Genomic DNA, 57671 nt, shown 5'->3' with positions numbered 1-57671 from the left:
TCTCAGTATCACTGGAGCTCTTTACACGCCTTTAAAGCGCAGGAAAAACGATTAAATGCAAACCCGTCCGCAGCACAAGCAGCCACCGCTTTGGCGCATCTATCTGATCTTTTTAGTGCCCATGGTGCTGTCCAACTTCCTGCAAGGATTTTCAGGCACGCTGAACGGCATCTATATCGGCCAGATGCTCGGCACCCATGCGCTGGCCGCCATCTCCGGTATGTTCCCTGTAGTGTTCTTCTTTATCTCACTGGTGATTGGCGTTGGTGCCGGTGCCTCGGTGCTGATTGGGCAGGCATGGGGCGCGAATGAACCAGAAAAAGTCAAAACCATTGCCGGTACGGCCTTGATGCTGGGCGTGACGCTTGGCTTACTGGCGGCGGTATTTGGCAGCCTGTTTGCCCGCCAGGCGCTACAAGCGCTAGGCACACCAGCTGACGTGCTGGAAGAGGCGGTCTCTTACGCCCGTATCATGATGCTGATTATGCCGTTACTGCTGGTATTTGTGTTGTTCACCCAGTTGCTGCGCGGCGTCAGCGACACGGTCTCGCCACTCTTGGCCCTGCTGCTGTCTACCATCGTCGGCTTGCTGCTCACCCCGGCCCTGATCCGTGGCTGGCTGGGCTTTGCCCCCATGGGCATACAGAGCGCGGCTCTGGCGGGTATGGTCGGTAACGCACTGGCGATGGTGTATCTGACATTGCGCCTGCGCCGCAAAAAACATGTGCTAGCCCCTGACCGAGCCATGCTGGCCGCGCTCAAGCTGGATACGGTGGTGCTGCGCAAAGTGTTACGTATTGGCTTGCCCACCGGTTTACAAATGGTGGTAATTTCTATCTCTGAACTGATCATCCTGACGTTGGTCAACCGCCACGGTTCGGATGCTACGGCAGCCTACGGCGCAGTGACACAGATCGTTAACTATGTACAATTCCCTGCCCTGTCGATTGCCATCACCGCCTCTATTTTGGGTGCTCAGGCTATCGGCGCTGGCAAAACCGAACGCATTGCCCCCATCCTGCGTACCGGGTTGTATATCAACCTCTGGCTGACCGGTTCGTTGATTATTCTGGTCTATCTGTTGTCACATTGGCTGCTGGGCTTGTTCCTGACCAGCCCGGTAGTATTGGCAGAAGCGGAGCATTTATTGCATATCATGCTTTGGAGCATGCTGGTATTTGGTTTCCAGGCGATTGTTGGCGGCATCATGCGCGCCAGCGGCGTGGTGTTGGTACCGGTGACAATCTCCATTCTCTGCATCGTGGCCGTACAGTTGCCAGCGGCCTATCTGCTCAGCAATCACTTCGGATTAGAGGGGGTGTGGATGGCGTTCCCTATCGCCTATTTAACAATGCTGGCATTGCAGACAACGTTTTATAGGTTGGTATGGCGACACAGAAAAATTGAGCGTCTGGTCTGACGCTGATAGTCACAATACTTTTTGGGCGTAGTGACTGCGCCCCCATTTCATTCTCATGCTGGGGTTTGTTTTATGTCGAGTATTCTGCAGTTGTTTCAGGCCATAGGGCTGGGGCTAGCCCTACTGTTGCCACTGGCCAATCCGCTTACCACCGTGGCGTTGCTGCTTGGTCTGTCGGGAAATATGACCAACGAAGAGCGCAACCATCAGTCGCTGATGGCTTCGGTCTACGTGTTCAGCATCATGACGGTGGCGTTCTATGCCGGTCAGCTAGTGATGAGCACCTTTGGGATTTCCATCCCCGGCCTGCGGATCGCCGGGGGTTTGATTGTCGCCTTTATCGGTTTTCGCATGTTGTTTCCGCAGCAAAGTGCCGATGAAGCACCAGAGGTAGAATCCAAAAGCAGAGAACTGCACAAGAAAACCTCGGCCAATATCGCCTTTGTCCCACTGGCCATGCCAAGTACCGCCGGGCCGGGGACTATCGCCATGATCATCAGCACCGCATCCAGCGTCCACGAAAATACGCTGGGCTTTGCCCACTGGGTGCTGCTGGCCGCACCGGTGGCCATTTTCCTGTCGATAGCGATCATTCTGTGGGTCTGTTTACGCAGTTCCACGGCGATCATGAAACTGGTTGGCGAAAGCGGTATCGAGGCCATTTCGCGCCTGATGGGCTTCCTGCTGGTGTGTATGGGCGTACAGTTTATTATCAACGGCGTGTTGGAGCTGATCTCTACCTACGTGCCTGTTGCCTGACCCAACCGGCCCCGCAGTCGCGGGGCCAATTTGATCTCTATGCCAAACCGTAAACTAAAGCGGAAAGCGCAATCAGCCCCATCACCAGTACAAAGACATTACTCAAGGCACGATAACGGCGCATAGCCGGAACCGCGCGCACCGCATACATCGGCAAAATAAACAGGATCACCGCAATTAGCGGACCGCTGATAGTTTCAATGATATGCAAGGCGCTCGGATTCCAGACGGTGGCCGCCCAGGTCAGCAAAAACAGCACCACGCCAGAGATACGATGGGTCGTCACGGCACTGAGCGGTTTGCCAACGGCACGTGTTAGCCCATCAATCAGGCTGGTTGCCCCTTCGGTTACGCCTAATGAAGTGCCAAGATAGGACTTTGCCATCGCCAACATCGCCATCACCGGCCCAAGATAAGCTATCAGCGGGTTGGAGAACTTGTTGGCCAAAGTGGTCAACACCGTGATGTTCTGCGCTTTCGCCTGCTCCATCTCCTGGTGCGAAAGGCTCAGCACGCAGCTGAACACGAAGAACAACACGGTGACGCAAATCAGCAGGTAGCTGTAACGCATAATCCGCGCACAACGGCGCTCGGCCTTGTCACCGTATAAGCTGTTCTGGGTGGAAGCGAACGACGAAATGATCGGCGCATGGCTAAAGGAAAATACCATCACCGGGACCGCCAACCACAGCGAATGCCACAGCTCGGGGCTGTCAAATTGGGTATTGGCCAAACCACTGACAAAGTTCTCGGTCTGCCAGGTGGGTACCAGATACAGCGAAATCCCCATCAGAAACACCAGCAATGGGAATACCAGAACGCCCATCGCGGCCACGATCGTATCCTTTCCACGCAACAGCACCAGATTGAGCACCACCACCACCGCCAAACTCAGCCAGATGCGGGGTACCGGGGCGAAGTGAAATTGGTGAGTCAGGAAGCTGTCCAACGCGTTGGTGATGGAAATACTGTAGACCAGCACGATGGGGAAAAACGCCATCAGATACAGCACCATAATGATCTTACCGGCTAACACGCCGAAATGCTCAACCACCACGTCCTGAATGTTGCCATCACGGCTGGAGCCGGAAAGAACAAAGCGGGTTAGCGCCAGATGGGGTAAATAGGTCAGAGGGAAGGCGAACAGTGCCATCAATAGCAGCACCAGCGGGCCATTCAGACCGGCATTGATCGGCAGAAACAAGGTGCCGGCACCCACGGCCGTGGCGTAAAGCCCGAACATCCAGACGGTGTCGGTCTTGTTCCATTTGGCAGGTTGAGCAATGGCCAACCTGCCCTGATCTGGAGAAATCGTACTCATGAGACAGCTTACCTTAATCTACAGCGCCAACGATTGCGCCCGACGGAAACTCCCTTCTCCGTAGAATGTTTATGTAAAACAGGATATTAATGGCGAGAAATACCCGTCGTCTTTCAAATTGCAGCGTTGTTACCTGCACTTACTCACCCCAGTCACTTACAAAAGTAAGCTCCTGGGGATGAGTAAGCTTGTCGCCTAGCTGCAACTTGAAATCCATAGGGTAGAAGTTCACCTACCTGATAAAAGGACGGCAAAGGATAAAGAAAATCTCTGGAATGGTCTATATTTCGGCGGTTAACTGCGCGCTTCGTGAGCAGCCGATGCCGCTCACGAGCCATATGGAATGAAACAATGTCTAGGCGCTGGCGGCGGCCACAAACCGGTGTATTTCGCCGATATGCTGCGGGCCGTAAGCACATTGCCCTACTTCTATTTTTGGCTTATTACGCCCATGGAAGTCGCTGCCGCAGGTAACAAAAGCTGAACGACCAACGGTAAACTCATACAGCTGGCTGGCCAATTCAGGTGAATGATAGCTTGAGAACACCTCGACCCCCATCACACCAATCTTCAACATTTCATCGATGATTTGGGTATGGTCCTGTTTAACGTTGGCACCGATATGCGCCAGGATCGGGATCCCCCCATTATGGCGGATCACCTCCACCATGCGGCTCATGGCGGGATAGGTAACCGGCATATAGCACACCTTCCCTGGGCCAAAGAAATCCCAGTAGAAGTTGATTAACGGCATATCAGCTCTTTCACCACCGGGGCGATAAGGCATCAGCAACGGATGCCCATCATTACGTGGGTCTTCGAGTATCACCTCGCCCATCTGCTCTTCCTGCGGGATAGCGCCACCGCATACCTGCTCCAGGCGTTGCTCATCCAGATGGAATTTCACTCCACGCAGCTTGGCAAACTTTTGCGGCGTCAGTTCCCGTTGAATGGCACTGAAATTGTTATAGATTTCAACAAAGTCATTGCTGGGGGTAAACCCATAGCCCAACAGGTGGAAGTTGCGCCCAGCGAAGGTGCAGTCGATCTCGATACCAGACAGGACATTGAGGCTGGACGATGCCAGCGCCTTGGCTTCCGGCACCGAGTTGGCATTATTATGGTCGGTCACCGCCAACGTACTGATGCCGTTGGCCAGGCAGCGTGCAATCACCGTCTCAACCGGGAAGTCTGCATCATCGCTGTAGTTGGAATGCATATGCAGGTCGATTTTTTCCATGGCAATGTCCTTTGGCGAATGCTCAAACCAAGACCATACTAAAGCCGCCCCTGAATGCATACAGCGGATTTGATACTTTTTATCGTCAGGATCACAAAAGCGTGGGTCCGCTCACGGGGTGTAGATCGACATGTTGACGAGATCGATAACGGTGCAGACTGTTAACAGGCATTGACGGTGCCAAATCGCTGCGGCTACTTGGTCATCCATCTAAAATGCCCCACTTTTCCGGGGCATTTCACCTGATGAAATTTGCTTTTTTTGCCAAAGATGGCAAACCACAACACATCATGTTCGGAAAAGCAGCGTATCGATTAACCTCGCACATTTCCTTTTGAACTTGATGCGCTTTCTGTAGGTATATTTTCGACCAAGACTAATACAGATGCGCTTACGTCTATCAACCTCAAAAGCGATGGAAATGTACACCACCATCAATAAAACTATTACCATCACGCCCATAGCCTCCCTTTGGTTTCAACGCTCCCTTGCGATTAACATTAATAACATTAATGAAATTTTTATTCACCAATAAATGAAATCACAATAATCCAATCAATAACAGTGACATAGCACAAATATGAAGTGTAATATCTCGCAGAAAGATAACAATATCAGATCAAATAGTTTAAAACCCCAGGAATGCACCGTTAAAGGTGATTAAAAATCACACACTGTGAAATGATTAACAAATCTAACTTATTTAAGGATAATTAAGATAATTAAAGGGCCTCGAACGAGGCCCTTGGGAAGATTACTTGGCACCCACTGGCTCTGGGACAGCAGAGCTGCCCATCGCCTTCTCATCGCGAATTATTGAACGATCCTTACGCACGTCAGCCACATCGGAGGCGCTGATAGCTTTGGCGTTGTTACCCCAACTGGAACGGATAAAATTCACCACGTCCGCTACCTGCTGGTCGTTCAAGCGCCAGCCAAACGGCGGCATGGTGAGGTTGGAAACCGCCCCTTTCACCGCTGGCGTAGTATTGCCGACCAGCACAATGTGGATCAGCGAGGTCGCGTCTTCGGTCTGCACCACCGGGTTGCCCTTCAGCGCCGGGAAGGCACGCTTGTAACCAACTCCATCGGTACGATGGCAAGCGGCACAGTTATCGACATACAGCGCGGCGCCGGGCTTGCTGTCGTTACCACGCCACAAATCTTTGGCGACGCTGTCTTCAACCGGGGCGGCCTGCTGTTTACCGTCTTTCGGCGGCAAGGTTTTCAGATAGCGGGCAATCGCGCTCAAATCCTCATCGCTGAGATATTGCAGGCTATGTTCGACCACGTCGCTCATGCCACCAAATACCACCGACTTATCGTTACGGCCAGTTTTCAGGAACTCGGTCAGTTCACTCTCGCTCCAGGTACCTAGACCATCTTTATTGTCGCCACGCAGGCTGGATGCCACCCAACCGTCGATCGGCGCGTTGCTGCCGGACAGGTAATCATCCCCTTCCGTATTGCTCAACGCCTTCTCTTGCATGGTCAGGCTACGCGGCGTATGGCATGCACCACAGTGCCCCAACCCTTCGACCAGATAGCGGCCACGTTCGATAACCGGATCGGCGTTGGCATTGGCCGCAAAATCGGCCGGTGTTGGTGCAAACATCGAACGCCAGATGTGCAGTGGCCAACGCATGGACAGCGGCCAGGGAATATCGGAGTCTTGGTTCGCTTGTTCGACTGGCTGCACGCCGTGCATGAAATAGGCATACATGGCACGCATATCCTCCTCTTTCACCAGCGCAAACGAAGGATAAGGCATCGCCGGGTACAGGGTGCTGCCGCTCTTGGCGACGCCTTTGCGTACCGCATTGTCGAAATCTTCAAAACTGTAATCGCCAATGCCGGTGGTTTTGTCCGGGGTGATGTTGGTGGAATAGATAGTGCCAATCGGCGTTTCCATCGCCAAACCACCAGCAAAGGGCACGCCGCTTTTGCCATTGGTGTGGCAGGCCACACAGTCACCGGCACGTGCCAGATATTCACCGCGTTTGAGCAATTCGCTGCTGACCGTCGCGTCTTGCGCCAATACGGAAAAACTCAGTGCACTGAGAACCAGTGCGGGAACCAAAGCTTTCATCAGATTGCCTCCGGGAAACCTCGGCCTTTAGGCCGGGGAGGAAAGGAGGCGGTTTTCAAGCTAACTTCTTTTTGTCTTTTCACTATAACTCCTGTAATTTTGTACATATGAAACGCGCCTACAAATATCGGTTTTATCCAACACAGGATCAGATTGAGTTTTTAGCTCACACCTTCGGCTGTGTGCGTTTTGTCTACAATTCAGTTCTTCGCTGGCGAACTGATGCGTACCGCGAACGGCAGGAGAAGATCGGCTACATTCAGGCCAATGCCCGACTAACCGCCCTAAAAAAAGAGCCTGAATTGACCTGGCTGAATGATGTTTCCTGCGTCCCGTTACAGCAGACTCTTCGCCACCAACAGACCGCCTTTTCTAACTTCTTTGCGGGGCGTGCCAGGTACCCAGCATTCAAAAGCAAACACCACAAACAATCTGCTGAATTTACGGCGAGTGCCTTTAAATACCGTAACGGCACGCTGTACATGGCTAAAAGCACAACGCCACTCCATGTTCGCTGGAGTCGTGAACTCCCCTCGACACCTTCAACCGTCACCATTTCCAAAGACGCATCAGGTCGATATTTCGTGTCCTGCTTGTGCGAATTTGAATCAAAATCACTGCCTGTTACCGCAAAAATGACGGGCATTGATATGGGTTTAAAAGATTTGTTCGTCACAGATAGCGGATTTAAAACCGGCAATCCCCGCCACACGGCGAAGTACGCGAAACGTTTAGCGTTGTTACAGCGCCGATTGAGCAAGAAGCAAAAAGGTTCAAGGAACCGTGCTAAAGCAAGATTAAAAGTCGCAAAGCTCCACGCTAAAATTGCTGATTGCCGAATGGACAGCCTGCATAAGTTGTCCCGCAAACTGATAAACGAGAACCAAGTTGTTTGCGTTGAATCCCTGAAAGTGAAAAACATGATCCGTAATCCCAAACTGTCGAAAGCGATATCCGATGCCGGATGGGGTGAATTTGTGCGGCAGCTACAGTACAAGGCGAAAGAGTCTGGACGTTCTGTCGTTGCCATAGATCAGTTTTTCCCGTCGTCAAAACGCTGTAGCTGTTGCGGCTTCATCATGGAAAAAATGCCACTTGATGTTCGAAACTGGCACTGCCCTGAGTGCGGTGCTGAGCATGATCGAGATATCAACGCGGCGCGCAATATCAAAGCTGCCGGGCTGGCAGTGTTAGCCCACGGAGAGCCTGTAAATCCTGAATCGCAGCACGCGGCTTAGGTTCGGCTCTGTGAAGTGGGAGTCCTCGCCCTTTAGGGCGGGGAGCAGTCAACACTCGCATCCTCATGCCTGCACCAATGGGCCTGGGTTTTTCAAATACTGCTCGCGAATGGCGCGGGCAGACCAGTAGGCCAACGCGGCAACGGTGCCGGTCGGGTTGTAGCCTAGCCCCTGCGGGAAGGCCGATGCGCCGATCGAGAACACGTTATGCACGTCCCAGCTTTGCAGATAACGGTTTACCGCGCTGGTCTTGGGATCTTCTCCCATCACCGCACCGCCGTTCATATGCGTAGTTTGGTAGCTGGTGGTATCGAAATGGCTGTTGGCGTTTTTCGGGCTGCCGGAAATCAGTTTCGGGTTCATCGCCTTGGCGATCGGGGCCATCTTGTTAAACATAAACTGCGCCATCTTGATGTCGTTTTCCTGCCAGTCGAAGGTCATGCGTAGCAGCGGTTGGCCAAAGACGTTCTTGTAGGTCGGATCGAGATCGAGGTAGTTGCTACGATAGGACTGGTGCGCGCCATGCGCATCCATAGAGACATGGTGCGTATAGGCATCCGCCACCGCAGCTTTCCACTTACTGCCCCAGGCTGGAGTGCCAGGAGGCGTTGGCAGGCCGGAGATCGGTTTGGTACCCGCCTGGTTGACCCAGAACGGTGAGCCACCGACAAAGCCCTCTTTGCCGTGGTCAAAGTTATCCGCGTTGAAATCATCCACGCCGACGCCGTTACCGCCCGCGCCAATAAACGGGTTGGTGTGGACGTCCTTATCAAAGAACGCTTTGATGGTAGTCATGTTCTGGTAGGCAAAATTACGCCCAACCACCCCTTCGCCGGTCTGTGGATCGTAAGGTTTGCCAATACCGGAGAGCAGCATCAGATGCACATTGTGGAACTGGAAGGCACCTAGGATCACCAGATCGGCAGGTTGTTCAATCTCGCGCCCCTGGGCATCGATATAGTTGACCCCGGTCGCCCGGCTTTTGTCAGCGGTCAGGTTAACTTTCAGCACGTTAGCGTTGGTGCGCAGCTCAAAGCGCTTCTCCATCCGCAGTGCTGGCAAGATATTGACGTTCGGCGACGCCTTGGAATACATGTAGCAGGCATAGCCGCTGCAATAACCGCAGAAGTTACAAGGCCCCATCTGCGCGCCATAGGGGTTGGTATAAGAATCTGAGGTATTGGCGGAGGGCAGATTGTAAGGGTGATAACCCACCTCACGCGCGGCCTTTTCAAACAATTGAGCGGAGAAGGTGTTTTTCTGCGCTGGCAGAGGGAAATGGTCGGAACGGTCTGGTGCAAAGGGGTTTCCGCCTTTGTCTTTACCCACCAACTGCCCCTTCACCGACCAGGCAGTGCCTGAGGTGCCGAATACCTTCTCGGCCTTATCGAAGAACGGCTCCAGCTCGTCGTAGCTCACCCCAAAATCCTGGATCGTCATGTCTTTTGGAATAAAGCTTTTTCCGTAGCGTTCTTCATAATGGCTGCGCATACGCAGCTCGATAGGATCGACACGGAAATGCACGCCAGACCAGTGCAGCCCAGCTCCGCCCACGCCGGTGCCCGGCAGGAAAGCCGCCAACTGGCGATAAGGCACTGCGGTTTGGCTGGTGTTGTGACGGATGGTCACGGTACTTTTGGAAAGGTCCTGGAACAGCTTGCGGCGGATATTATAGGTCAGTTCATCGATCACTTGCGGGTAGGAACCGTCTGGGTAGGTATCGCGCATCGGGCCACGCTCAAGCGCCACCACGTTCAGCCCGGCCTCGGTCAACTCCTTGGCCATAATGGCACCAACCCAACCAAAACCGACGATCACCACATCCTGCTTCTTCATTACCGTTGCCATAATTACCCCCTCTCCCCACGAATCGATACCGGTGGGAAGGGATAACGTTCCCCTCGCTCAACCCAGTCCATAAAGTCGGCGCGCGCGCCCGGAAAATTAATCAGCTTCCATCCCACCATTTCTTTGTTACCGCCATGGATTGGATCGCTGAAAAAACCTTCACGGGTGTTTTGCAACAGGTAAGAGAAGAACAGCTTGGCAGGCAGTTGCACAAACTCGGCCTCACCGGATTCAAATTTCTGCAACAGCGTATCCTGTTGTGCGCCATCCAGCTCGGCGAATACTTTACCTGCCGTTTTCTTGCTGTAGGCATCCGCGTCGCTGATACCCAGGTTATAAATCTGTTTCGGCACCAACGGCAGTTGATAACCCATTTCCGGTGCGACATCTGGATTGAACGGCCCTTGCATGTACCAGATTGAACCGGTGGCATAAGGCGTATTCATCTGCCGATCGATAAACTCCGGCACGCCTGCTTCCAAAGCGCCCGGGCCGCGCTCGTCCGCAGGGATCAATCGCGCGACCGCCGCCTGAACAAAGGCCCACTCTTCGGGGGTAAAGAAGGTCGGTTGATACTCTGCCTGCTTGGGAGTATCGCTAGCGGCAAGCGCGGGTGTGGGCGCCGTCAGGGCACTCACACCGCTGCCACCGATAACGGCTGCGGGGATCAGCGTCATCGACTTCAGCAAGAAATCACGCCGGGAGTTGTTGGTTTTATCGTTCGACATAGCACATTCCTTCCAAAAAAAATCACAACTATTTAACCTCAACCTCGCGGTCTATACGGAGTTTAAACATATATTGTTACGTAATTGTTTATTTTTTGAAGGTCAGAATGTGAGCTTTGGCAGCAATGTTACCGGTAACTATTTGATTGAACGTAAAGTTTTCTTTGTTAATGTAAAATTAACAATTTGTGCGGTTTTTTAGTTCAAAAGGCGGGAGAACAGCGGAAATGGGATATGGAGCACATTTTTACCGGCAAGAAATAGCCAAACCGGCCCTTTATTGGGGCCGGCTGTAGGTAATCTGAGGCTAGTCGGCCATCGCTTGATAAGCAGTGGTAACCTTCCACAAGTAACGCGGCGCTTGCGGTGCCGGGTGCTTCTTCTGGATATGCTGATAAAACTCGTCCGGGCTCATCTGATTGATGCGGTTAACCGCCACACGTTTATCTGATGAGAAGGTCCGTAACATCGCGCCTGCCCCGTTCACATAGGAAACGATGGTGGCATAGCGTAACGTTTGTGGATTGGTGATCCCGGCTAGCTGCTGGCTTTGAAGAATATTGATATAGGCTGTTCCCAGATCAATATTGACCGCCGGATCCTTCAACTCGCGTGAACTTGGCTGCCCGTTCTTTCCCTTCATACGGTAAGCATCGCGTCCAGCGGTTGAGGCTTTCAGCTGCATGAGCCCCACGGCATTCGAGGTGCTGACCACATTCGGGTTAAACCCGGACTCCACCTGAATGATCGCCTTAATCAGCGTTTCGTCGACGCCATAGTTGCTGGCGGCCTGACGAATATAATCGTTATAAGCGACCGGTGTCCCGGTACGGTTGCTTGGTGTTTGCGGTGGGGTTTTTAGCCAACCGCCCGAAGTGCCACTGCCTGCCTGGTTGCCGGTAGTTTGCGGATCTTTCGCACAACCGGCTAATAGTACGATTGCCATCAGGCAACCTATTTTTGTTTTCACAGAATCCCTCACTCCTTTCAATGAGTTGCGTAGCATATACAACTGGTAAGGATACCTGCATAACTTTTTTGGTCTATTCTCAGGCTATCCATATACCAAGAGGTGATTTATGAGTCAATCTTCGTCCATAGGATTTGTGGTGTCTTTCACCTATCCGGAACAGAGCTTAACCGATTTAGCTAAATTAACCGGACAAATGACGCTGGCCGGTTTTTCCACCATGCTCAGCGACAGCAATGGCGTTCCTCATGAGCTAGGGATCAACAGTTTTTCGCTAACAACGCCCTTAAATCAAGAAGATGTCAAACAGTTGGCACAAGGCTTGGGCGAGGTGGCATTGGGGGCAAAACCCGAAGTGGAGATAGTCACAGGCAGTGACTACTTTAAGCGGTTACATCCCGATACATAAAATGTTATAACTCACACGGCGGTACTATTTCATTAACAACAAAATAACCCCTTGGCAAAGCTTGGTGATGCTTGACTTCCGCTCAATTGATATTGATAATCATTTTCATTTGAATAAGGAGACGTCATCATGCTAATGAAAAACAACGTATTTACTCGTCGTCGTTTTAGTTTGTCCCACTTTCGCCCCCTTGCCCTGCTCTGCGTATGCCTCAGCGTTATTGCTGTGAGCCAACCGGCTTTGGCAAAAGAAAAACTGCGCGTGGTGACAACCTTCACCATTATCCAGGATATCGCCCAGAACGTGGCAGGCGACGCCGCCGTGGTAGAGTCCATCACCAAGCCTGGGGCGGAAATCCACGACTATCAGCCCACGCCGCGCGATATCGTTAAGGCACAGCACGCCGATCTGATTTTATGGAACGGGATGAACCTGGAGCGCTGGTTCCAACGCTTCTTCGAAAATATCAAACAGGTGCCCGCCGCCGTGGTGACCGAAGGGATCACCCCGCTGCCGATCCACGAGGGCCCGTATAACGGTAATCCAAACCCCCATGCCTGGATGTCGCCAAGCAATGCGCTGATCTACATCGAGAACATCCGCAAAGCGCTGGTACAGCACGATCCTGATAACGCCGAAACCTATAACCGCAATGCCAAAGCCTACGCTGAAAAAATCGCGGCGCTGGATGCCCCGCTACGCGAGCGTTTGTCGCGTATTCCGGCAGCCCAGCGCTGGCTGGTAACCAGCGAAGGCGCCTTTAGTTATCTGGCCAAAGACTATCAGTTGCAAGAAGTCTACCTGTGGCCGATCAATGCCGACGAACAGGGCTCACCGCAGCAGGTGCGTCGGGTGATTGATACCGTGCGGGCCAACCACATTCCGGTAGTGTTCAGCGAAAGCACCATTTCGGATAAACCGGCCAAGCAGGTGGCCAAAGAAACCGGCGCGCAATACGGCGGCGTGCTGTACGTCGATTCGCTTTCTGCCGCCGACGGGCCGGTGCCCACCTATATCGATCTGCTCAATGCCACCGTGCAAACCATCGCCAAAGGATTCAATCAATGAGTGTAGAGACCTTTATCCGCCCCGAACTTAGCGTGGATGACGTATCGGTCACCTATAACAACGGCCATACCGCGATCCATAACGCCAGTTTTACCCTTAGCGGTGGCTCGATCTGTGCGCTGGTGGGGGTTAACGGCAGCGGAAAATCGACCCTCTTCAAAAGCATCATGGGCCTGGTAAAACCGACATCCGGCCAGGTGACGCTGAGCGGGCAACCGGTTGTCGCTGCGCTGAAGAAAAATATTATCGCCTACGTGCCGCAGACCGAAGAGGTTGACTGGAACTTCCCGGTGCTGGTGGAAGACGTGGTGATGATGGGCCGCTACGGCAAAATGAACTTCCTGCGCATTCCTACCAAGGAAGATCGCCTGTGGGTCGATAAGGCGCTGGAGCGCGTAGGCTTGAGTGAGCTACGTAGCCGACAGATCGGCGAGCTTTCCGGCGGGCAGAAAAAGCGCGTATTCCTGGCCCGTGCCCTGGCTCAGCAGGGGACGGTGCTGCTGCTTGATGAGCCTTTTACCGGCGTGGATGTCAAAACCGAGAACGCCATTATCGAGCTGTTACGTTCGCTGCGCGATGAGGGGCACCTGATCCTGGTATCGACCCACAACCTCGGCAGCGTACCGGAGTTTTGCGATCGAGTGATCCTGATTAATCGTACCGTGCTTGCTGCCGGCCCGCTCGAGACCACGTTCACGCAAAGCAATCTGGAACTGGCGTTCGGTGGCGTATTGCGCCATATCAACCTCTCCGGGCCCGATCTACACGATGACAACGATCCCCGCACCGTGACGGTAATCACCGATGACGAGCGCCCTGCGGTGTTTTATGGTCATACCAAGAGCGATCCTCCGGCGCAAAGTCAGCAAAAGGAGAATAACCCCTGATGCTCGAGATCCTGCTGCAACCGTTCAACTACAACTACATGGTCAAGGCGATGTGGGTCAGCGCCATTGTCGGTGCGGCCTGCGCTTTTCTGTCGGCGTATCTGATGCTGAAAGGCTGGTCGTTGATGGGGGATGCGCTTTCCCACTCCGTGGTGCCTGGCGTGGCCGGTGCCTATGCCCTCGGTCTGCCCTATGCAGCTGGTGCGTTTTTCACCGGCATGCTGGCCGCGCTGGCGATGACATTGGTACGCCACGTTACCCGCCTGCGTGAAGATGCGATTATCGGCTTTATTTTCTCCACCTTTTTCGCCGTCGGCCTGTTGATCATTTCGCTCAATCCAACCTCGGTGAACGTGCAGTCAATCATCTTCGGCAACATTCTCGGTATCGCAGATGAAGACGTGTTACAGGTGGAGATTATTATCGGTGTTTCGTTACTGATCTTATGCCTGGTGTGGAAAGACCTGCTGGCGGTATTTTTCGATGAAAACCACGCGGTATCGATCGGGCTTTCGCCACTAAAGTTGAAGATCCTGTTCTTTACCCTGCTTAGCGCCTGTACCGTGGCCGCGCTGCAAACCGTCGGTGCCATTCTGGTGATCGCCATGGTGATAACCCCCGGTGCCACCGCCTATCTGCTGACCGACCGTTTTGGCCGGCTGGTGATTATTGCCATCGCCATCGGTGCCTTGACCAGCGGACTGGGTGCCTACCTCAGCTTCTTCGTCGACGGTGCAACCGGCGGCGTGATCGTCACACTGCAGACACTAGTGTTCCTGGCGGCCTTCCTGTTCGCACCGAAGCACGGGCTGTTAGCCTCAAAACGCCGCGTCACCCGTGGCAACTCTCCGGAGGGCAACTGATGGAACTCCTGTTGCAATGGTTCTCAGAGCCGTTCGCCTATCCCTTTATGCAACGCGCCATCATCGCGGCTATCGTCACCGGTGTCGTCTGCGCCGTGCTGTCTTGCTATCTGGTGTTGAAAGGCTGGTCACTGATGGGGGATGCCATTTCTCACGCCGTGCTTCCCGGCATTGTGTTGGCCTTTGTGTTCAGCATTCCACTGGCGATTGGCGCATTTCTTTCCGGCATTTTCTGCGCGGTCGCGACGGGCTATCTGAAAGAACACAGCCGGGTAAAGGAAGATACGGTGATGGGGATCGTCTTCTCCGGCATGTTTGCCTTTGGGCTGGTGCTGTTTGCCCGCATCGATACCGATCAACACCTCAGCCATATCCTGTTCGGCAATATGCTGGGGATCACCGACGGTGAACTACAGCAAACATTGTGGATCGCCGGGATCACGCTGGCGATCGTACTGCTCAAGCGCCAGGACTTTATGCTTTACTGTTTCGATCCGAACCATGCGCGCGTCATTGGTCTGCCGGTGAAGTTACTGCACTACGGCTTACTCTGCCTGCTGGCGTTAACCATTGTTGCCTCGCTACAGGCGGTGGGGGTGATCCTGGTGATTGCGATGCTGATCGCACCGGGGATCATTGCATTCACCCTGTGCCGCAGTTTCAACCGGATGCTGATCGTCGCCACCATCGCTTCGGTTTTTTCCTGCGTGCTGGGCACGTTAATCAGTTTTCATATCGACGGCGCAACCGGGCCGTGCATCGTGATCGTGCAGGCGCTGCTGTTTGTCATCGCCCTGCTCTATAGCCACTTCAAACCCGTGCAACGTCACGAAATCACCGTAGTTAAAAACCATTAAGCCGCCCTCACCCTAACCCTCTCCCCCAGGAGAGGGAACAGAATGTGCCACAGACTGACTCCTGCACCTACCCAAGCTCCGTACCAGCTCCCTCGCCAGAGAGCACTGTACATGCCGCAGACTGACTCCTGCACCTGCCCACGGCTCCGCACCAGCTCCCTCGCCCTGTGGGAGAGGGTTGGGGTGAGGGGAAAATCCCTACTATGACGTTTTCCGTGTAACAAGGAACTCGGCAAGTTAGCCTGAACCAGGCAGCATTCAGCATAAGCGTACTTAAATTAATCAATAGCGTATATACTTTGACCAGACACGCGGCGATGATATTTTCGTCAATAGATGGCGCAGCTGTGCGCCACATCGTGTTTTCGCCGCAGGAAAGACGCTAACCTAATGAAATCGCAGGCAACACAGAAGGGGATTACTATGTGGCAAGCCGTTAGCCGTCTGTTGAGTGAACATCTTGGCAGCGCAGAAATCCGCGAAAGGACTGAACTGCCCGGGGGAGAAATCCACCCGGCGTGGCGCGTGAGTTACGGTGACAGCGAGGTGTTTGTTAAATGTGATGCCCGCGAAATGCTGCCGATATTCACCGCAGAGGCAGACCAACTGGCGCTGTTGGCACGCAGTAAGACCGTGCGTGTCCCCGAAGTGTATGGGGTTGGCAGCGATCGCGATTACAGTTTCCTGCTGCTGGAGTATCAACCCCTTAAGCCGCTGGATGCGCACGGAGCGCACTGCCTCGGGCAACAACTGGCCCGCCTGCACCAGTGGAGCGAACAACCGCAGTTCGGTCTCGACTTCGATAACGACCTTTCCACCACGCCGCAGCCCAACGCCTGGCAACGCCGCTGGGCGGAATTTTTTGCCGAGCAACGCATCGGCTGGCAGCTACAGCTGGCGGCGGAAAAGGGCATGACCTTCGGTGATATCGACGAAATTATCGACGTGGTATATCTGAGGTTGCAACACCATCAGCCACAGCCTTCCCTGCTGCATGGCGATCTGTGGCCTGCCAACTGTGCTCAGGCCGCGGATGGGCCTTTGCTGTTCGATCCAGCCTGTTACTGGGGCGACAGAGAGTGTGATTTAGCGATGCTGCCGCTTTATCCTGAATTGCCCGCCCAGATTTATGACGGCTATCAGAGCGTGTGGCCACTTGAGGCCGGGTTTATCGAACGGCAGCCGCTGTATCAGCTTTATTACCTGCTCAACCGCAGCAACCTGTTTGGCGGCCAACATCTGGTCATGGCACAGCGGGCCATCGACAAGCTGCTCCATCCAGAAACGCTGTAATATAATGGGCGCCGCAAGTGGCGCCCATTACAGATCTACGCCACTCCGGCCATTTGCCCTAGCAGCTTGAGCACGAAATAAGCCACTACGGCGATCACCACCGGCAAGATATAGAGCGGGAAGTATTGCAGTAAAATGGTGTGGTGCGGCAACGTCACACGCTCCTCCAATTGCGCACGCGTGTGCCCTTCGCTGCCCTTGGCCTGTTCCAGGATCATCTGATCTTCCAATCCTTCACGGATAAACTTCACCTGACGCGACATGCGCGCACCGGAAGTCTGCAATGCCAGGCCGACAAAAATCAGGAAATAGATAATGATAAACATCAGATTAGCGCCGCTAAACAGGCTCTTATCCACGTCCGGTACGGGTGAGTTGTACCAGAAAATATTCAGGAATGGCGTATTGAAGCGCACCATGTCGACCATGACGTGGACAAAATCCAGCATCACGGCGTTGATCCCTCTGGACTTCTCACTGTGTTGATAAACAAAACCCAGCAGTGAAACCAGCGTTGAAAGTAACGCCGGGATGAAAACGACCCATCCGAAAATGCGTTTCAGTATGGCAACGCGCCCAGCCTGTTGATACGTCATGTGTTCCCCTTGTAAGTGACGTAACCGTTGTTGCGCTAAGTCTACCTGTAGTTAATGAAACTCGCCCACCGTTTTCTTTATCTTCCCCCTCAGTTCCAGAGAGATCCTGTACTTTGGGAAAACACCCCGGGCCCGAAGGGTGCAGGTGCCTGAACAAAAATGATAGAGTGGCGAAAACATTTTCTTTTACTGGTGCTGCAGGAGTTAATTGTTAATGGCTTATTCGCAACGCATAGCAACCGCAATTTTTGATATGGACGGTCTACTGATCGACTCTGAACCCCTGTGGTTACAGGCGGAAATGGACATCTTCAGCTCATTGGGGCTGGATCTGTCTGACCGTCACAAACTTCCGGATACGCTAGGTTTACGCATCGATCTGGTGGTGCGGATGTGGTTCCAGGCCATGCCGTGGCAAGGACCCTCTCAGGAGGAAGTCGCTGGCCGCATTATCGAGCGGGCCATCGAGTTGGTACGGGAAAAGCGCCCGTTGCTGCCTGGGGTGCAACAAGCGCTGGAACTGTGCCGTAGCCTGGATTTGAATATTGGGCTGGCCTCCGCCTCTCCGCTACATATGCAGCAGCAGGTGCTGAAGATGTTCGATCTGGAGAGCTATTTCGATCAGTTGGTTTCGGCCGAATACCTGCCCTACAGCAAACCGCACCCAGAAGTCTATCTGATCGCCGCAGAACGCCTGGGCAGCGATCCACAGCACTGTATTACTCTGGAAGACTCCTTCAACGGTATGATTGCCACCAAAGCGGCGCGTATGAAATCGATCGTGATCCCTGCGCACGAATACAGTCAGGATCCACGCTGGGCCTTGGCCGACCTTAAGTTGCAAAGCCTCGAGCAGTTGACTGCCGCCCATCTAGCCTGATCTTGACGGCATCGGCCCCGCCGGTGCCCTTTTCCCTCCCCTGCACCACAAAATAAATAAAACGCCATTTCATTTTTATTGAATTAAGACACCATTCAAATTATGCTAGTTGCATAAAGAAAACACCGGGCGAATCGGTGACACTGTCACTGCCACGCGGTTGCCATCGAAAGCCCGGTGCTTTCTTCCCTCACGGCAAGAGAGCAAAGCTATGATTTTGAATTCCTTCGACTTAACGGGCAAAGTGGCGCTGATCACCGGCTGCAATACCGGCCTGGGGCAAGGCATTGCAATTGGGTTGGCGCAGGCCGGTTGCGATATTATCGGCGTGAACCGCAGTCAGCCCCTTGAGACCATGAGCAAAGTCACCCAGACCGGGCGCCGATTCCTGAATCTGAACGCCGATCTCGGCAATATCGACGCCATCCCTTCTCTGCTAGCCGCCGCCGTTGAGGCGTTTGGCAGAATCGATATCCTGGTGAACAACGCAGGGATTATCCGCCGCGAAGACGCCCTGAATTTCAGTGAACAAGACTGGGATGAGGTGATGGACGTCAATATCAAGACCCTGTTCTTTATGGCACAGGCGGTGGCCAAACAGTTCATCAGCCAGGGCAGTGGCGGTAAAATTATCAATATTGCTTCGATGCTTTCTTTCCAGGGCGGCATTCGCGTACCGTCTTACACCGCGTCGAAAAGCGCAGTACTCGGCGTCACCCGGCTATTGGCCAATGAATGGGCACAATACCAGATTAACGTTAACGCCATTGCACCGGGCTATATGGCCACCAACAACACCCAACAGCTGCGTACCGATGAAGACCGCAGCCAGCAGATCCTCGAACGCATCCCCGCAGGGCGCTGGGGCACTCCGGATGACTTGATGGGCCCGATCGTGTTCCTTGCCTCGGCAGCATCCGACTACGTTAATGGCTACACGCTCGCAGTAGACGGCGGCTGGCTGGCTCGCTAATTCCAACTCGTCACGGGCGCAGCATGCAGCGCCCCTACATAATGAGTCTGCCTGTATCCCACGTTCGTAAGGCATGAGGTTTCAACCCTTTGTAAAACGGCGTAAAATTAACAAATCGTTACAGGGTAACCGCTTCCGTAACTGTAAAAATTCCCATATACTGGATAAATTAACAGTTTAGTGGCCGGAATATAGCAACATGACCGCGGAAGGACATCTCATATTTTCTGTTGCCTGCGCGATCTTTGCCAAGAAAGCGGAGGTGACTCCCGTGCTCGCCTCTGGCGATTGGTGGCACATCATTCCTGCCGCGCTGCTGACGTCGCTATTACCCGATATCGATCACCCTAAATCCATCCTGGGCCAGCGCCTGCGCTGGATCGCAATCCCGATCTCACGCGCCTTTGGCCACCGTGGTTTCACCCATAGCCTGCTGGCGATCGTCGGCGGCATGTGGCTATTTCAGCTAGAAGTGCCGCGCGGTTGGCCTATCCCCGCAGACGTGCTACACGCCATGATTATCGGTTATTTCAGCCACCTGCTGGCCGATATGCTCACCCCTGCCGGCGTGCCGTTGCTTTGGCCCTGCCGCTGGCGCTTCTGCCTGCCGATATTGAACTCACAAAAAGGCAACCAGCTGGAGCGGGTACTGTGTATAGTTTTGGTGGCTTTCGCCATCTACTGGCAAGGGGATTACACCTTTCCCTTGCAGTCGTATTTTGAGCAAATAAAAAATATCCGACTGTGATCACAAAAAATCGTCTATTTCCCCACCTTTCCGCTCATTACATCAACGATTTTAAGCCAAAAGTTATATTAAATTCTTTTTGGATATAAGTGCGCTGCACCGCAAACTGTTAGGATATTTACATCGCATTACATCGGTGCGTGGCACCTTTTATTATAAGAAAACAAGATTGGAGAACTGGGGATGAATCTACCGCTCGTATTAAACGTGCTGGTTTTTGCCGCCCTCCTTTTGCTGTTGGCGCAAACCCGCCATAAGCAATGGAGCCTGGCTAAAAAAGTGCTGGTTGGCCTGGCACTGGGTGTGGTGTTCGGTTTGGCACTGCAACTGGTATACGGCTCGGACAACCCGGTGCTGAAAGAGTCCATCGGCTGGTTTAACATCGTCGGTAACGGCTATGTACAGCTGCTGCAAATGATCGTGATGCCGCTGGTTTTCGCCTCTATCCTGAGCGCGGTAGCCAAGTTGCATAACGCTTCTTCGCTGGGCAAAATCAGCTTCCTGACCATTGGTACCCTGCTGTTTACCACTCTGATCGCCGCATTGGTGGGCGTATTGGTCACCAACCTGTTCGGGTTGACCGCAGAGGGTCTGGTCCAGGGCACACAAGAAACGGCTCGTTTGTCGGCGATCGAAACCAACTACGCAGGTAAAGTGGCCGATCTGAGTGTGCCACAATTGATCCTGTCATTTGTGCCGAAAAACCCGTTTGCCGATCTGACCGGGGCTAACCCAACGTCAATCATCAGCGTGGTGATTTTCGCTGCCTTCCTCGGTGTGGCTTCTCTGCAACTGCTTAAAGATGACCAACCGAAAGGCCAGCGCGTGCTGGTAGCTATCGATACCCTGCAAGCCTGGGTGATGAAGCTGGTCCGTCTGGTGATGAAACTGACTCCTTACGGCGTACTGGCGTTGATGACCAAGGTCGTTGCTGGCTCCAATATCCACGACATTATCAAGCTGGGCAGCTTTGTGGTTGCGTCTTACCTTGGTCTGGCGATCATGTTCGTGGTTCACGGCCTGCTGCTGAGCTTCACCGGCGTTAATCCACTGAAATTCTTCCGCAAGGCTTGGCCGGTGCTGACCTTTGCCTTCACCAGCCGTTCCAGCGCTGCCAGCATCCCGCTGAACGTCGAAGCGCAGACTCGCCGTCTGGGCGTGCCGGAGTCGATTGCCAGCTTCTCGGCTTCCTTTGGTGCCACTATTGGTCAGAACGGTTGCGCGGGTCTCTACCCGGCAATGCTGGCGGTGATGGTTGCGCCAACCGTGGGCATCAACCCGCTGGATCCACTGTGGATCGCAACGCTGGTCGGCATTGTTACCGTCAGTTCAGCTGGCGTTGCCGGTGTGGGTGGCGGCGCGACCTTCGCTGCACTGATTGTACTGCCAGCGATGGGCCTGCCGGTGACTCTGGTCGCCCTGCTGATTTCGGTTGAACCGTTGATCGACATGGGCCGCACCGCGCTGAACGTTAGTGGTTCGATGACCGCAGGTACCGTCACCAGCCAACTGATGAAGCAGACCGACAAAACCATTATGGACAGCGAAGACGAAGCGGAACTGGCTCACCGGTAACCCTAGACGGATTTGCAACTGAACCGGCGCCCAGGCGCCGGTTTTTTTTCACCAGGACTGCCAATGATATCTCATTAGTATTAGTGTGTAGCAAATAGGATCCGTGGAGCCCATTATGATTGAAACACGCCTGCTACATCAGTTCATCGCCGTCGCCGAGGAATTGCACTTCAATCGCGCAGCGCAACGGCTGCATATGGCACAACCCCCGTTGAGTCAGGCTATTCGTCGGCTGGAACATGAGATCGGCGCTCCGCTGTTTGAACGCACCAATCGCAGCGTGTCGCTCACGCCTGCTGGAACCGACTTTCTGGCAACGGCAAGAAAGGTGTTGCGCCTGCTTGATGAAGGCGTCGAACAGACCAGGCGAGTAGCGCAAGGCATCGAAGGCCATCTCACGTTAACCTTCATCAATATCGCCCCCTATGACGCATTACTAGGCGCATTGCAGCGCTTCCGCTCTGCATTCCCCGCCATCTCCTTCACCATGCGTGAGGCCACGACTCAAGAGCAGGTCGAGGCACTGGAACATGGCCACGCCGAGCTCGGTTTCATGAGGCCACCGGGCAGGACGGCTCCGGAACTGCGCTTCGAGTCCATTCTGCGAGAACCCATCATGATTGGCCTGCCAGCCACACACCCTCTCGCGTGCCACGAGATCATTGCACTGGCCGCACTGCGAGATGACGCCTTCGTATCGTCACCACGACACCTGGGCCAGGGCTTCCATGACCAGCTGGTTCAGCTTTGCGCAGCGGCAGGGTTCATACCACGCATTGCCCAACAGGCGCGGCAGCTGCAAACTCTGGTTGCTTTGGTGGCCAGCGGCTTCGGCGTTGCACTGTTGCCCGCGTCGCTGGCGCAGGAGGGTCGCAAAGACGTGGTATTCCGGCCAATCCAGGTCAATGCACCAGACGCACTACGGCATGTGGAATTGCTGATGGCTTGGAACCCGCACTCGCCTTGTCCTATTCGAGACAAACTGATCGATGAGGTGCGAGATGCCATGGCATCGGCGCCCTTGATTGAAACCTGATAAGTCTTGTTTCGGTACAAATAAGATATTTTACACTCAGGAGTGGTCGCTCCATCATCGTGCTATTGCCAAACGGAGGTACATGATGACAGATCGACGCTTAAACGAGCCGTTCAAAGACAAGGTAGCGATTGTCACTGGCGGTGGCCGGGGGCTTGGGAACGCTTACGCCAAGGCCCTCTTGGAGCGTGGCGCACGGGTAATCGTTAGCGACCTGGGAACCAGCCTTACCGGAGACGGGACTGACCCAGACATGATGAGCGAGGCGATACATGCCTTGCAGGTCGACGGTGGATCGTTCATCACCCACAGCGGGCGCCTGGATAACGAGGATGGCTGCCAACAACTCGTGGCGCTGGCCATCGAGCAATTCGGCGCGCTGGATATCCTGATCCACAACGCGGGTTGGGTCGGCTATCAGCCCATTGAGACACAGGAAGAGGAATTCCTTGAGCGCTCCCTTGGCATCAACGTGCGTACGCCGATCTGGTTGAGCAAGCACGCCTGGGCACATCTCAAGCTTTCCCCATCACCACGGATCGTGCTGACAACCTCTGACCGTGCCATGTATCAACGCTACGCGCAGCCAGGCCTGACGGCCTACGCCGCTGGCAAGATGGCCCAAGTGGGCATCATGAATGTTCTGAGTATGGAAGGAAAACCGGACGGCATTCTGGTCAACGCCATCTCTCCAGTAGCCAAGACCCGCATGTGGGGGATCACACAGCCACCCACAGACCTAAAGCCCGAGTGGGTGGTGCCGGGCTTGCTATATCTGGCCAGCTCGTTATGCCAGGACACAGGCGTTATCCTGCGCGCCAGCAACGGCCAGTTCACTGCAACCCGCTTTTGTGAAAACCCCGGCGTAACCTATCCTACGGATCTGGCGCGAATTGAGTGTGCCAGCGTGGAGGATGTCGCCCACAATTGGCCGCGCATCAAGGAGTTTGGCGATGCGTGACGAGTGTCGTCTGCACAAGATCGCCGAAGTCCGTGCCGACCTTGGCGAGAGTCCAGTCTGGGATAAAGACAACCGCCTTTTGTACTTCGTCGATATCTCTGGTGGCAAGATTAACGTCATGACCCCGCAAGCACGAGTGGCAACCGTCTATCAATCGACGGCGCGCATCGGTGCCCTGGCCCTTACGGATAGAGGCAATCTGATCTTCACCGAAGATACGCGGGTTGCCATTCTGGATCCCAAGGAAGGCGTGGTCCGCACGCACTCTACCGCTGCCCATAACAAAGGCTGCTATCGGTTCAACGACGGGGCCTGCGATCCGCAAGGGCGCTTTATCACCGGCCTGATGCACGAGGGGCCGAACCGTGAGGCCGGAGCGCTGTACCGCTATGACGGTGAACTGAACGCCCAAGCGATCCAGAGGAATATCGCGCTGCCTAATGGCCTGGCCTGGTCGGAAGATGGCCACACGCTGTTCTTTGTCGATTCCATCGCACGTTCAATATTTCGGGCCGCATACACTCCCAACGGGGAACTGGAGGCCGTAATGTGCTTCGCCGAAACCCCGGCAGAACTGGGACGTCCCGATGGTATCGCCCTGGATCGAGCCGGAGAATTGTGGGTCTGTATGTTCAACGGAGGATGTTTGCTGCGCTACGACAGTAACGGCAACCTGAGCGAGCGCGTCGCCATGCCCGTGCCGCGCCCCACCAGTTGCTGCTTTGGCGGGGAAGGTCTGGAAACCTTATTCATCACCACGGCGCGCTATGCCATGACGCCCGCAGAACTGGCTGAATACCCTGATTCTGGTGACCTCTTTGCTATTCGTCCAGCCATTGCTGGTGTTCCACGTCACTTGTTCAAAGAGTGCAAGATAGGCCAATAGCAGACGGTTGGATTTTATAAACCGAGGGGATATTTCGAAGGTTGGGCGAGAAAGCGTAGGGGCGAAGCTATGTTCGGCCCCCTACAACTACGGCAGGCTTAAAACGGATAGTCGTGATAACCCATTTGCTCTGAAATCAGACGAGCGGCGGTATGCAACTGCGCCACGTAGCCCTCTTTGCCTTCTTCGGAGAAGCGGATGGTCGGGAAGGAGATGCTCAAGCCCGCGATCACCACGCCAAAACGGTCAAACACTGGCACCGCGATGCAGCGCAAGCCTTCTTCCTGTTCTTCGATATCTTCGCCAAACCCCTGCTCACGTACCTTATCCAACAGCGGCAGTAACTCTGCAGCGCTGGCGATGGTGTGCGGAGTGCTGCGGGTAAACTCGACGTGGGACAGGATTTCTTCCACTTCGCCGCGATCGCGCCAGGCTAGCAGGACTTTACCAATCGCAGTACTGTGCAGCGGGTTGCGGCGACCGATGCGTGAATACATACGCAGGTTATACATGGAGTCGATTTTGTGGATATAGACGATGCTGTCTTCATCCAGCGCCCCCAGGTGGATGGTCTCACGCGTCTGGTTAGACAGTTCACGCATCTGGATGTCCGCGCTGCGGATCAAATCAACGTTTTGCAGCGATTTGGCACCCAGTTCAAACAGCTTGAGGGTCAGCGAATATTTCTCCGACTCCCCTTCCTGTGAGACATAACCCAGCGACTTCATGGTTTGCAGGAAACGGTAAACGGTACTTTTGGACATCATTACCCGCTGTGAAAGCTCGGTAATGCCGATCTCGCGCTCATCACCCAGTGCCTGCAGGATGCCAAACACTTTCAGCACTGATGAAACGGAATCCGGTTGTTTGTCTAGATCTGCGTTAGCCATGGTTAATACCTTAACTTAACTATTTTTGTTTTAGGAAATTTGAACAAGAGTTTCAGTATAATCGGAACATTTCACCCCATGCAATGGAAGTTGCGCAATATTCGCCATTATTGATGGGATTAGCGGCAGACATCCCACTACTTTTACATTTAGCACAGAAACGGCGGGTGCATTCGGCGGGAAATATGATTAGCATTGCAATATTCCCCCTGTTTAATAAATACCTCCATGACAACGCTTGCTCATTCCGACGGCTTACCCGTCCCGCAACGCTACGGAGCGATCCTGGCCATTGCGCTAGGCATTACCGTTTCGGTGCTTGACGGGGCGATCGCCAACGTGGCCTTGCCGACCATCGCCCGCGATCTTAACGCCAGCCCAGCCAGCTCGATCTGGGTGGTCAATGCCTATCAGTTGGCGATCACCATCTCGTTGCTATCGCTGGCATCCTTGGGCGATCTGATTGGCTATCGCCGTATCTATCAGGCTGGTCTACTGGTATTCAGCATTACCTCGCTATTCTGCGCACTGTCCGATTCGCTATTAACACTAACGATTGCCCGCGTGCTGCAAGGGTTTGGTGCCGCGGCGATTATGAGCGTTAACACCGCTCTGATCCGCATTATCTATCCGCAACGCTATCTTGGCCGAGGCATCGGGATAAACTCGCTGATCGTAGCCTTCTCTTCCGCCGCCGGGCCTACTGTCGCCGCCGCCATTTTATCCGTGGCCTCCTGGCAGTGGCTCTTTGCCATCAACCTGCCGATAGGCATCGTCGCACTGATGCTGGGAATGAAATACCTGCCAGCTAACAGCCAGAAAAGCACTAATCAGCGCTTTGACCCTACCAGTGCGGTGATGAATGCCCTGACGTTTGGCCTGCTGATCACCGCCATTAGCGGTTTTGCCCAAGGGCAAAGCCTGCTGCTGATTGCCGCTGAAATCGCGGCGTTGCTGGTGATTGGTTACTTCTTTGTGCGCCGTCAGTTGCGGCAGACATCCCCTTTACTGCCGGTGGATCTGCTGCGCATCCCTATTTTTGCGCTGTCGATGGGCACCTCGATCTGCTCTTTTGCCGCCCAGATGCTGGCCATGGTGTCGTTACCCTTCTTCCTACAGGCCTCTCTGGGCCGTGACGAGGTAGCGACAGGTTTGCTGTTAACTCCCTGGCCGTTGGCCATTATCGTGATGGCACCGATTGCAGGCCGCCTGGTGGAGCGTGTTCATGCAGGGTTACTGGGAGGGATTGGTTTGGCGACCTTCGCGCTCGGTTTGTTCCTGCTGGCGCTGTTGCCACATAACCCGACGGATCTGGATATTATCTGGCGCATGCTACTGTGCGGTGCGGGCTTTGGGTTATTCCAGTCGCCTAACAATCACACCATTATTTCTGCCGCCCCACGCCACCGCAGCGGCGGAGCCAGTGGCATGTTGGGCACTGCACGATTATTGGGGCAAACCTCTGGCGCGGCACTGGTGGCTTTGATGTTCAACCTGTTCCCCACCAGCGGCACACACGCTTCGTTGGTGTTGGCGGGGATCTTCGCCAGCGTCGCGGCCGTAGTGAGTTGCTTACGTATCACTCAACCCCGCGCGAACCTCGCTGAACCTGGTAACTAGCTTATCGGGCAGAACGCGGGTATCGGGCGCAGCATGCAGCGCCCCTACGCCATAAGCCCGGTGAGGGTTTGAAACTGCTGATATCAACCTAGCCACCTCGTAGGGGCGCCGCATGCTGCGCCCATTTAAACAGCAAAAACCCCGGCGAGCCGGGGTTTGTTTGATGCAGGGTTATTTCAGATACTGGCCGGAACGCAGCGCTTCGATACGCTTGTCCAACGGCGGGTGTGACATAAACAGCTCGCTGAACGACTTGGATTTGCCGTTGATGCAGAAAGCCATCAGGGTGCCCGCTTCCTGCGGTTCATAGCTGGTTTTCAAACGTTGCAGCGCAGCGATCATCTTCTCGCGGCCGACCAGTTTGGCTGAACCCGCATCGGCGTGGAATTCACGATGACGTGAGAACCACATGGTGATAATGCTGGCCAGAATACCAAATACCAGCTCCAACACCATCGACACGCCGAAGTAGATCATCGGGTTGCCGTTACCTTCGCCTTCCCCATCACGGTTACCCAGGAAACCGGCGGCCACCTGAGCAATCAGGCGCGACACGAAGATCACGAAGGTGTTCACCACCCCTTGGATCAGCGTCATGGTCACCATGTCGCCATTGGCAACGTGGCTGATTTCGTGGGCGATCACCGCTTCCGCCTCATCACGGCTCATGCTTTGCAGCAGGCCGGTACTGACCGCCACCAGCGATGCATCGCGGCGTGCGCCGGTCGCAAAGGCGTTGATGTCCGGTGCCTGGTAGATGGCCACCTGCGGCATGGCGATACCCGCCTGCTGCGATTGGCGGCGCACCGTGTCCAACAGCCAGCGCTCGGTTTCGTTACGCGGCTGTTCAATCACTTCCCCACCGACGGAGCGCAGCGCCATCCATTTGGACATCAGCAGTGAAACAAACGCACCGCCAAAACCGAACAGACCGGCCATGATCATCAGGCCTTGAACGCTACTGGATTGGATCCCTGTCAGGCTAAGCACCAGCCCGAAAACCAACATCACCGCCAGGTTGGTGAGCAGGAACAAAGCTATACGCATCATAGAATGTTTACTTCCTCGTTATTTGTTAACAAAACGCGACCTCAGATACCCAGATCTTATGGGCATTGGTCACAATTTCAAGATTGGCAGGCCATTAACCCACTAAAAATACGTAACTTTACAAAGTCACGAAGAAACAAGGGTTTTACAAAGTGTAAACGATCTCGGAGCCCAGGGTGGAGACCTCAACAGAAATTTTAGTGCGGGTATAGCGAAAAAAAAAGCGCACCCGAAGGTGCGCTCAATAACATTTTATACGCAAATAACTTACTTGGCGGCGGCCGTCTGTTGTGATGGCTGCTGCTTTTCGTTATTGGCCAGATCCAGTGCGATCTTGACCGTTTCATCCAGATACGGATCCGGTTCCTTGTAGTCCTTTGGCAGATCTTCCAAGGACTTCAGCGGTTTCTTACCCTCACGCTCCAGACGCTCATTAATACGTTTCAGGCGCGTAGCATCATCGTCATGGTTCTCTTTTTCACGGGTAGCCAGATTAAGAGAAACGATGTTGCGCTTGTCTTTCAACGCCTTGTAATGGGCAATATCCTGCGCGATGTATTGGAACTCTGGATCCTTGGCGATACGCTGCGCATGGTCTTTCAGCAGTTGCGGTTCAAACGGCTTCAAATCACCAGTTTTGGTGTAGGCAGCTGCATTGACGCTATCCCACGGCATGGCGTTATCTTCGAAGCTCTCGCCGGTTTCTGCCGGATCGATCCCCGTTGGCATCAGAATATCTGGCGTGACGCCTTTACGCTGGGTGCTGCCACCGTCAACGCGGTAGAACTTCTGGATGGTGTACTGGACAGAACCCAGCGCAGGCCATTCAGGGCGCAGCATCTGATCGTAAATGCGGTTCAGTGAACGGTACTGCTGCACCGTGCCTTTACCGAAGGTAGGCTCGCCCACGATCAGCGCACGGCCATAGTCTTGCATTGCCGCAGCAAAGATCTCGGAGGCGGAGGCGCTGAAGCGGTCAACCAACACCACCAGCGGGCCTTTGTAGTAGACAACACCGTCGTTATCCGCATCTTCGCGGATCTTGCCGTTGTTATCACGCACCTGAACAACCGGGCCACTTGGGATAAACAGACCAGAAAGCGATACCGCCTCGGTCAATGCCCCGCCACCGTTGCCACGCAGATCGATAATCAAACTGTCGACGTTCTGCTTGGCCATCTTTTGCAGTTGGACTTTTACGTCATCGGTCAGGCCGACGTAGAAGCCAGGGATGTCCATCACCGCGACCTTCTGCTTGCCGACGGTCTTGATAGTCATTTTAACTGCGCGATCTTCCAAGCGGATACGCTCACGAGTCAGCGTAACTATACGGGTTTTGGTGCCTTTACCTGCCGGCAGGATCTCCAGGCGAACCTTGCTGCCCTTCGGCCCTTTGATCAGCGAGACAACATCGTCAAGACGCCAACCGATCACGTCCACCATCGATTTGCCTGCCTGGCCAACGCCGACAATACGGTCGCCGACGGCGATCGCCTTGCTCTTGGCTGCCGGGCCGCCTGCCACCATGGAGTTGATCACGGTGTAATCATCATCCATCTGCAACACGGCACCAATCCCTTCCAGCGAGAGACTCATCTCGGTATTGAACTGTTCGGTATTGCGTGGCGAAAGGTAGTTGGTGTGCGGATCGATTTCGTGGGCAAACGCGGTCATGATCAGCGAGAACACGTCTTCGCTGTTGCTTTGCGTCAGGCGTTTGATCGCAAACTGATAACGCTTGGTCAGTGTGTCACGGATCTCTTTATCCGTTTTGCCGGTCAGCTTCAGGTTCAACTGATCGTATTTGACCTTGGCATCCCACAGGCGGTCCAATTCAGCCTTGTCTTTCGGCCACGGCGCTTTGCTGCGGTCTACGTCAATGGTGTCGTTGCCGGTGAAGTTCATCGGCTTGTCGAGCAACGATAGCGCATACTGATAGCGCTCAAAGCGGCGTTTTTGCGCCAGATTGAATAACGCATAAGGCGTAACCAGTTTGCCGGATTTCAGCTCTTCACCCAGCGTGCTGCGTTTGTCGGCAAATTGCGCGACGTCGGAGGCCAGCAGCACATTGTGGCTGTAGTCCAGCATATTCAGGTAGCGATCGAAGATCTTGCCTGAAAAATCCGCATCCAGAGCAAACTGGCGATAATGAGAGCGAGTGAAGCGCGATGTTACGCGCTCACTCACGGTTGCATGTTCAGCTTCCTGCTCAAGCTTGGGCAGTTGATCGATGCGGATGTTGGCTGTATCCGCTCCGTAACTGACACCCGCCCACAGCAAAGCCGCAACTGCGGTTAATCTGACAAATTTGTTCATGCCTTGGTTGGCCTCCGTATCAGAACTGCAAGTGTTCTGCGCGCACAATCATCGCCAGACCGGAGGAGAGCTGTACACGAACGCCATCTTTAGCGATTTCGAGTACGGTTGCGTCCATCGCGCTCTGACCTGCTCTGACTTTGATTTCCTGGCCAATTTGCAGTTTTGAGATGTCTGTGACTGGCACATGACGCGGCTGGCTGGCCTCTTTGGCTACACGAGGTTCACGAGCTTGCTGTGGGCGTGCTTGTTGTGGGCGCGGCTTGCGGTTCTCTGCTGCGGCTCCGCCTTCACGACGTACGGCTGGCTTTTTGCCGGCAGGACGCGGACGACGAGGCTCGGCAGTGGCAGACTCACCAGCAGCTTCACGTTTTTTGGCATTCTGTTCGGCACGCTGTGCCTGAACGCGCGCTTTGGCTTCTTCAAGCTGCTGGCGAGCATGATCGACATGCTGCTGTTCCAGCTCACCGCACGGGTTACCGTCCAGGTCTACACGCTGGGCGCCAACTTTGACACCGTACAGGTAACGCCAGCTTGAGGTATACAGGCGCAGAGCTGAACGCAGCTGCGTTTTGCTGAGGTTCTCTTCCCCTTGTACACGTTCTACCAGATCCTGAAAAATACCGATTTTCAGCGGGCGTGCTTCGCCTTCGGCGCTAAAGCAGAGCGGGAAACGCTCGGCAAGAAAAGCAATGACTTCTTTAACTGTGTTCAACTTGTGTTGATTTTCCATGAAATTTCCTGATTACAACGGGTTGCCAACAAGCCGCAGGCATGAACAGGCGTCATTATAATGACGCCATCGCTAAATGCCACGTTAACCGTAGATCAACTTGCCGCTACAGTGACATATTTCGCAAAATTGCTCTGTGCCAGCCGTGCGCAAAGCCCCGCCACCACTGCTTTCAGGCCGATTTCGTCCTGTTCATCGAAGCGTTGATAAACTGTGCTGTCGATATCCAGAACCCCGATGACCTGACCACTGACGTCTAACGGCAACACAATTTCCGCGTTGCTGGCGGCATCGCAGGCGATATGTCCAGGAAATGCGTGAACATCGCCAACGCGCTGCACCTGGTTCTGCGCCGCTGCCGTACCGCACACGCCCTTACCCAACGGGATCCGCACGCAGGCAATCTTGCCTTGGAACGGACCTAGCACCAGTTGATGGCCTTCCATCAGGTAAAAACCGACCCAGTTTACGTCATCAAGACGCTCATTGAGTAGCGCACTGGCGTTAGACAATGCGGCGATAAAGTTATCTTCCCCATCCAGCAATGCGCTCAAATCGCGTTTTAATTCCGCGTAGAATGATTCTTTAGTCATGATTAACCGTTCAAATACTCAAATAGCCTCGACTTAACCCGTATAAAATAAGCATTAAATGCGTATAGCCACAAGGTTAATCATCTGTTGCTTCACAAAACACGGTACAACAGGGTATGTTTGCCGTCTAAAAATCATTTGTAACCTGCGATGCTAATCCCTTTTTACCGGTTGATGGCATTGACAGGTTGGTTTTCAAGCTACGCTAAGTAGACCTCAGGTCGCCAAACAGCACTCATGATGAAGATACTCGCCATTACCGGCCCGCTCTCCAAGGCTCGCCACCAACGCTGTTGTGAATGCGATTTGCTGTTCACGTTGCCGCCGTTAACCCGCAATCAGGCCGCCTACTGCCCACGTTGCAACGCCAAAGTGGTGAATGGCCGCGACTGGTCAATGACCCGCCTGACCGCCGTAGCCGTCACCATGCTATTGCTGATGCCCTTTGCCTTTAGCGAGCCGTTGATCAGCATTCGCCTGCTCGGCACGAAGATTAACGCTAGCCTGTTGGAAGGCATCTGGCAAATGAGCAGCCAGGGGGATCCGTTTACCGCCAGCATGGTCGCCTTCTGCACCATCGGCGCGCCGCTGACGCTATCACTGTCATTGCTGTACCTGTGGTTTGGCCATGCACTCGGCATGAACCTGCGGCCAGTGCTGCTGATGCTGGAGCGTCTGAAAGAGTGGATCATGCTCGATATTTACCTGATCGGCATGGTAGTCGCGGCGATCAAGGTCAAGGAATATGCAGATATTGAACCCGGCAGCGCCCTGATTGCCTATCTGGCATTGACCCTGCTCAGCCTGCTGACGCTGATCCACATGAACCTGGAACAGATGTGGGAACGCTACTATCCGCAGGAACAGCCAGAGGGCAAATCAGAGGCGTTACACGTCTGCCTGGCCTGCCATTTTACCGGTTTTCAGGATGAGCGTGGCCGCTGCCCCCGCTGTCATGTGCCGATGTGCCATCGCCAGCCTTACAGCCTGCAAAAAACCTGGGCCGCGCTGATTGCCGCCATCGTGCTGCTAATCCCCGCCAACCTGCTGCCGATCTCGGTGGTTTACGCCAACGGCGCGCGTATGGAAGATACCATTTTCAGCGGCGTCGTCTCGCTGGCCAACTCGGGTAACATGCCGATCGCCGCCATCGTATTTATCGCCAGTGTCCTGGTACCCTTTACCAAGGTGATCGTGCTGCTGGTGCTGCTGTTCAGCATTCATTTCAAAACGTCGCACAGCCTCAAAACCCGCATCCGGCTGCTCCGGCTGGTCACCTGGGTTGGCCGCTGGTCGATGCTCGATCTGTTCGTGATCTCGTTGATGATGTCGCTGATCAATCGCGACCAACTGTTATCTTTTACTATGGGACCAGCAGCTTTTTACTTTGGGTCTGCGGTTATTTTAACTATCCTTGCCGTACAGTGGCTGGACAGCCGATTGATTTGGGATGCACATGCAACAGGAAACGCCGAATACGCCGACTGAGGCGCGGGTCAAAAACAAGCGCCGTATCTCGCCATTCTGGTTACTGCCGTTTATCGCCCTGCTGATTGCCGGGTGGCTGGTCTATACCAATTACCAGGAGAGCGGCAATAGCGTCACCATAGACTTCCAGTCTGCGGCAGGTATTGTCGCTGGCCGCACGCCTGTTCGTTACCAGGGTGTGGAAGTGGGTACCGTGCAAAGCATTTCGCTGAGCAAGGATCTGCGTAGTATCGTGGTTGAAGCCAGTATCAAGAGCGATCTGGAAGACTCACTGCGGGAAGGCACGCAATTCTGGCTGGTGACACCCAAAGCCTCATTGGCAGGGGTTTCCGGCCTGGATGCGCTGGTCGGTGGTAACTACATCGGCATGATGCCGGGCCGCGGCAAACCGCAAACCCACTTCACCGCACTGGATACGCAGCCGAAATACCGCCTGAATACCGGCGAGCTGATGATCCACCTGCAAGCAGACGACCTCGGTTCCCTGAACACCGGCTCGCTGGTCTATTATCGCAAGATCCCGGTCGGTAAAGTGTATGACTACACTATTTCGCCGGGTAACAAAGGCGTGATCATCGACGTGCTGATCGACCGCCGCTTTGCCAATCTGGTGAAGGACAACACCCGCTTCTGGAACGTTTCCGGTTTTAAAGGCGATTTCAGCCTGTCCGGTGCCAGTGTGCAGATGGAGAGCCTGGCAGCGTTGGTAAACGGTGCGATAGCCTTTGACTCCCCGCTCGACGGCAAGCAGGCCAAGGCCGATCAAAACTTTACGCTGTATCCGGACCTGGCCCACAGCCAGCGTGGGGTTAACATCTCGCTGGACCTGCCCGACGGCAACAGCCTGAGCGAGGGACACACGCCGCTGATGTATCAAGGATTGCAGGTCGGCACCTTGACTCGTCTGGCTCTGCAACAGGATAGCAAGGTAACCGGCGAACTCACCATCGATCCTTCGGTGGTCGATCTGATGCGTACCGGCACGCGCATTGAGATGCGCAGCCCAAAAATCAGCCTTAACGACGCCAAGCTGAGCCAGCTGTTAACCGGCAACACACTGGAGTTGGTGCCGGGTGAAGGTGAACCCCAGCAGCACTTTACCGTGTTGGATAGCAGTAAAACGCTGCTGCAACAGCCTGGCGTGGTGACGGTCACCTTGAATGCCCCGCAAAGCTACGGCATCGACGTTGGGCAGCCATTAATCGTGCACGGTATCAAGGTCGGCCAGATCCTGACCCGTACCCTGACCGACGGGGGTGTGACCTTTACGGCGGCGATCGAAGCACAGCACCGCAGTTTGCTGCACAAAGACAGTAAATTTGTGGTCAACAGCCGTGTGGATGTCAAATTCGGGCTGGACGGTGTGCAGGTGTTGGGGGCCAGCGCCCAGGAGTGGCTGGACGGCGGCGTACGCCTGATCCCTGGGGGTAAAGGCGAGCCGGACGCGCAGTACCCGCTGTACAGCAACGCGGAAAAAGCCGCCGAGGGTATCGTCGGCAACAACCCACTGCCAACCTTGACGCTTACCGCCACCAGCCTGCCAGATGTGCAAGCCGGTTCGGTGGTGCTATACCGCAAGTTCCAGGTGGGTGAGATTGTCAACGTACGGCCCAAGGCCAACGAGTTTGACGTTGAGGTCTATATCAGCCCGGAATACCGCAAGCTGTTAACCAGCGAAAGCATTTTCTGGGCGGAAGGCGGTGCCAAAGTGCAATTGAACGGCAGCGGCCTGACGGTGCAGGCTTCCCCGCTCAACCGCGCGCTGAAAGGCGCCATCAGCTTTGATAACCTGCAGGGCGTTACGCTGGATAAAGGGGCCAAACGCGTGCTGTACGCCTCAGAAACCGCCGCTCGCGCCGTGGGTAGCCAGATCACGCTACGCACCTATGATGCCAGCAAACTGTCCCCTGGCATGCCAATACGCTATCTGGGCATTGATATCGGCCAGCTTGAATCACTGAAACTGGCACCAGAGCGTAACGAGGTGCTGGCGAAAGCGGTATTGTATCCAGAGTATGTGAAAACCTTTGCCCGTCTCGGCAGCCGTTTTGCCATCGTTTCACCGGAGATTTCTGCCGCTGGGGTCAATAATCTGGACTCCCTGTTGCAGCCCTATATCAACGTGGAACCTGGCCACGGCGGTTCAATGCGCTCTTTTGAGCTGCAGGAAGCCAGCATTACCGACTCCCGCTACCTGGATGGCCTGAGCGTGATCCTGGACGCCGCCGAGACCGGTTCGCTGCAAATCGGCACACCGATCCTGTTCCGTGGCATTGAAGTGGGTACCGTGACCGGTTTCTATCTGGGGGCGATGTCAGATCGAGTGCACGTCTCGCTGCGCGTCAGCAAGAAATACCAGCATCTGGTGCGTAACAACACCGTCTTCTGGTTGGCCTCTGGCTATAACCTGCAGTTTGGCCTGACGGGCGGCGTGATCAAGAGCGGTACCTTCCAGCAATTTATTCGCGGCGGTATTGCCTTTGCCACCCCACCTAGCATTCCGCTGGCCCCTAAAGCCACGCCGAACAAACACTTCCTGCTGAATGCGGAAGAGCCGAAAGATTGGCGCGAATGGGGCACCGCCATCCCAAGGGACAACTGATAGCTCTCGGCAGGGTTCAATGTTCTGAGCCCTGCCGCTCCCCTCCAAGATAATTCATACCATTACTGCTTTGCCATTCACCTCATTGACCGAAACTTGCCGGTATTCTCAGGCAGGCAGTTTATGGTAAACTAGCCCCTTCGATTTTTTTCCGCCCTGAGAGCTCCCTGTGGCTAAACCTGCCCCTGCTTTTTTGCCTCCTGCTTTTCTCGACGCAACTCGCGCCATCATGCCTGACCATTTATCCATGGATGACTTCATCGCTATTTGCCAACAACCCTTGCGGCGGAGCCTGCGAGTCAACACGCTGAAAATCAGCGTTGCGGACTTTCTGGCGTTGGTAAAAGACTACGACTGGCGGCTGGAACCCATCCCCTGGTGCCCCGAAGGCTTTTGGATCGAGCGCGAGGACGAAGCCTTACGGCTGGGCAGCGCGGCGGAGCATCTAAGCGGCCTGTTCTACATTCAGGAAGCCAGTTCCATGCTGCCGGTGAGCGCCCTGTTTGCCGGGCGTGAAACCCCGCGCCGGGTGCTGGATGTCGCCGCCGCGCCGGGTTCCAAAACCACCCAGATCGCCGCGTTGATGGGCAATCAGGGCGGCATTGTCGCCAATGAATATTCGGCCAGCCGGGTCAAGGTGTTGCATGCCAACATCAGCCGCTGCGGCGTCAAAAATACGGCGCTGACCCATTTCGACGGCCGGGTGTTTGGCGCAGCCTTACCGGAAAGCTTTGACGCCATCCTGCTGGATGCGCCCTGCTCTGGTGAAGGCGTGGTGCGTAAAGATCCGGATGCCATGAGCAACTGGTCGCCAGAAAGCGTAACCAGCATCGCGCAAACCCAGTGGGAACTGATCGACAGCGCCTTCCACGCCCTGGCCCCCGGCGGCGTGATGGTTTACTCCACCTGCACGCTGAATGCCCAGGAAAATCAACAGGTGGTACTTCAACTGTTGGCAACCTATGGCGACGCCGTCAGCGTTGAGCCACTGGGCGACCTGTTCCCACAAGCGCAACTGGCCCTCACTCCAGAAGGCTTCCTGCACGTCTTCCCACAGATTTATGACAGTGAAGGCTTCTTCGTCGCCCGGCTACGCAAAAATCACAGCGTTCCGGCCTTGGCAAAACCGAGCTATAAGCTGGGCAAGTTCCCTTTCGCCCCACTTTCGGCCCAGGAGTCCTCGCTGGTGGCGCAGGCAGCTGCAGCCTCGGGTTTAGTCTGGGATGAAACCAGTAAATTATGGGCGCGGGATAAAGAAATCTGGCTGTTCCCAGCCGCGCTGGAGCCTTTAGTCAGCAAAGTGCGTTTTTCACGCATTGGCCTTAAGTTGGCGGAACGCTTCCCAAAAGGGTTCCGCTGGCAGCATGAGGCGGTGATCGCCTTGGCTGCCAGTGGCAACCCACAGACTTTTGAGCTCGATGCGGCACTGGCCCAGGAGTGGTTTCATGGCCGCGATCTCTATCCCTCGCGACCCCCACAGAGCAATGAGTGTATCGTCACTTATCAGCATCAGCCGCTAGGGTTGGCCAAACTGATCGGCAGCCGGATTAAAAACAGTCTGCCCCGCGAACTGGTACGCGACGGAGTACTGGATTTTCACCAATAACGTCTAATAGGCGACGGTAACCGTTACAGTGTCACTATAGCTCCCCGCTGGCTGGTTGTTTTGTGACAGGTTAACCGAGGCGGTATAGGGGAAGGATTGCGAGGTGCCCGCGCCCGTTGCGTTGCTATTGGTGGCGGCAGTCCAAACGGTGCCATCCCCTTTGAACAGTTGATATTGAATATAGCTGGTGGTGCCGCTGACAGGCGCGGTGTATGCCATTTGTCGGTATTGCCCCGAACTGGCGACGCTGCTGGTCAGGTTGACCGAATAACTGGCGTTGAGGGTGCAACGTACGCTGAGGGTATTGGAAACTATCGTAGTGAGGCCAGACGGCAATGCCGCGCTACCGAACCCAACATTTGGCGCGCTGTCGATATAGCAATAGTTGCTGACAACCAGCGACAGGTTGATATAGGAACCCGTCGGGATACTACCGGTGTCTGCAAGACATAGCAGTGTCCCAATTGCCACCGAGCAGATGTTCCAGGTCCAGGCAATCGGAATGGTATCGGTATAAGTGCCAGCGGCCAGATTGGAGTTCATTTGTGGCCGGATAAAAATCGGCAGCGTGCTGCTTGGCCCGGTAAACAGGCCTAATAAACCCAGTGCGGTGGTACTGCTCCAGGTGATGACACTGCCCTGATTATACAGGGTGCTGCAGCCGCCATCCTGGCACAGGCTATAAGGCAGATACTGGCCAGTTGCCGCACTGTATAGGCGGGGTTGTGTCCCGTTGGGATGTAAAGTAGAGCCGATGGTTGCAGTGATCGTGTTAGTGCCACCAATATTGAGCAACCCACCGGTGCATTTAAGCCCGCTACTGACAGAGGTGGTTAACGGGGTACTGCTGACATCAAAGGAATTTTGCGTGCCCAGGCTGCCCGCGGTTGCAGGAGCGGTGCAGCCAGCCCAACCGAATGGCATTACCCCCACTAACAGCAGCAATGCCAATCCTGTTCGCATCCATCGTAATAACATAATCATGATTTTTTCTCTTCGGCACTGCCTTGGCAGACCAGCGGCCCGACCTGTTCAATGCTGTGATAATTGGGGTTCAGGTCGAAATCCACACGGCACATTGAGCGGTCGTCCTGCTGAATACTTAACTGGCCGTGGGATTGTAAATGCGAGAAGTACACCAGCCCGTCATAGCCGACGACGGTGGTTTGTTGCGTGGTCTGTTCCGTGACCAACGTGCCCAATTTCAGCGGTTGCCCAGTGCTGTCATGCAACGTGATATTGGCCGAGAGGACTTTTTGTACCGGGAATTTCACCACCATCCCGCTGCCTTGCTTAACGGCAATGCGATTGTTGACCTGGTTGGCCACCACGTCCGCCGGTAACGGCAGCGTGTCGATCTCAACCTTGGCCGGATAGTACGAACTAATCGACGGGATCAGCAGGTGCCCGTTGCTGTCGGTGGTGCCCATCTTCTGATTCTCATACAGCACCGAAACCCCGGCATAATTATCGGTATCCACCACGATAAACGCGTCGTTGATCTTGTCCGACAGGAACCAGGAGTTGGCCATAAACACCACTGAGCCGCTCAGGTCTGCCCAGTTGGTATATTCCCCTTGTGGGCCGAAGATGCCGCCTTGCAGCGTGGCATAGCGGGTTTTCCAGGTGACATCGGCCTGTTGATAGGCATCGCCACCACCGCTGTAAGCCAGGTTCCAGCCCATACCGCCATCCGTAGGTGCCGGCTTACTGGCCCCCACCTGTTGCTGATAATGCCCATTATTGTTACGTGCCAACCCGGCATTGAGGCTGATATCACTGCCCAGTGGAATAATGAATTGAAGCTGCGCACTGTAACCGTTATCCCCCAACGTTTTGTTGAGTGAGACAAACATGCTGCTCTGGCCCCACAGGGCGCGGCTGTATGAGAAGTTAACCAGGCGGGTATGCGAGTTGTCATAGGCCTGCACGTCGTAATAACCCAAGCCCAAGGTGCCATTGTTTGAGCCAAACGGCGAAGCGCTGAAGGTGGCCTGGTCGGATTTACGGCTCAGGCGGGTATTACTGGTGTAAGAAGTGAGATCCTGATAACCCACGGTGCGCGAGGCCCGCTGTGCCGAAAAGCTAAATAGCGTCGAATTATAGGAGTAGCCCAAAGTGTACTGGCTACCGTCTTTTTTGTCCGTCACGTTAGTGCCCAGCGGATTATCAATATCCTGATTGGGGCCGGGCATACCTGGCGTATTCGGCCGGACAATCTGGTCGTTCACCACGTCGCTGGTCGCCACCGGCGGATGATTAGCCTTGCTCTGGCTGCCAGACAGGCTCAGCGTCCCCCAGGTCCCCACCGCGATATCGGCCCCTAACCCGCCGAGTGCCAGCCCTTGCGTGGCCTCGGTGTGTCCGGACAGCGTCAGATAATTACTCAGCCCGTAGCGGTAAATCCCGCTGAAAGCCGCGTCGGAATAGTCACCGTTGGAGATGCCATAATCCTGGCGCACTGCGCCAAGGGACACATCAAAGTCGCTCAGGTTTTTACGCAACAGGGTGTTGGACACATAAAACGGCACCGTGGTCGATACCTGGCGCCCGACCGCATCGGTGGTGACGATTGTCGCTTCACCGGCACCGTTGATATAAGGCACATTGGTGAGGGTAAACGGCCCGGAGTTAAGATTATTGCTGCTGGCCTTAAAACCGTTGAGGAACAAGTCCACGGTGCTGGGTACCGCTGCGGTACCGCTATATTGCAACAATGGATAGGTCACCAGATCCGGGCGCAGGGCAAAATTGCGGCTGATGCGTAATCCTCCCATGCGGGCCGAATTACTCCAGGTTAGCGAGTTGCTGACAAAATCCCCAAGCTGATAGCTGATCAGATCTTGCTCATCGCTATAACGCCAGAACGTATCGTAGCGCAGATAGCGGTCTTGTACGGCACTGCCGCCCTCGCCCGATACGGTGTCGATATTGTAGCGATAGGTACCGGAGTTACTGATAAACCCCAGGTTGCTGAACAAACGCTGCTCCATCCAGGTGGCAACCGATCTGGAGCCTTCGTGGGGATCGGTATAATAGGAATCGTAGTTTAGCAGCAGACCGGTGCTGCTTTGCGCCACCGTGTAATTCATCAGGTTGCCGCCGCCGACGTCCTGTTTTGGCAACCAGGCATCCGGTACCTGCAAGATCAGTTGCTGGGCGGAAGAATCATATTTCACCTTCACCCCAGGCAGATCCTCGACCTTAATCAACCCTTGTTGACCATTGGTATGCACGTGGTTTTTAGCCAGCACCCCCGCCTCCACGTAATACGCATTGTCTCGATAGGTCACGGGAACCACCTGCCCGTCGCTCTGGCCATTGACGACCAGGGTCAGGTAGAACATGGCATTGGTGATCACCGGTGCCGCACGCGGAGCATCGGGTAATGATGAGTATTCCTGTGCCTGAACGTTGAAGGTACTCAGGCAAAGCAGGCACAAGCCGCCCCGGTAATACAGCGGATACTGATGACCGGGACGGACAATGGCTCGGATCGACATTCGCCGCGCGTCCTGACGCTATTCGCCGCGCGCAATGACAATAGGCTTGGTGTTATCGGCAATCTGGGCATTAAGCTGCCCACCAGGACTAACCCCGGCAGGAACCGGCCAGCGCATTGACTGGCCCGGCAACACGTAGCCCATAAAGCCCGCGTTCATGGTTTTCACACCCTGCTGCTGGTTGCCAGGCTGAGACCAGAACACATTGCTCAACCGCGCATGTACGATGCCGCTATTGCGGACCTGCAAATAGGTTTTTCCGCCATCATTAACCGTGCTCCATTGCAGCACTGGGCGCGTCGCCGTAGCCGCATCGCGTTTGATATCGCTCCGTTCGTTGGTCCACAAGCCACCACCATCCATAAACAGCGGCAGCAGATAGCGCATCTGTAATTGCAGCCCTACTACCGCTTTGCTTTGCCCCCCGGCAGCGCCATTGATCGGCGACGGGATTTCATCAACGATGATACGGTAGGCTTGCTCGGTATTGGCCGGTACCGGCGTATTGCGGATCAGCCTGATCAACTGCCGTTGCCCTGGCGGTACAGTGGTAAACGGTGGGCTGGCGACCACGTTATTCTGATCGGCATAGCGCTCGTTAAAATTTTCCTGTTTCCACGCCAGCACCCGCACCTGTAAAGAGACGGGCTCTGTCCCTCTGTTTTCTAGCCATAAGGCGGAACCATTCTGATCGGATTCAATGATTTGATACACCGGCCAGACCAGCACCGAGCTGGCGGCTTGTGCCGTCATTGAAGAACACATTGTGTAACTCAGTAATGCGGCGCTGATAATACGGCTAAACAAGGTCGACATGGCTCATATCCTGATGATTCAATAAGTTAATGTTACGGTGACCGTATCGGTATAAGTTCCTGCCGAAGGCAGTGTGGTCACGGCGTATAAACGGGCATAAACCGGGTAGGTTTGTGTGGTACTGGGAAAGCTGGGGATAGACATTGCCAATGCGCCATTACCCCAGACCTGACTACGGTTGGCATCACGAAACAGCTGATAACCCAGCGTGTCGCTATTAGCACTGTTTTGCATGAAACGACGGGTGGCATTGCCCCCGTGGGTACCGTAATCCATGGCAATAGTGACCGTCGCTCCCGGCGTACAGGTCACCACCACCGAACCGGCACCCGCAGTGCTCACGGTATCGACATTACTGGCGATGGTCGTCATGGTGCCGAAATTGATGGTACCGAGGTTGGACGTGGGGCTGGAAAGCGAGCTGCCAAAAGCACAGCCGTTGGTCAGAGTTGCCGTTACGGTAAAGGTCTTGGTGGTTGGCGTGGCGGCACGTAGCGCACCACACATCATCAACGGCAGCAGGATCAAAGAGAAATAGCGCATCAATAGCCCCCGCTACCAGGACACGGTGACATTCACCGTATCCAGATAAACACCGGCAGCCGGCGTGGTTTGCGCCGGAACACGACCATAGACGGTGTGCCACTGATCGGCACCGTTGCCGGTGTCACTCAGCCCGGTAGTATTATCCCAAATCGTCCCCCCGGGTTGGTTGGTGTAAAGGTTGTAGAGCACGCTAGCCGAACTGTTGGTGGTATTCACCATTTTGCGATTCGTGACCACGCCGCTGCTGCCTCCATCCAGCAAGATTTTATAACTCAGCCCACTGACGCATTTGACACGGATCGAGCCCGCCAACTGGGCGCTGGTCGCGTTGATCACATTGCTCAGAGCGGCAAAACTGCCGAAATTCATCGTGCCAAAGCTGGTGTTGCCAGACGTCGTCGTTCCCGCTTCACAGGCGGGCTGCAACGTGGCCGCAATGCCAATCGTCGCTGCCTGACCTAAGGGAATGTGGAGCAGAAAAGACTGCGACAAGATCGCTGGCAACAGCAGCAATACCTTGATCCCCATGCTCGTTCCTTCCCGTATAAAAAACCGGCCAGGAGCAGACTCGCCCCCGGCGCAATAACAGCCTTACCAGGAAAGCGTGGCGACAACGGTATCGTTATAGGTTCCTGCTGCCGGAGAGGTACTGAGCTGGTCGCCAGGTAATACGCGGCCATAAATCGGGATATTTTGTGCGGTCGTGCCCGTCGTCAAGGCTATCGGCGTATTGATGGCGATTTCCGTGGTACGTGCACTATCTGAATAGAGACGATAAGGGATGGTGTCGCCACCGGAGCTCATGGCGCGCAGCGCTCCCGTTGCCGCCAGACCGCCATTAAGCGACAGCGTCGGGCTAAGGCCAGTGCTGCAAGTGATGGTGACCGCGCTGGTACCATCAGAGCCAAACACCGTACCGTTGATTACGCTGGTCAGATCGGAGTAACTACCAAAGTTCAAGGTCCCCCATTGGTTGGTGCCACCGGTCGCGCCGCCATTGCCCACGGTACAGCCGCTACCGATCGTCAGTTGAATACCGACTTGCCCTGTCAAGGTCCCCGCAGCCTGTACACCGGAGGTCAACGCCAAGGTTGCAGCAGCCAGCAAGGCCAGTAATAAACTCTTTTTTTCGCCCATGATAACTCCCAATAACAACTTACACCGATGTGTATTCATGCAACCAGGTTGCGTATGGAAATTCTCTGGTGGACTCACGCACTGCCAAAAACTGCCAAAGATGACGCTCAAGCCGGGTTCTGATTTTTTGCAAGGGAACCCTGACGGTAACAGCCTGATGAAACAGGCTATCGAGGTTAAATATAGATTAATAAATTTAGCTTAAGCGGAATTTATCTACTTTAAGTCAAATAAGAATAAAAAACCGTTTTTCAAATTATTAACAAATTTTACTCCAGTAAATCACGCCATAGCTCGACTTTAAAATGGTTAAGAGGTGCGATAGTGAGTAACGTTAATATTTATCGTGGCAACTAAGTGACCCTTGACGGTTGAGGTGAGTGCCTAGAGCAGCGCCCCGCGGGCCGATGGCATCTTTTTTTGTGACTTTTTCGCCCCTTTGTCTATGCTTAGTGGGTGGTCGCAACTGGTCACACCTCATACCACTAGCTTCAGCAAGGAGTTCCAATGGGCAAAACCGTCGTGAAAATAGGCAGCTTCGAGGTTGATGACGCACATTTAACGCCAGCATCTGAACACGCCGAAGGGAAAAGCACCCTGGCGATCCCCTGCAAATCAGACCCCGACCTGTGCATGCAACTGGACGGTTGGGACGAGCACACCAGTATTCCGGCTATGCTGGATGGCCAACAGTCGCTGCTGTACAAACAGCATTACGATCGACATGCGGATGCCTGGGTGATGCGGCTGGAGTAGAGAGGTTCAGGAAAAAGGACGCGCCGTGTTCCCATTGGGCACGGCACGTTGTGTTATGCGATGGCGATACCACGCCCGGCAAAGAAACGGCCGAAATCCGCCAGTGACATTGTCACCTTCTGGCGACTGGCGAGGCTGTCACCGGAAGGATTATGAAAGGTAACGCTATGCCGATCGGCAGCAAACACCAACACCAGATGCCCACCCCGGGATGGCGGTTGTGACGCTGGTTGCCGGATACTCGGATGCACCGAGGCGATAAAATAGCGGTGCTGCTCCAGCAACGGCGGCAACTGATGTTCATCGAGATTGACTCGCACCTCCGCCGTTAGCGCAAACTGTTCACGCACAAACTCCACAAAGGGTGCATAAATCAGCCCTTTTATCCGTTCGCCGTCACGCACATAGGCCCCGTAAGGCAAGCTGCGGCGTGCCAGCTCCAGCAATGGCGGTGCCGTGCCGTCCCGGTGTGTCAGCACCATTTTCAGACAGGCCATGCCGCACACGTGGTTGGCCCACTCGACATATTCCGCCGGGCTGGCCGCCCCGCTCTGCACCCAGTTGGCATCATCCGCCAACGTGGCACGCCCGGCAATCAGATCGGCAGCCAGCTCTGGCGTCGCCCATTGGCACACGTAGGGCACTTCAGGCTGTGACATCACTCAGAACTTTTCGATAACCTTGAAATGCATCAACACCAGCGTCATATCCGGTGAGAACAGTTCATACTCTTCAAAGAAGCGTTTATGCTCTTTGCGCCAGTAATCCAGCGAGCGATCGCCTTCACCTTCCGCCAGGGCATGAGCCGCATCCACCTGCTCATAGGTGCTCATATCCACCTTCGTCAGCTCAATGGCGCACACCGGCTCATTCTTGCCGTCCACCACCACAAAGACATCGCCAGGCTGTGGAATACCTTCACCATCCAGATTGGAGCAGGTGGCGGTCTTGACGCCATCCAGCACCAGCTTCACCAACTCATCCGCCTGCTGTTCGGTATCACCAAACGCCCAACGTTCTACATTTTCATACTTTTCAGGAATGGCCATTGCTTTACCTTTATTGATTGAGTCACAGGTGCTCAGGCAATATTACACCGTATTCCCTCACGTCTGCATCCATCACGTTGCCGCTCCACCTCGCAGCCCCTGCTTTTTACCTGACTTTACGGTAAAGTTCTGTGCGTATCGCAGCGCAGCATTCATACTGTGGATCAACACGTCCTCAATGGCAGCCAATCTGCCAGGGCAATAAAATGAATCAGGCAGAGCAAGATCCCGATGACACCTTCAGTGATTTACTGAAAATCATCACAGTTATAGCCATCACCCTTATCGCTCTGGGTAGTTGGTACCTCTGCGTCTAAAGGAAAATAAGGAATCCCGACTTGCCAACCAAGCGTATGCGTACCAAACACTGGAAAATGTTTGTGATCCTGGTGCTGATCTGTCTGGCCCTGCTGTTATTGCGCTGGGCGGCTATCGTCTTCGGTTAACCCTGCGTTTTGTTAGTCGCCTCTCCCGCTCGGGCTGCAGGCGCTTTGGACACCGGCTCCAGCAGTTCACGCAGATAGGCGATGCGGGCCTCCCCCTGTGGTAGCCACCAACGGCACCAACGATTTTTCACTTCGGCATGTCGGCTAAGTTGATAATAAGCCGCTAATTGTTCGACCAGTTTCATGGTTTCGCCCCCCTCATTGATTTGACAAAACCAGTATTGAATATAAAAACCAGAAGAAACACTGATGGGATGATTTTTATACTTCCGGTTTTATTTTCTCTGTGACCTGGCGGGTAGCGCAGCCGGTTGGCAACTGCTACATTGAGCAAAAATCACCCAGCCGAGGTTAGCGATGAAGTTCTCGGAACAGGAGATCAAACCAGTATGGGATGAGGTTGCCCGATTGATTGGCGACAGCGTGATGCAGTTGCGTCATCGCGGAGAGGAATTATCGGTGGAGAGCCTTTCCAAGCAGTTGGCGCAGCATTTGGCGGAAAGCCACGATATTGAGCAGCGCATCCTGATCGGTGCGGCGATCAACATGCTGAAAGAGGGAAAGTGAATCGCCAACCGAAATGGTTGGCGATCCTGTAAGAGCCCAAGGTATGCAAGCCCGGCCTCTCTTAGTGCTATATTCTCACGTCAGCCTTGGCAGAGTAATCGGAATAGTCCAGATTGGCGACGAAGAATACGCGGGTACGGCCTACAGCGCCCCTACAACAGCGTGGCAGGCACGATATCGGCCCATAGGGCCCGCGCATCATTGCCCTGAGCCACCAGCCGTAGCGGGCCATTCCCTGGTAGCCACCAGCAACCCTGGCGTGCGGCCAGCAAGCTGCCGTCTGGCAACTGCCATTGCCCTCGCAGCACATATAGCACACCGGCATGTTGTAACGATAACCCGATGGTCTCAGCAATGCGTTGCACATGCGCCTGGTAGTGGCCACGCCGCGTCATGATGTTGAAATCCTGGCTGCTGCCGCCTAATAATCTGGCCTCTAGCGCCACATCCCCGGAGAAGGCAAAAGGCTCACCGATGCGCTGCAACTGGTGGTCGATCAGGCCTTCGCTGTACAAATGTACGCCATCGCCTTCCAGCAAAGTAATGGAACGATCAATGCCGTTGAAGACCGAGAAAGGCCCATCCTGCGCGATGGTGGCAATGCTGGCACGCCAGCCGAATTCGGCGTTGCCAGGCGGTTGGCAGGTAATTTCGCGCGTTTCTCCGCCGCCATTACGCCACGGGCTCACCGGCAGATCGGCAAAATCGAAACGGTTCAGTTTCATCACGCCTCCTGTTGGAAAGTTTTCAGCACCTGTAGGAACTCAGCGCTGCTTTGCTGTTGCAACGCGTGACGCCCCTGCTCAATCACCTGTCGGCCGGCAACAAATACGTCGCGGATCTGTTCTTTGCCCCCGGCAAACAACCAGCGGTTGAGGATAGAAGCATCAGGCGCAGATGCCAGATACGGGTCGTCACCATCCAGCACCAACCAGTCCGCACGATAGCCTACTGCCAGTTTGCCAATTGCCGTACCACAGGCCTGAGCACCGCCCCGTAATGCCTGTTGATAAAGCACGTCTGCTACAGCGGGTTGCTCTGGCGTGGTCAGGCGGTTACGGCGCTGATCGCGCAGCCGCTGCCCATACTCAAACCAGCGTAACTCTTCCACCACGTTTAGGGAAACGTGGCTGTCCGAACCGATCCCCCAGCGCCCCTGGTGATGCAGGTAACTGTCGCCAGGGAAAATGCCGTCACCCAGATTGGCCTCTGTGGTCGGGCATAATCCGGCTACCGCTTTACTCCGAGCCAGTTGTTCAAGCTCTTCACGATCCAGATGAGTGGCATGCACCAGACACCAGCGGCTATCTACCGGTAAATGTTCATACAGCCAGGCCACCGGGCGTTGACCGCTCCAGGCCAGGCAGTCGTTAACCTCTTTTTGCTGCTCGGCGATATGAATATGTACCGGCAAGGTCTGGTCGGAGGCCGCCAGGATCTGCTGCATCTGCCCCAGTTCAACCGCCCGCAGCGAATGGAAACATAACCCCTGATTCTGCAATGGTTGACCTGCCAGTTGGCGAGCTATCACCTGTTGCTGTTCGAGGTAATTCTCCGCACTCTGAATAAAGCGCCGTTGCCCCGCTTGCGCAGGTTGGGCACCAAACCCGGCGTAGCTGTAGAGCACCGGCAATAGGGTCATGCCAATGCCTGCCTGAAGCGCTGCCTCGCTGAGACGCCCGGTCATCTCGCCCCGGTCGGCGTAGGCTTTTCCTTCCGGTGTGTGATGCAGGTAATGGAACTCGGCAACCTGGGTATAGCCGCCCTTGAGCATTTCGATATACAGTTGACGGGCGATAACCCCAACCTGCTCCGGGGTTAAGCGCTGGACCAGGCGATACATCAGATCGCGCCAGGTCCAGAAGCTGTCTTGTGGGTTGCCCGCTACCTCTGCCAGCCCGGCCATCGCGCGCTGGAAGGCATGAGAGTGCAGGTTCGGCATGCCCGGCACCACGTCGCCGTGCAGGTGCAGGCAACCGTCTGAGTCAGCATTTGGTGTCACTTGGGCCAATTGGCCGTGAGCGTCGACTTCGAGCCGTACGTTATGGGCCCAACCGGTCGGAAGCAGTGCGCGAGAGGCAAAATAAGCAGGCATAGCAGTATTCCAAAGTAGGTGTAACGGCTAAGAACGCACGACTGTCACGCCGCGCAGGTAAAAAATTTGTAAACCAGTTTCATTCATCTGGTGAACGGACGCTTACTTGTATATACATATACATATCTTCAACATCAACAGTAAACTGGTGTTATTATTTTTTTATTTGACGAGGTTAACGTCGTGGTAGATCAACAGACCGTGTTGCAGCTGGCTGCAGCAATGAGCGAAACCCCCGCCCCGATCTATCAACGGGTCAAACAGGCCATCGTAAGCCAAATCCGTGCGGGCCACTGGCAGCCACACCAACGCGTTCCCTCGGAAAGTGAACTGGTCAGCGAGCTGGGCGTCAGCCGCATGACCATCAACCGGGCCTTGCGTGAATTGACCAGCGAGGGCTTTTTGATCCGCATGCAGGGTGTTGGCACCTTCGTGGCCGAGGCCAAGGCACATACCGCGCTGTTGGAAGTGCATAATATCGCCGATGAGATCGCCGCCCGTGGGCACCGCCACAGCAGCAAAATTTTGCAACTGACCGCCCGCCCGGCCAGCGCAGAGGAGGCGACGGCATTGGGGATCCCGCCGGGCCAGCAGTTGTTCTACTCGCAGATTGTGCATTATGAAAATGACGTGCCGGTGCAGGTGGAAGATCGCTGCGTCAACCCGCTGGCCGCCCCCGATTATATGAAGCAGGATTTCGATAGGGTCACGCCCTATATTTACCTGACCCAGTCCGCTCCGCTGACCGCAGGTGAACATATTGTAGAAGCCGTGGTGCCAACCAAGCATGAGCGCGAACTGCTGCAATTGGAAGACCACGAGCCAGGCCTGCTGATCCATCGTCGCACCTGGTCTGGCAAAATGGTGGTGACTTCCGCGCGCCTGCTCTATCCAGGCAGCCGCTATCAGCTGTTTGGCCGTTTTATCAATCAGGTTTAATTTCGACAGAGCGTGCTACCCAGTGGGCGCAGCGTAAAGCGCCCCTACGGTCGAATCCAATGACGTTCAACCCTGCCTTTTTCGCGTTTCGTCACATCTCGGTAACAAATTTTTATCCCCTCTCTTGTCGCAGCCCGGCGAATGCGCTAGGTTGTTTTTAATTGTATATACAACCATGTGGGAGCGGGAACACCATGACGTCTGAGATCCACTGCGACAGCCTATGGCACGGGGCCGATATCGTCACCATGCGTGACGGCAAGTATCACATCATCAGCAACGGCGCGATCGCCGTACGCGCAGGCAAGATTGTCTGGATGGGTGAACAGGCCGCCATGCCTGCCTTGGCCGCGACCAAAACGGTGAAACTTGACGGTGGCATCATCACTCCTGGCCTGGTGGATTGCCATACCCATCTGGTGTTTGGGGGCAACCGCAGCGGCGAGTTTGAGCAACGTTTGAACGGGGTGAGCTACGCAGAGATTGCCGCTCAGGGCGGTGGGATTATCTCCACGGTCAAGGCCACGCGCGATGCACAAGAAGAGTTGTTGCTGGAACAAGCACTGTTCCGCCTACGGCCATTGCTGGCCGAGGGTGTCACCTGCGTAGAAATCAAATCCGGCTACGGCTTAACGCTGGCAAGCGAGTTGAAAATGCTACGCGTGGCGCGTCGTCTGGCAGAAATATTACCTGTCGAAGTGAAAACCACCTGTCTGGCCGCTCATGCCCTGCCACCGGAATATGCCGGACGCAGCGACGACTATATCGACCTGGTGTGCAATACCATCATCCCTGAAGCCGCAGCGGCAGGCCTGGCAGATGCAGTAGATGCGTTTTGCGAACATCTGGCCTTCTCCCCTGAGCAGGTTGAGAGGGTTTTCGCGGCCGCTGAGCTTGCTGGCCTGCCGGTAAAACTTCACGCGGAGCAGCTTTCGTCGCTCGGCGGTAGCGCATTGGCGGCACGGCATCATGCTCTTTCCGCCGATCACCTGGAATATGCCACCGAACAAGATGCGATAGCGATGGCGGCAGCCGGAACCGTCGCGGTGCTGTTGCCGGGCGCCTACTACCTGTTACGCGAAACGCAGTGCCCACCGGTTGAGCTGTTCCGCAAACACGGCGTTGCAATGGCTATTGCCAGCGATGCCAACCCAGGCACCTCACCCGCGCTATCGCTGCGTCTGATGATTAATATGGCCTGCACCCTGTTCCGCCTGACGCCGGAAGAAGCGCTGGCAGGCGTAACGCTGCATGCCGCCAAGGCTCTGGGCCTGCAGGAAACCCACGGCTCACTGGAAGTGGGCAAAGTGGCCGATTTTGTTCACTGGCCGCTGGCACGCCCGGCAGAGCTGGCTTACTGGTTGGGCGGCCAACTGCCCTGCACAGTGATTTTCCGAGGAGAAGTCCGTAAATGATGATTCGCGATCCTTTCGAGTTCCAGAGCGGCCAACTGCCGCTGTTGATCAGTATTCCCCATGCCGGTACCCGCTTGACGCCAGCGGTTGAGAAAGGGCTAACCGATGAGGCCCGTCCCCTGCAGGATACCGACTGGCATATCCCACGGCTGTACGATTTTACCCGTGCCATGGGTGCCAGCGTCCTGGTGGGTAACTATTCGCGCCTGGTGATTGACCTCAACCGCCCAGCAGATGACAAACCGCTCTACACCACTGCCACCACCGGTCTGTTTCCGGATGTGTTGTTCGATGGCCGCCCCAGTTTTCTGCCGGACGCAGCCCCTTCGGACGAAGAAAGGGCCGGATACCTGCAAAACATCTGGCAACCCTACCATCAGCAACTACAAAATGAGCTGGCACGGCTAAAAGCCCAACACGGTTACGCCTTACTGTTTGACGCCCACTCGATCGCCTCCGTGATACCGCGCCTGTTCGACGGTAAGCTACCCGATCTCAACCTGGGCACCAACGGGGGTGAAAGCTGCCCAGCATCACTGAGTGACAGGCTGGTCACCTGTTGTCAGCAGCAGCAACAGTTCAGCCACGTGCTCAACGGACGCTTTAAAGGGGGCTACATTACCCGCGCCTATGGTCACCCGCAGGAACACCAGCACGCGGTACAGTTGGAGCTGGCGCAGGTGAACTATATGTCCGAGCAGACATTTGAATTTGATGCCGCCCGTGCCGCACCTTTACAACGCCTGTTGCAGCAGATGATAGAAAGCATGCTGGTCTGGGGCGAGCAACAACGCTAATCCGCCACAACTCCGGTGCCGCTATCGCGCCGGAGTCAACCTTGCCCTCACCGTTGTCCCCTCCTGTCTTTTCACGCCCTTCCATGACGATTTGCGCACTGCATCCCAATTTTGATGGAAAGGTTGCCCACTGGTCTGAACAGCGCACAAAACAGCGGCCCGTGACTTTTGCCTTGCGCCACAATTGGGCCTCTTTCATCCCATGCCCACCCGTTGCAGGCCAGAGATCAGGGATTGAAAGACCACCCTTGCCATACCCTCCATCCACTTCTTTATCGTGGCTGTGGTAGACACGCGTGTGTAGTCAGCCACGGTGATGTGTGGCGTTCGTTATCTCAGGAGGAAACTATGTCTGACACCCCGCTAAACTGGCGCGCCGCACAGGCAGCCGCCGCTCAACTGTTGGCAGGCTGGCAAACCGCAGGCCAACCCGGTGGGGCTATCACCCTGTTTGACAAAGATATTACCCAGGCGGTGGTGTGCGCTGGGCTGGCCGATCTGGCACGCCGAGAGCCTTTCACTGCCGATACCGTGGTGCGCTATGCCTCCATCACCAAACATATTTTTGCCGCGCTGGCGCTCAATGCCACCGATAACGCACTGCAGCTCAACGATCGCCTTGGCAGTCTACTGCCCGAATTGCAGGGACAATTGGCGGAGGTGACGGTAGGCCAGGCTTTGGACATGACCAGCGGGCTACCCGATATTCGGCAAACGTTGGGGCTGCTTGGCGTTTCGGTCAACACCGTCAGTGAGGCCCAGCCGGTGATGGAGTTTATCCATGGTTTAACCCGGCTCAACTACCCGGCAGGGAGTGAGATCACCTACACCAACACCGGCTACCGCCTGGTAGAGGCAGCGTTGAAGACTAAAGGATACGCCTTTGATGATCTGGTTCAGCAGCATCTGGCCCGCCCTCTGGATGTACAACTACAAGCCCCCGAAAGCTGGTTTGATGTGGTGCCTGGGCTCGCTCCCGGCTATTGGCATACGGCCAACGGTTGGCAGCAGACCAGCGCCGGTTTGCATCTCTCCGCCTCTGGCAGCCTGACAGGGAGCGCCAACGGCCTCACCCGCTGGTTGCAATGCCTGCTGGCCAATCGCGGTCCTGGCAAAGGGGTTCTGACCCAGCTAAGTGCCCCGCGTCACCTCAACCACGGCCAAATCAGCCATTACGGACTAGGGCTGGCACAAACGCCGCTTGGCAGCCAGACATTGCTGGGCCATGGCGGTTCTCATGCCGGTTATAAGACCTATTTTCTGCTAGCGCCAGACCGGCAAGCGGGTGCCCTGCTGGTCGCCAATCGTGAAGATTGTGACAGCTTTGCCATCATTTTACAGGTGATGGCGGCGCTGCTGAATGAACCCCTGCCCCAACGCAGCACGGCGATCCCGGATGGCATCTACGCCACCCGGGCGGAACCCTATTGGTTGGAAGCTAAAGGAGGCAACGTGGCTTATCTGGGCACCAACGAACCGCTGTATCAAAGTGAAGACGGTTATGCGGTATCGCTCTCTGCCCATCAGCCAATGCGCCTTAAGTGGACGGGTGAGGCCGTAGAAGGTGAAGTTGGCCACGTTGCACGCCGCTTTTTGCCGGTGGCTAGCGAACCGCTTTGTCTCAAGCAGGTTCAAGGGCACTGGTATCATCCACAATACCGCACCGCGTTCGAAATTTGCGGCAACCAGATCCACATTGGGGTCGGCCCGGCGGTACAAACCGGCACCCTGAGTTCGCTGGGGGATGGGAGGATATTGGTTGAAAGCAACGATGGGCCCAACCTGAATTGTTTTTGTCTGTATTTCCGCGGTTATCAGGTCGATCTGATCGCCAGCCGCAGCCGGGTACTCACGTTCAAAAAGAACATCAGCGCACGCGCGTAAAGGTTCGCCGTGCACTTAGGGGCGCCGCATGCTGCGCCCGCCTAACAGCGTGACTATCATTCACACAAATTATTAAAAAATAGATCGTGGCCATCAGACAAAACATTGTTCACGCTCAAAACTACTCATGATATCCGAGGAAATGCCGTAGATTTTTCTTGCGGCAAAATAAGCCATCCAGTAATTTTAGTGGGCCACAAAAATGAGTAAACCTGCTCTTTTTCGTTGCACCTCAAAACACATCTTATGTCATCGATAAATGATACTACTCAATTTCCCGCCGTCCCGTGCGGGAATTCTTTTACTACTTTTCACTACTATAACGCAGCTTTTTAGTCTTTTTTGTTGCTGTTTTGTTGCGAATAATTTACCTTTAGGCTTTGAAAAGCTCAACCACTCAACGTGGCGAAAGCGCTATTTCTGGGCGTTTAGGAGTTATATCCATGCACATGACGTTGATGGAGTACATCCAGCTGCACTTCAATGGTGATATTTATCGCTATGCGCAATTTGAAGGTGTCAGCCGTGAGCAAATCCTCAAGTGGATCGACAATGAGTGCTACGTTATCAAGGGCAAATTGGTTATGCCGGTTAAACATTCACCCGCAGAAAGTTACCTGAGATGATGATAAAAAAACCCCGCCAGTGCGGGGTTTCCTGTTTCTGATACCACGAAAAATCAGAAGTTATAACCGGCAACCAGGTAGTAACCCCAGCCGGTAGACTTGATTGGACCCTGCGGCGTACCGATGTCCACCCCATCATTCCATTGACCACCGTTATGGAAGTAACGTGCCACGAAGGAGTAATGCCAGTGATCGTAGTTCAGCGCCAAAATGTGGCTGGAGGCGATAGAGTTGCTGGTACGTGCCTGACGGCCATCCACCACGAAGTTGTCGCTGCCCAGATCGGAATCAAAGTCAAAGTTGGTGAAACCGATATAGCTCAGGTTGCCGCCCCACATTTCGGTCAACGGCACGAAGTATTTCACCTTGAAGCGATAGCCGTCCCAGCTGTTCTCGTTGGATGCCTCATAGTTCTGCCATTGGTATTTGGCATAAATGTTCATCGACAGGCTCATCGGCAGACCGGTTTCGATATCGGTGCCCAGACCCATGTACCAGGTGCTTTGACGGGAGGCACTGTTACGCCCCATGTCGTAAATATAGTTGTTGGCAAAATACCACTCTTTGAACGGCCCAAAGCCCAGGTTGGTGCCGGTCAGTTTGTCGATGGAGAAGCGCGGTTCGATCTCCATAAACAGCGGTGAGCCTTTGTCCCAGATACCACGGTTTGGCGTATTACCGGTGCCGAAGAACTTTGGCACGTCCACGTAGCCATAGAAATCCAGCCAGTCTTTCTTGGCAAAGGCTTCATACTCCAGATACACGTCATTGTTCAGCTGCGGCCCGAAGCGGGTATGGTAGCTGCCTACTACGTTGACACTCTGATGCCACCAGTCTGAAAGATACTGGCTGTCTTTGCTTTCTGCCGCCATGGAAGCGGGGCTGAAAGACGCGGAGAGAAGCACACCTGCTGCGAGAGCTATTTTCTTCATTTTATTACCACATGCTGAGTGGGCCAATTCCCTGCCCGTTGGAATGATATGTGTCTGGCGACGCCTGCTGTAAACAAACGGTTACCTATTGCCGGTTGCCGTGCGCATTATAGAAAGCTCTCGCTGTAATAATCTGTGATCCAGTTAGGCATTTTACCATCGCGTAATCGATTGCGTTCTCATTTTATAAAATAAATTGCAGTGCAAAACATTTTTGATGTGATTTTCATCATGTCGATAAATTTTCAAGCGACGACTTTTGGTGTCTTTGTGTTCAACACCAAATTTTAACCTGGGGTTAAAAAGCGCGTAAAAAAGCCGACGCTTATGTCGGCTTAGTGGCAGGCGGGCGCAGTATATGGCCCCTTATTTCGCGAACCGGTTGGTTTTATCAGCGAGCTCCGGGTACGGCCTTGGCAATGTTCTCTTGCCGGAATACCACCTCATCACCGATGGCAATTTCCCATTGGCTGACCGGGATATCGACTTTCGGCGAGGCCACGACGACCGAGCCGTGGATCAGCTTATCGTCACGGCGCAGGATCATCACATCCAACTGGTATTCATGCGGCAGGTTAGCGGTGGTCAGGCGAACGATATCGCCGGTGCTGAAACTGTGGCCATTAAGCGCTGGCTGCTGAATAAATTGAATATCTTTTCTCATTTTCCCGTTCCTTCTGGCAGAACACTTACCTTGAGATTAGCTCGAAATTCATTATTCTGCCGCCTGTGCTGGTAAAAAATAAGCCTCAGTCGGCGCGGGTGGCCCGCCAGCAAATCAGCGATCCTAGCGTTACCATTATCACCCCCTGCCAGAAGTTAAGGGTCAGCGCGGTGCTGAGTACCACGGCGGCAAACACCGATGACAACACCGGGGTAAAGTAAGATACGGTCGCCAGCAGCGTCATATTGCCATGCAGGATCCCAACGTTCCAAGCGGCATAGCCAGCCCCCATCGCCGTCCCCACGCACAGCAACGCCACCACAACCGGCAGGCTAAAGTGCATACCGCTTTCATTGCTGAAAGGATAAATTAACCACAGCGCCAGCGCGGTGAGCGAGATAAACAGCACCACCGCGTTTTTGCCCTGGGCGATCCTCTTGGTCACGTTGCAATAGATGGCCCAAATCACCGCACCACTGAATGCCAGCCCGTAACTCAACGGATTGCTGCGCACGTTGGCCAGCATTTGCGCTGGTGACCAACCGCCGCTGCCGCTCATGATCCAGCCAATCCCGAACAGGGAAAGCAACAAACCAGGCACCACCCACCATTTGGCCTTTTGCCCATTGAACAGGATGGCCATCAACACGGTAAAACAGGGCCAAAGATAGTTGATCATCCCCAGCTCAATGGCCTGCGTACGGTTGCTGGCATAGCCCAGCGACAGCGAAAGGCAAATCTCATACAGCACAAACAGCAGGCTGCCGAGGATCAGATAGGAGCGGCGGAACTCGCGCAGTTTGGGAATGCCCATCACCACCAACAGAAACAGCGTGCCCACGCTATAGATCATCGCCGCCCCGCCTACCGGCCCAAGCCCTTCACTGACGCTGCGGATCAGACCAACCACGCTACTCCATAACACAATGGCCAGCAGGCCGAGCAAGGTAGCTTTATGGGAAGCGGACAACGGAGGCATTAGCGTAGGATCCAATTATTTATTTTTATACGATTTTTTACTCTACTGCCCTACCGGGGAAAAAGAAAGGGCGCTGCGCTGCGCCCATACCTTTACTGCTGAGGTTGTCGCTCCAACTGCGGCGGCGGCTGGCGGAAACGACGGGTGAGATAGGCCAGATAGCCAAACCCCAGCGCCGCCCACAGCAGCCCCAAGGTCAGGGAGCTTTTTTCCAGGTTCAACCACAAGATCCCTACCGTCAACGCCCCCACCAGCGGCAAAATCAGGTAATGGAAGCGGTCTTTCCAGTTCTTGTTGCGCCCTTGACGAATATAGAAGTGACTGATCACCGAGAGGTTGACGAAGGTAAAGGCCACCAGAGCACCGAAGTTGATCAGGGCGGTCGCCGTCACTAAATCGAAGGAGAGTGCCGATAATGCCACCAAGCCAACCAGCAGCACGTTAAGCGCTGGCGTACGCCATTTAGGATGCACGTAACCAAAGAATTTTTCCGGGAACACATTGTCGCGCCCCATCACATACAGCAGCCTGGACACGCTGGCATGGGAAGCCAGGCCAGAAGCCAGGGTGTTGATAAAGGTGATGCACAAGAAGATGGACTGGAACAGCTTGCCGCCCACATACAGCGCAATTTCCGGCAGTGCTGCATCAGGCTGTTTGAAACGCTCCAGCGTCGGGAAGAACAGCTGAATAAAGAACGATACGGTGATGAAGATCACCCCACCATAGAGTGCGGTAAGGAAGATAGCGCGCGGGATCACACGGGCCGCATCAGGCGTTTCTTCACACAGCGTGGTAACGGCGTCAAAACCCAGAAACGAAAAGCACAGGATGGTGGCGCCGGTAATGATCGGCAATAGATGGGCGTTTTCACTGATAAAGGGTTGCAGACTCCACACCTGCCCAACCCCTTCACCATTGTGCAACCCTCGTACCACCAGGAAGATAAACACCACGATAATCGCCACCTGCGCCAC

General features: G+C 54.7%; 55 protein-coding genes (1 of these 55 running past the window's edge). 28 read left to right on the top strand and 27 right to left on the bottom strand.

The annotated features are described in order from the left end of the window. Positions 1–55 precede the first annotated feature (55 nt). Complete coding sequence (locus WN53_RS19885; protein WP_024485854.1) at positions 56–1420, top strand: MATE family efflux transporter; 1365 nt, start codon at positions 56–58, stop codon at positions 1418–1420. Positions 1421–1492: 72 nt separating this feature from the next. After that, complete coding sequence (locus tag WN53_RS19880) at positions 1493–2179, top strand: MarC family NAAT transporter (protein WP_024485853.1); 687 nt, start codon at positions 1493–1495, stop codon at positions 2177–2179. 37 nt (positions 2180–2216) lie between these two features. Here WN53_RS19880 and WN53_RS19875 read toward each other — a convergent pair whose 3' ends face one another. The 3 genes from WN53_RS19875 to WN53_RS19865 form a co-directional block, all read right to left on the bottom strand. Beyond that, entirely contained in the window at positions 2217–3500 is a 1284-nt protein-coding gene (locus tag WN53_RS19875) for an SLC5/6 family protein (protein ID WP_024485852.1), read from the bottom strand. Between the two features lie 355 nt (positions 3501–3855). Beyond that, positions 3856–4740 carry a PHP domain-containing protein gene (locus tag WN53_RS19870; RefSeq protein ID WP_024485851.1) on the bottom strand — a complete coding sequence of 295 codons (885 nt, stop codon included), beginning with the start codon at positions 4738–4740 and terminating at the stop codon, positions 3856–3858. 754 nt (positions 4741–5494) lie between these two features. Further along, positions 5495–6829 carry a cytochrome c gene (locus WN53_RS19865; protein WP_024485850.1) on the bottom strand — a complete coding sequence of 445 codons (1335 nt, stop codon included), beginning with the start codon at positions 6827–6829 and terminating at the stop codon, positions 5495–5497. 107 nt (positions 6830–6936) lie between these two features. Here WN53_RS19865 and WN53_RS19860 point away from each other — a divergent pair, with 107 nt between their 5' ends. After that, entirely contained in the window at positions 6937–8067 is a 1131-nt protein-coding gene (locus WN53_RS19860; RefSeq protein ID WP_046808485.1) for an RNA-guided endonuclease InsQ/TnpB family protein, read from the top strand. 63 nt (positions 8068–8130) lie between these two features. Here WN53_RS19860 and WN53_RS19855 read toward each other — a convergent pair whose 3' ends face one another. The 3 genes from WN53_RS19855 to WN53_RS19845 all read right to left on the bottom strand — a co-directional run bounded on the left by WN53_RS19855 (position 8131) and on the right by WN53_RS19845 (position 11613). Beyond that, a complete protein-coding gene (locus tag WN53_RS19855; protein WP_024487051.1) occupies positions 8131–9915 on the bottom strand; it encodes a GMC family oxidoreductase in 1785 nt (594 codons plus the stop codon). A 2-nt stretch (positions 9916–9917) separates the two neighbouring features. Continuing rightward, positions 9918–10643: a gluconate 2-dehydrogenase subunit 3 family protein gene (locus tag WN53_RS19850; protein ID WP_046808195.1), complete on the bottom strand. Its 726-nt coding sequence runs from the start codon at positions 10641–10643 to the stop codon at positions 9918–9920. A 307-nt stretch (positions 10644–10950) separates the two neighbouring features. Next, positions 10951–11613, bottom strand: a complete 663-nt coding sequence (locus WN53_RS19845; protein WP_021178197.1) for a transglycosylase SLT domain-containing protein — start codon at positions 11611–11613, stop codon at positions 10951–10953. Positions 11614–11722: 109 nt separating this feature from the next. Between WN53_RS19845 and ghoS the strand changes: the two genes are divergently transcribed. The 6 genes from ghoS (at position 11723) to WN53_RS19815 (ending at position 16990) form a co-directional block, all read left to right on the top strand. Next, positions 11723–12022 carry a type V toxin-antitoxin system endoribonuclease antitoxin GhoS gene (ghoS, locus tag WN53_RS19840; protein ID WP_024486844.1) on the top strand — a complete coding sequence of 100 codons (300 nt, stop codon included), beginning with the start codon at positions 11723–11725 and terminating at the stop codon, positions 12020–12022. Positions 12023–12151: 129 nt separating this feature from the next. Next, complete coding sequence (locus WN53_RS19835) at positions 12152–13090, top strand: metal ABC transporter substrate-binding protein (RefSeq protein ID WP_024486843.1); 939 nt, start codon at positions 12152–12154, stop codon at positions 13088–13090. Continuing rightward, positions 13087–13977, top strand: coding sequence for a manganese/iron ABC transporter ATP-binding protein (locus WN53_RS19830; protein WP_024486842.1), 891 nt, complete (start codon positions 13087–13089; stop codon positions 13975–13977). Before WN53_RS19835 ends, WN53_RS19830 begins: the two co-directional genes overlap by 4 nt. Beyond that, positions 13977–14840, top strand: coding sequence for a metal ABC transporter permease (locus tag WN53_RS19825; RefSeq protein ID WP_024486841.1), 864 nt, complete (start codon positions 13977–13979; stop codon positions 14838–14840). The genes WN53_RS19830 and WN53_RS19825 overlap by 1 nt, the downstream gene beginning before the upstream one ends. Continuing rightward, positions 14840–15697, top strand: coding sequence for a metal ABC transporter permease (locus tag WN53_RS19820; protein WP_024486840.1), 858 nt, complete (start codon positions 14840–14842; stop codon positions 15695–15697). Before WN53_RS19825 ends, WN53_RS19820 begins: the two co-directional genes overlap by 1 nt. A gap of 423 nt (positions 15698–16120) precedes the next feature. Continuing rightward, a complete protein-coding gene (locus tag WN53_RS19815; protein WP_046808194.1) occupies positions 16121–16990 on the top strand; it encodes a fructosamine kinase family protein in 870 nt (289 codons plus the stop codon). 35 nt (positions 16991–17025) lie between these two features. On the opposite strand, the gene WN53_RS19810 is transcribed toward WN53_RS19815, so the two are convergent. Beyond that, positions 17026–17586 (bottom strand): YniB family protein, encoded by a 561-nt coding sequence (locus WN53_RS19810; RefSeq protein WP_024486719.1) that lies wholly within the window; start codon positions 17584–17586, stop codon positions 17026–17028. 214 nt (positions 17587–17800) lie between these two features. On the opposite strand from WN53_RS19810, the gene hxpB reads away from it, so the two are divergent. The 7 genes from hxpB to WN53_RS19775 all read left to right on the top strand — a co-directional run bounded on the left by hxpB (position 17801) and on the right by WN53_RS19775 (position 24645). After that, entirely contained in the window at positions 17801–18466 is a 666-nt protein-coding gene (gene hxpB / locus WN53_RS19805) for a hexitol phosphatase HxpB (RefSeq protein WP_024486718.1), read from the top strand. Positions 18467–18677: 211 nt separating this feature from the next. Continuing rightward, complete coding sequence (kduD, locus tag WN53_RS19800) at positions 18678–19439, top strand: 2-dehydro-3-deoxy-D-gluconate 5-dehydrogenase KduD (protein ID WP_024486717.1); 762 nt, start codon at positions 18678–18680, stop codon at positions 19437–19439. 199 nt (positions 19440–19638) lie between these two features. Continuing rightward, entirely contained in the window at positions 19639–20187 is a 549-nt protein-coding gene (locus WN53_RS19795) for a metal-dependent hydrolase (protein ID WP_046808193.1), read from the top strand. Positions 20188–20370: 183 nt separating this feature from the next. Continuing rightward, entirely contained in the window at positions 20371–21762 is a 1392-nt protein-coding gene (locus WN53_RS19790) for an L-cystine transporter (RefSeq protein WP_024486715.1), read from the top strand. Positions 21763–21877: 115 nt separating this feature from the next. Continuing rightward, the gene (locus tag WN53_RS19785) at positions 21878–22798 is read left to right on the top strand and encodes a LysR substrate-binding domain-containing protein (RefSeq protein WP_046808192.1); all 921 of its coding nucleotides are present in this window, start codon (positions 21878–21880) and stop codon (positions 22796–22798) included. 82 nt (positions 22799–22880) lie between these two features. Further along, a complete protein-coding gene (locus tag WN53_RS19780) occupies positions 22881–23759 on the top strand; it encodes an SDR family NAD(P)-dependent oxidoreductase (protein ID WP_200865479.1) in 879 nt (292 codons plus the stop codon). Further along, positions 23752–24645, top strand: coding sequence for an SMP-30/gluconolactonase/LRE family protein (locus WN53_RS19775; protein WP_024486588.1), 894 nt, complete (start codon positions 23752–23754; stop codon positions 24643–24645). Before WN53_RS19780 ends, WN53_RS19775 begins: the two co-directional genes overlap by 8 nt. A gap of 98 nt (positions 24646–24743) precedes the next feature. Here the strand turns inward: WN53_RS19775 and kdgR are convergent, their stop codons facing one another. After that, positions 24744–25535 carry a DNA-binding transcriptional regulator KdgR gene (gene kdgR, locus WN53_RS19770; RefSeq protein ID WP_024486587.1) on the bottom strand — a complete coding sequence of 264 codons (792 nt, stop codon included), beginning with the start codon at positions 25533–25535 and terminating at the stop codon, positions 24744–24746. A gap of 228 nt (positions 25536–25763) precedes the next feature. Between kdgR and WN53_RS19765 the strand changes: the two genes are divergently transcribed. Further along, on the top strand, positions 25764–27155 hold the full coding sequence (locus WN53_RS19765) for an MFS transporter (protein WP_024486586.1): 1392 nt from the start codon (positions 25764–25766) through the stop codon (positions 27153–27155). Positions 27156–27326: 171 nt separating this feature from the next. Here WN53_RS19765 and htpX read toward each other — a convergent pair whose 3' ends face one another. From htpX to WN53_RS19745, 4 genes are all read right to left on the bottom strand, one after another. Next, positions 27327–28205 carry a protease HtpX gene (gene htpX, locus WN53_RS19760; RefSeq protein WP_021178212.1) on the bottom strand — a complete coding sequence of 293 codons (879 nt, stop codon included), beginning with the start codon at positions 28203–28205 and terminating at the stop codon, positions 27327–27329. A 267-nt stretch (positions 28206–28472) separates the two neighbouring features. Next, on the bottom strand, positions 28473–30521 hold the full coding sequence (prc, locus tag WN53_RS19755) for a carboxy terminal-processing peptidase (RefSeq protein ID WP_024486585.1): 2049 nt from the start codon (positions 30519–30521) through the stop codon (positions 28473–28475). 19 nt (positions 30522–30540) lie between these two features. Further along, complete coding sequence (gene proQ / locus WN53_RS19750; protein ID WP_021804621.1) at positions 30541–31254, bottom strand: RNA chaperone ProQ; 714 nt, start codon at positions 31252–31254, stop codon at positions 30541–30543. A gap of 95 nt (positions 31255–31349) precedes the next feature. Further along, complete coding sequence (locus WN53_RS19745; protein WP_021178215.1) at positions 31350–31847, bottom strand: GAF domain-containing protein; 498 nt, start codon at positions 31845–31847, stop codon at positions 31350–31352. A 240-nt stretch (positions 31848–32087) separates the two neighbouring features. Between WN53_RS19745 and yebS the strand changes: the two genes are divergently transcribed. From yebS to rsmF, 3 genes are all read left to right on the top strand, one after another. Then, positions 32088–33335 carry a membrane integrity lipid transport subunit YebS gene (gene yebS, locus WN53_RS19740; RefSeq protein ID WP_024486120.1) on the top strand — a complete coding sequence of 416 codons (1248 nt, stop codon included), beginning with the start codon at positions 32088–32090 and terminating at the stop codon, positions 33333–33335. Next, positions 33304–35937, top strand: coding sequence for a PqiB family protein (locus tag WN53_RS19735; protein WP_024486121.1), 2634 nt, complete (start codon positions 33304–33306; stop codon positions 35935–35937). The genes yebS and WN53_RS19735 overlap by 32 nt, the downstream gene beginning before the upstream one ends. Positions 35938–36106: 169 nt before the next feature. Continuing rightward, on the top strand, positions 36107–37543 hold the full coding sequence (gene rsmF, locus WN53_RS19730; protein ID WP_024486122.1) for a 16S rRNA (cytosine(1407)-C(5))-methyltransferase RsmF: 1437 nt from the start codon (positions 36107–36109) through the stop codon (positions 37541–37543). Positions 37544–37546: 3 nt separating this feature from the next. Here the strand turns inward: rsmF and WN53_RS19725 are convergent, their stop codons facing one another. The 6 genes from WN53_RS19725 to WN53_RS19700 all read right to left on the bottom strand — a co-directional run bounded on the left by WN53_RS19725 (position 37547) and on the right by WN53_RS19700 (position 43545). After that, positions 37547–38527, bottom strand: coding sequence for a Csu type fimbrial protein (locus WN53_RS19725; RefSeq protein ID WP_024486123.1), 981 nt, complete (start codon positions 38525–38527; stop codon positions 37547–37549). Continuing rightward, complete coding sequence (locus tag WN53_RS19720) at positions 38524–41046, bottom strand: fimbria/pilus outer membrane usher protein (RefSeq protein WP_024486124.1); 2523 nt, start codon at positions 41044–41046, stop codon at positions 38524–38526. Before WN53_RS19720 ends, WN53_RS19725 begins: the two co-directional genes overlap by 4 nt. A gap of 18 nt (positions 41047–41064) precedes the next feature. Beyond that, the gene (locus WN53_RS19715; protein ID WP_024486125.1) at positions 41065–41862 is read right to left on the bottom strand and encodes a fimbrial biogenesis chaperone; all 798 of its coding nucleotides are present in this window, start codon (positions 41860–41862) and stop codon (positions 41065–41067) included. Between the two features lie 18 nt (positions 41863–41880). Further along, complete coding sequence (locus tag WN53_RS19710) at positions 41881–42405, bottom strand: Csu type fimbrial protein (protein WP_037413044.1); 525 nt, start codon at positions 42403–42405, stop codon at positions 41881–41883. Positions 42406–42417: 12 nt separating this feature from the next. Next, complete coding sequence (locus WN53_RS19705; RefSeq protein ID WP_037413046.1) at positions 42418–42936, bottom strand: Csu type fimbrial protein; 519 nt, start codon at positions 42934–42936, stop codon at positions 42418–42420. A 63-nt stretch (positions 42937–42999) separates the two neighbouring features. Then, positions 43000–43545: a Csu type fimbrial protein gene (locus WN53_RS19700; RefSeq protein WP_024486128.1), complete on the bottom strand. Its 546-nt coding sequence runs from the start codon at positions 43543–43545 to the stop codon at positions 43000–43002. Between the two features lie 507 nt (positions 43546–44052). Here WN53_RS19700 and WN53_RS19695 point away from each other — a divergent pair. After that, the gene (locus WN53_RS19695) at positions 44053–44301 is read left to right on the top strand and encodes a DUF1480 family protein (RefSeq protein ID WP_021178226.1); all 249 of its coding nucleotides are present in this window, start codon (positions 44053–44055) and stop codon (positions 44299–44301) included. A gap of 53 nt (positions 44302–44354) precedes the next feature. Here WN53_RS19695 and WN53_RS19690 read toward each other — a convergent pair whose 3' ends face one another. Both WN53_RS19690 and WN53_RS19685 read right to left on the bottom strand, forming a co-directional pair. Continuing rightward, entirely contained in the window at positions 44355–44960 is a 606-nt protein-coding gene (locus tag WN53_RS19690; protein WP_024486129.1) for a cysteine peptidase family C39 domain-containing protein, read from the bottom strand. Positions 44961–44963: 3 nt separating this feature from the next. After that, a complete protein-coding gene (locus WN53_RS19685; RefSeq protein WP_021804633.1) occupies positions 44964–45350 on the bottom strand; it encodes an ASCH domain-containing protein in 387 nt (128 codons plus the stop codon). A gap of 338 nt (positions 45351–45688) precedes the next feature. Between WN53_RS19685 and yniD the strand changes: the two genes are divergently transcribed. Beyond that, positions 45689–45796 carry a small membrane protein YniD gene (yniD, locus tag WN53_RS28985; protein ID WP_223499378.1) on the top strand — a complete coding sequence of 36 codons (108 nt, stop codon included), beginning with the start codon at positions 45689–45691 and terminating at the stop codon, positions 45794–45796. Here yniD and WN53_RS19680 read toward each other — a convergent pair. Then, positions 45793–45981, bottom strand: a complete 189-nt coding sequence (locus tag WN53_RS19680; RefSeq protein WP_024486130.1) for a hypothetical protein — start codon at positions 45979–45981, stop codon at positions 45793–45795. The genes yniD and WN53_RS19680 overlap by 4 nt on opposite strands. Before the next feature lie 172 nt (positions 45982–46153). Between WN53_RS19680 and WN53_RS19675 the strand changes: the two genes are divergently transcribed. Beyond that, positions 46154–46363 (top strand): DUF2767 family protein, encoded by a 210-nt coding sequence (locus tag WN53_RS19675; RefSeq protein ID WP_024486131.1) that lies wholly within the window; start codon positions 46154–46156, stop codon positions 46361–46363. Positions 46364–46515: 152 nt separating this feature from the next. On the opposite strand, the gene WN53_RS19670 is transcribed toward WN53_RS19675, so the two are convergent. Both WN53_RS19670 and WN53_RS19665 read right to left on the bottom strand, forming a co-directional pair. Further along, positions 46516–47088 carry a HutD/Ves family protein gene (locus tag WN53_RS19670; RefSeq protein WP_046808191.1) on the bottom strand — a complete coding sequence of 191 codons (573 nt, stop codon included), beginning with the start codon at positions 47086–47088 and terminating at the stop codon, positions 46516–46518. Further along, a complete protein-coding gene (locus WN53_RS19665; protein WP_024487089.1) occupies positions 47088–48458 on the bottom strand; it encodes a formimidoylglutamate deiminase in 1371 nt (456 codons plus the stop codon). The genes WN53_RS19670 and WN53_RS19665 overlap by 1 nt, the downstream gene beginning before the upstream one ends. A gap of 183 nt (positions 48459–48641) precedes the next feature. On the opposite strand from WN53_RS19665, the gene hutC reads away from it, so the two are divergent. The 5 genes from hutC to WN53_RS19640 all read left to right on the top strand — a co-directional run bounded on the left by hutC (position 48642) and on the right by WN53_RS19640 (position 54119). After that, entirely contained in the window at positions 48642–49397 is a 756-nt protein-coding gene (gene hutC, locus WN53_RS19660) for a histidine utilization transcriptional repressor HutC (RefSeq protein WP_046808190.1), read from the top strand. Between the two features lie 194 nt (positions 49398–49591). Beyond that, positions 49592–50812: an imidazolonepropionase gene (gene hutI / locus WN53_RS19655; protein ID WP_024487017.1), complete on the top strand. Its 1221-nt coding sequence runs from the start codon at positions 49592–49594 to the stop codon at positions 50810–50812. Continuing rightward, entirely contained in the window at positions 50809–51609 is an 801-nt protein-coding gene (gene hutG, locus WN53_RS19650) for an N-formylglutamate deformylase (protein ID WP_024487016.1), read from the top strand. Before hutI ends, hutG begins: the two co-directional genes overlap by 4 nt. A 348-nt stretch (positions 51610–51957) precedes the next feature. Next, on the top strand, positions 51958–53493 hold the full coding sequence (locus WN53_RS19645; protein ID WP_046808189.1) for a serine hydrolase domain-containing protein: 1536 nt from the start codon (positions 51958–51960) through the stop codon (positions 53491–53493). A gap of 443 nt (positions 53494–53936) precedes the next feature. Then, positions 53937–54119, top strand: a complete 183-nt coding sequence (locus WN53_RS19640) for a hypothetical protein (RefSeq protein ID WP_024486742.1) — start codon at positions 53937–53939, stop codon at positions 54117–54119. A 53-nt stretch (positions 54120–54172) separates the two neighbouring features. On the opposite strand, the gene WN53_RS19635 is transcribed toward WN53_RS19640, so the two are convergent. From WN53_RS19635 to WN53_RS19620, 4 genes are all read right to left on the bottom strand, one after another. After that, the gene (locus tag WN53_RS19635; RefSeq protein ID WP_024486743.1) at positions 54173–55051 is read right to left on the bottom strand and encodes a nucleoside-specific channel-forming protein Tsx; all 879 of its coding nucleotides are present in this window, start codon (positions 55049–55051) and stop codon (positions 54173–54175) included. Between the two features lie 391 nt (positions 55052–55442). Then, positions 55443–55715: a hypothetical protein gene (locus tag WN53_RS19630; protein WP_024486744.1), complete on the bottom strand. Its 273-nt coding sequence runs from the start codon at positions 55713–55715 to the stop codon at positions 55443–55445. Between the two features lie 85 nt (positions 55716–55800). Continuing rightward, a complete protein-coding gene (gene yddG, locus WN53_RS19625; RefSeq protein ID WP_024486745.1) occupies positions 55801–56694 on the bottom strand; it encodes an aromatic amino acid DMT transporter YddG in 894 nt (297 codons plus the stop codon). Positions 56695–56786: 92 nt separating this feature from the next. Continuing rightward, positions 56787–57671, bottom strand: partial view of an APC family permease gene (locus WN53_RS19620; RefSeq protein WP_024486746.1) — the 3' portion only. It continues 486 nt past the right edge of the window; the window shows 885 of its 1371 coding nt (coding positions 487–1371); the start codon falls outside the window, past its right edge; its stop codon occupies positions 56787–56789.

Source organism: Serratia fonticola (assembly GCF_001006005.1).
In the GTDB taxonomy this organism is placed as follows: Bacteria; Pseudomonadota; Gammaproteobacteria; order Enterobacterales; family Enterobacteriaceae; genus Chania; species Chania fonticola.
Note: the sequence above shows the minus strand (reverse complement) of the source record. Positions and strands in the feature narration are given on the sequence as shown.

Excerpts from the sequence above, each read along its gene's own strand:
- ghoS (WP_024486844.1), top strand. The coding sequence starts at position 11,723 with ATGAGTCAATCTTCGTCCATAGGATTTGTGGTGTCTTTCACCTATCCG.
- hutG (WP_024487016.1), top strand. The coding sequence starts at position 50,809 with ATGATGATTCGCGATCCTTTCGAGTTCCAGAGCGGCCAACTGCCGCTG.
- htpX (WP_021178212.1), bottom strand. The coding sequence starts at position 28,205 with ATGATGCGTATAGCTTTGTTCCTGCTCACCAACCTGGCGGTGATGTTG.
- WN53_RS19795 (WP_046808193.1), top strand. The coding sequence starts at position 19,639 with ATGACCGCGGAAGGACATCTCATATTTTCTGTTGCCTGCGCGATCTTT.
- WN53_RS19775 (WP_024486588.1), top strand. The coding sequence starts at position 23,752 with ATGCGTGACGAGTGTCGTCTGCACAAGATCGCCGAAGTCCGTGCCGAC.
- WN53_RS19850 (WP_046808195.1), bottom strand. The coding sequence starts at position 10,643 with ATGTCGAACGATAAAACCAACAACTCCCGGCGTGATTTCTTGCTGAAG.
- yddG (WP_024486745.1), bottom strand. The coding sequence starts at position 56,694 with ATGCCTCCGTTGTCCGCTTCCCATAAAGCTACCTTGCTCGGCCTGCTG.
- WN53_RS19785 (WP_046808192.1), top strand. The coding sequence starts at position 21,878 with ATGATTGAAACACGCCTGCTACATCAGTTCATCGCCGTCGCCGAGGAA.
- WN53_RS19630 (WP_024486744.1), bottom strand. The coding sequence starts at position 55,715 with ATGAGAAAAGATATTCAATTTATTCAGCAGCCAGCGCTTAATGGCCAC.
- WN53_RS19815 (WP_046808194.1), top strand. The coding sequence starts at position 16,121 with ATGTGGCAAGCCGTTAGCCGTCTGTTGAGTGAACATCTTGGCAGCGCA.
- WN53_RS19675 (WP_024486131.1), top strand. The coding sequence starts at position 46,154 with ATGAAGTTCTCGGAACAGGAGATCAAACCAGTATGGGATGAGGTTGCC.
- WN53_RS19810 (WP_024486719.1), bottom strand. The coding sequence starts at position 17,586 with ATGACGTATCAACAGGCTGGGCGCGTTGCCATACTGAAACGCATTTTC.
- WN53_RS19855 (WP_024487051.1), bottom strand. The coding sequence starts at position 9,915 with ATGGCAACGGTAATGAAGAAGCAGGATGTGGTGATCGTCGGTTTTGGT.
- WN53_RS19870 (WP_024485851.1), bottom strand. The coding sequence starts at position 4,740 with ATGGAAAAAATCGACCTGCATATGCATTCCAACTACAGCGATGATGCA.
- hutI (WP_024487017.1), top strand. The coding sequence starts at position 49,592 with ATGACGTCTGAGATCCACTGCGACAGCCTATGGCACGGGGCCGATATC.
- WN53_RS19735 (WP_024486121.1), top strand. The coding sequence starts at position 33,304 with ATGCAACAGGAAACGCCGAATACGCCGACTGAGGCGCGGGTCAAAAAC.
- WN53_RS19635 (WP_024486743.1), bottom strand. The coding sequence starts at position 55,051 with ATGAAGAAAATAGCTCTCGCAGCAGGTGTGCTTCTCTCCGCGTCTTTC.
- WN53_RS19860 (WP_046808485.1), top strand. The coding sequence starts at position 6,937 with ATGAAACGCGCCTACAAATATCGGTTTTATCCAACACAGGATCAGATT.
- WN53_RS19680 (WP_024486130.1), bottom strand. The coding sequence starts at position 45,981 with ATGAAACTGGTCGAACAATTAGCGGCTTATTATCAACTTAGCCGACAT.
- WN53_RS19835 (WP_024486843.1), top strand. The coding sequence starts at position 12,152 with ATGCTAATGAAAAACAACGTATTTACTCGTCGTCGTTTTAGTTTGTCC.
- WN53_RS19830 (WP_024486842.1), top strand. The coding sequence starts at position 13,087 with ATGAGTGTAGAGACCTTTATCCGCCCCGAACTTAGCGTGGATGACGTA.
- WN53_RS19670 (WP_046808191.1), bottom strand. The coding sequence starts at position 47,088 with ATGAAACTGAACCGTTTCGATTTTGCCGATCTGCCGGTGAGCCCGTGG.
- WN53_RS19825 (WP_024486841.1), top strand. The coding sequence starts at position 13,977 with ATGCTCGAGATCCTGCTGCAACCGTTCAACTACAACTACATGGTCAAG.
- yebS (WP_024486120.1), top strand. The coding sequence starts at position 32,088 with ATGAAGATACTCGCCATTACCGGCCCGCTCTCCAAGGCTCGCCACCAA.
- WN53_RS19880 (WP_024485853.1), top strand. The coding sequence starts at position 1,493 with ATGTCGAGTATTCTGCAGTTGTTTCAGGCCATAGGGCTGGGGCTAGCC.
- WN53_RS19695 (WP_021178226.1), top strand. The coding sequence starts at position 44,053 with ATGGGCAAAACCGTCGTGAAAATAGGCAGCTTCGAGGTTGATGACGCA.
- prc (WP_024486585.1), bottom strand. The coding sequence starts at position 30,521 with ATGAACAAATTTGTCAGATTAACCGCAGTTGCGGCTTTGCTGTGGGCG.
- kduD (WP_024486717.1), top strand. The coding sequence starts at position 18,678 with ATGATTTTGAATTCCTTCGACTTAACGGGCAAAGTGGCGCTGATCACC.
- hxpB (WP_024486718.1), top strand. The coding sequence starts at position 17,801 with ATGGCTTATTCGCAACGCATAGCAACCGCAATTTTTGATATGGACGGT.
- WN53_RS19720 (WP_024486124.1), bottom strand. The coding sequence starts at position 41,046 with ATGTCGATCCGAGCCATTGTCCGTCCCGGTCATCAGTATCCGCTGTAT.
- WN53_RS19700 (WP_024486128.1), bottom strand. The coding sequence starts at position 43,545 with ATGGGCGAAAAAAAGAGTTTATTACTGGCCTTGCTGGCTGCTGCAACC.
- WN53_RS19665 (WP_024487089.1), bottom strand. The coding sequence starts at position 48,458 with ATGCCTGCTTATTTTGCCTCTCGCGCACTGCTTCCGACCGGTTGGGCC.
- kdgR (WP_024486587.1), bottom strand. The coding sequence starts at position 25,535 with ATGGCTAACGCAGATCTAGACAAACAACCGGATTCCGTTTCATCAGTG.
- WN53_RS19790 (WP_024486715.1), top strand. The coding sequence starts at position 20,371 with ATGAATCTACCGCTCGTATTAAACGTGCTGGTTTTTGCCGCCCTCCTT.
- WN53_RS19705 (WP_037413046.1), bottom strand. The coding sequence starts at position 42,936 with ATGGGGATCAAGGTATTGCTGCTGTTGCCAGCGATCTTGTCGCAGTCT.
- WN53_RS19765 (WP_024486586.1), top strand. The coding sequence starts at position 25,764 with ATGACAACGCTTGCTCATTCCGACGGCTTACCCGTCCCGCAACGCTAC.
- WN53_RS19690 (WP_024486129.1), bottom strand. The coding sequence starts at position 44,960 with ATGTCACAGCCTGAAGTGCCCTACGTGTGCCAATGGGCGACGCCAGAG.
- WN53_RS19685 (WP_021804633.1), bottom strand. The coding sequence starts at position 45,350 with ATGGCCATTCCTGAAAAGTATGAAAATGTAGAACGTTGGGCGTTTGGT.
- proQ (WP_021804621.1), bottom strand. The coding sequence starts at position 31,254 with ATGGAAAATCAACACAAGTTGAACACAGTTAAAGAAGTCATTGCTTTT.
- WN53_RS19865 (WP_024485850.1), bottom strand. The coding sequence starts at position 6,829 with ATGAAAGCTTTGGTTCCCGCACTGGTTCTCAGTGCACTGAGTTTTTCC.
- WN53_RS19725 (WP_024486123.1), bottom strand. The coding sequence starts at position 38,527 with ATGATTATGTTATTACGATGGATGCGAACAGGATTGGCATTGCTGCTG.
- WN53_RS19710 (WP_037413044.1), bottom strand. The coding sequence starts at position 42,405 with ATGCGCTATTTCTCTTTGATCCTGCTGCCGTTGATGATGTGTGGTGCG.
- WN53_RS19640 (WP_024486742.1), top strand. The coding sequence starts at position 53,937 with ATGCACATGACGTTGATGGAGTACATCCAGCTGCACTTCAATGGTGAT.
- WN53_RS19875 (WP_024485852.1), bottom strand. The coding sequence starts at position 3,500 with ATGAGTACGATTTCTCCAGATCAGGGCAGGTTGGCCATTGCTCAACCT.
- WN53_RS19745 (WP_021178215.1), bottom strand. The coding sequence starts at position 31,847 with ATGACTAAAGAATCATTCTACGCGGAATTAAAACGCGATTTGAGCGCA.
- WN53_RS19885 (WP_024485854.1), top strand. The coding sequence starts at position 56 with ATGCAAACCCGTCCGCAGCACAAGCAGCCACCGCTTTGGCGCATCTAT.
- WN53_RS19820 (WP_024486840.1), top strand. The coding sequence starts at position 14,840 with ATGGAACTCCTGTTGCAATGGTTCTCAGAGCCGTTCGCCTATCCCTTT.
- WN53_RS19645 (WP_046808189.1), top strand. The coding sequence starts at position 51,958 with ATGTCTGACACCCCGCTAAACTGGCGCGCCGCACAGGCAGCCGCCGCT.
- WN53_RS19715 (WP_024486125.1), bottom strand. The coding sequence starts at position 41,862 with ATGTCGACCTTGTTTAGCCGTATTATCAGCGCCGCATTACTGAGTTAC.
- WN53_RS19780 (WP_200865479.1), top strand. The coding sequence starts at position 22,881 with ATGATGACAGATCGACGCTTAAACGAGCCGTTCAAAGACAAGGTAGCG.